The 56,143-nt window shown below is 62.5% G+C and carries 56 protein-coding genes (2 of these 56 running past the window's edge); 41 read left to right on the top strand and 15 right to left on the bottom strand.

Annotation, left to right across the window (positions count from 1 at the left end):
* From AC1M7R_RS17575 to AC1M7R_RS17560, 4 genes are all read left to right on the top strand, one after another.
* Positions 1–1,035, top strand: the final stretch of a protein-coding gene (locus AC1M7R_RS17575; RefSeq protein ID WP_490609777.1) for a TonB-dependent receptor. Its footprint begins 1,560 nt before the window's first position; the window shows 1,035 of its 2,595 coding nt (coding positions 1,561–2,595); the start codon falls outside the window, past its left edge; its stop codon occupies positions 1,033–1,035.
* A gap of 176 nt (positions 1,036–1,211) precedes the next feature.
* Positions 1,212–1,802, top strand: a complete 591-nt coding sequence (locus tag AC1M7R_RS17570) for a biliverdin-producing heme oxygenase (protein WP_076405285.1) — start codon at positions 1,212–1,214, stop codon at positions 1,800–1,802.
* Positions 1,803–1,919: 117 nt separating this feature from the next.
* Positions 1,920–2,372 carry a YbaN family protein gene (locus AC1M7R_RS17565; protein ID WP_490609776.1) on the top strand — a complete coding sequence of 151 codons (453 nt, stop codon included), beginning with the start codon at positions 1,920–1,922 and terminating at the stop codon, positions 2,370–2,372.
* Positions 2,373–2,408: 36 nt separating this feature from the next.
* Positions 2,409–3,755, top strand: coding sequence for a CoA transferase (locus AC1M7R_RS17560; RefSeq protein WP_490609775.1), 1,347 nt, complete (start codon positions 2,409–2,411; stop codon positions 3,753–3,755).
* A gap of 139 nt (positions 3,756–3,894) precedes the next feature.
* Here the strand turns inward: AC1M7R_RS17560 and arcD (AC1M7R_RS17555) are convergent, their stop codons facing one another.
* Positions 3,895–5,322: an arginine-ornithine antiporter gene (arcD, locus tag AC1M7R_RS17555; RefSeq protein WP_072398892.1), complete on the bottom strand. Its 1,428-nt coding sequence runs from the start codon at positions 5,320–5,322 to the stop codon at positions 3,895–3,897.
* A 396-nt stretch (positions 5,323–5,718) separates the two neighbouring features.
* Here arcD (AC1M7R_RS17555) and arcD (AC1M7R_RS17550) point away from each other — a divergent pair, with 396 nt between their 5' ends.
* The 6 genes from arcD (AC1M7R_RS17550) to AC1M7R_RS17525 all read left to right on the top strand — a co-directional run bounded on the left by arcD (AC1M7R_RS17550) (position 5,719) and on the right by AC1M7R_RS17525 (position 11,353).
* On the top strand, positions 5,719–7,146 hold the full coding sequence (gene arcD, locus AC1M7R_RS17550; RefSeq protein WP_072432130.1) for an arginine-ornithine antiporter: 1,428 nt from the start codon (positions 5,719–5,721) through the stop codon (positions 7,144–7,146).
* A gap of 25 nt (positions 7,147–7,171) precedes the next feature.
* On the top strand, positions 7,172–8,428 hold the full coding sequence (gene arcA, locus AC1M7R_RS17545; protein ID WP_072399312.1) for an arginine deiminase: 1,257 nt from the start codon (positions 7,172–7,174) through the stop codon (positions 8,426–8,428).
* 67 nt (positions 8,429–8,495) lie between these two features.
* Complete coding sequence (locus AC1M7R_RS17540) at positions 8,496–9,506, top strand: ornithine carbamoyltransferase (RefSeq protein WP_072431156.1); 1,011 nt, start codon at positions 8,496–8,498, stop codon at positions 9,504–9,506.
* Positions 9,507–9,588: 82 nt separating this feature from the next.
* Positions 9,589–10,518, top strand: coding sequence for a carbamate kinase (gene arcC / locus AC1M7R_RS17535; protein ID WP_490609774.1), 930 nt, complete (start codon positions 9,589–9,591; stop codon positions 10,516–10,518).
* Between the two features lie 64 nt (positions 10,519–10,582).
* On the top strand, positions 10,583–10,942 hold the full coding sequence (locus AC1M7R_RS17530) for a DUF5064 family protein (RefSeq protein WP_072387693.1): 360 nt from the start codon (positions 10,583–10,585) through the stop codon (positions 10,940–10,942).
* A 234-nt stretch (positions 10,943–11,176) separates the two neighbouring features.
* Complete coding sequence (locus AC1M7R_RS17525; RefSeq protein ID WP_165887752.1) at positions 11,177–11,353, top strand: hypothetical protein; 177 nt, start codon at positions 11,177–11,179, stop codon at positions 11,351–11,353.
* 7 nt (positions 11,354–11,360) lie between these two features.
* On the opposite strand, the gene AC1M7R_RS17520 is transcribed toward AC1M7R_RS17525, so the two are convergent.
* Positions 11,361–12,254, bottom strand: coding sequence for a helix-turn-helix domain-containing protein (locus tag AC1M7R_RS17520; RefSeq protein ID WP_092181834.1), 894 nt, complete (start codon positions 12,252–12,254; stop codon positions 11,361–11,363).
* A gap of 162 nt (positions 12,255–12,416) precedes the next feature.
* Between AC1M7R_RS17520 and pobA the strand changes: the two genes are divergently transcribed.
* Both pobA and AC1M7R_RS17510 read left to right on the top strand, forming a co-directional pair.
* The gene (pobA, locus tag AC1M7R_RS17515) at positions 12,417–13,607 is read left to right on the top strand and encodes a 4-hydroxybenzoate 3-monooxygenase (RefSeq protein WP_072387697.1); all 1,191 of its coding nucleotides are present in this window, start codon (positions 12,417–12,419) and stop codon (positions 13,605–13,607) included.
* Between the two features lie 72 nt (positions 13,608–13,679).
* Positions 13,680–15,197 (top strand): MDR family MFS transporter, encoded by a 1,518-nt coding sequence (locus AC1M7R_RS17510; protein WP_092181827.1) that lies wholly within the window; start codon positions 13,680–13,682, stop codon positions 15,195–15,197.
* Between the two features lie 93 nt (positions 15,198–15,290).
* On the opposite strand, the gene AC1M7R_RS17505 is transcribed toward AC1M7R_RS17510, so the two are convergent.
* Positions 15,291–16,640: a spinster family MFS transporter gene (locus tag AC1M7R_RS17505; protein WP_076405295.1), complete on the bottom strand. Its 1,350-nt coding sequence runs from the start codon at positions 16,638–16,640 to the stop codon at positions 15,291–15,293.
* 357 nt (positions 16,641–16,997) lie between these two features.
* Here AC1M7R_RS17505 and AC1M7R_RS17500 point away from each other — a divergent pair, with 357 nt between their 5' ends.
* Positions 16,998–19,175, top strand: coding sequence for a hypothetical protein (locus tag AC1M7R_RS17500; protein ID WP_072387703.1), 2,178 nt, complete (start codon positions 16,998–17,000; stop codon positions 19,173–19,175).
* A 285-nt stretch (positions 19,176–19,460) separates the two neighbouring features.
* Here the strand turns inward: AC1M7R_RS17500 and AC1M7R_RS17495 are convergent, their stop codons facing one another.
* A complete protein-coding gene (locus tag AC1M7R_RS17495; protein WP_072387705.1) occupies positions 19,461–19,766 on the bottom strand; it encodes a DUF2288 domain-containing protein in 306 nt (101 codons plus the stop codon).
* 339 nt (positions 19,767–20,105) lie between these two features.
* Here AC1M7R_RS17495 and AC1M7R_RS17490 point away from each other — a divergent pair, with 339 nt between their 5' ends.
* From AC1M7R_RS17490 to AC1M7R_RS17450, 9 genes are all read left to right on the top strand, one after another.
* Positions 20,106–21,233: a branched-chain amino acid ABC transporter substrate-binding protein gene (locus AC1M7R_RS17490; RefSeq protein WP_072387707.1), complete on the top strand. Its 1,128-nt coding sequence runs from the start codon at positions 20,106–20,108 to the stop codon at positions 21,231–21,233.
* Positions 21,234–21,575: 342 nt separating this feature from the next.
* A complete protein-coding gene (gene livH / locus AC1M7R_RS17485) occupies positions 21,576–22,499 on the top strand; it encodes a high-affinity branched-chain amino acid ABC transporter permease LivH (RefSeq protein ID WP_053153077.1) in 924 nt (307 codons plus the stop codon).
* Positions 22,496–23,761 carry a high-affinity branched-chain amino acid ABC transporter permease LivM gene (locus tag AC1M7R_RS17480; RefSeq protein WP_072387709.1) on the top strand — a complete coding sequence of 422 codons (1,266 nt, stop codon included), beginning with the start codon at positions 22,496–22,498 and terminating at the stop codon, positions 23,759–23,761. Before livH ends, AC1M7R_RS17480 begins: the two co-directional genes overlap by 4 nt.
* On the top strand, positions 23,758–24,525 hold the full coding sequence (gene livG, locus AC1M7R_RS17475; protein ID WP_072387712.1) for a high-affinity branched-chain amino acid ABC transporter ATP-binding protein LivG: 768 nt from the start codon (positions 23,758–23,760) through the stop codon (positions 24,523–24,525). The genes AC1M7R_RS17480 and livG overlap by 4 nt, the downstream gene beginning before the upstream one ends.
* Positions 24,526–25,227: an ABC transporter ATP-binding protein gene (locus AC1M7R_RS17470; protein ID WP_072387714.1), complete on the top strand. Its 702-nt coding sequence runs from the start codon at positions 24,526–24,528 to the stop codon at positions 25,225–25,227.
* 330 nt (positions 25,228–25,557) lie between these two features.
* Complete coding sequence (locus tag AC1M7R_RS17465; RefSeq protein WP_072387717.1) at positions 25,558–25,863, top strand: BufA1 family periplasmic bufferin-type metallophore; 306 nt, start codon at positions 25,558–25,560, stop codon at positions 25,861–25,863.
* Positions 25,864–25,887: 24 nt separating this feature from the next.
* Positions 25,888–26,757: an MNIO family bufferin maturase gene (gene bufB / locus AC1M7R_RS17460; RefSeq protein ID WP_123595411.1), complete on the top strand. Its 870-nt coding sequence runs from the start codon at positions 25,888–25,890 to the stop codon at positions 26,755–26,757.
* Entirely contained in the window at positions 26,754–27,512 is a 759-nt protein-coding gene (locus tag AC1M7R_RS17455; RefSeq protein WP_490609773.1) for an HvfC/BufC N-terminal domain-containing protein, read from the top strand. Before bufB ends, AC1M7R_RS17455 begins: the two co-directional genes overlap by 4 nt.
* A complete protein-coding gene (locus AC1M7R_RS17450) occupies positions 27,509–27,988 on the top strand; it encodes a DoxX family protein (protein ID WP_072459603.1) in 480 nt (159 codons plus the stop codon). The genes AC1M7R_RS17455 and AC1M7R_RS17450 overlap by 4 nt, the downstream gene beginning before the upstream one ends.
* 72 nt (positions 27,989–28,060) lie before the next feature.
* Here the strand turns inward: AC1M7R_RS17450 and AC1M7R_RS17445 are convergent, their stop codons facing one another.
* Complete coding sequence (locus tag AC1M7R_RS17445) at positions 28,061–28,975, bottom strand: LysR family transcriptional regulator (protein ID WP_072387727.1); 915 nt, start codon at positions 28,973–28,975, stop codon at positions 28,061–28,063.
* A 103-nt stretch (positions 28,976–29,078) separates the two neighbouring features.
* Here AC1M7R_RS17445 and AC1M7R_RS17440 point away from each other — a divergent pair, with 103 nt between their 5' ends.
* The 5 genes from AC1M7R_RS17440 (at position 29,079) to AC1M7R_RS17420 (ending at position 33,489) form a co-directional block, all read left to right on the top strand.
* On the top strand, positions 29,079–29,678 hold the full coding sequence (locus AC1M7R_RS17440; protein ID WP_072387729.1) for a short chain dehydrogenase: 600 nt from the start codon (positions 29,079–29,081) through the stop codon (positions 29,676–29,678).
* Positions 29,679–29,754: 76 nt separating this feature from the next.
* A complete protein-coding gene (locus tag AC1M7R_RS17435; protein WP_072388718.1) occupies positions 29,755–30,429 on the top strand; it encodes a hypothetical protein in 675 nt (224 codons plus the stop codon).
* 109 nt (positions 30,430–30,538) lie between these two features.
* Positions 30,539–32,152 (top strand): NAD(P)/FAD-dependent oxidoreductase, encoded by a 1,614-nt coding sequence (locus AC1M7R_RS17430; protein ID WP_490609772.1) that lies wholly within the window; start codon positions 30,539–30,541, stop codon positions 32,150–32,152.
* A 201-nt stretch (positions 32,153–32,353) separates the two neighbouring features.
* Complete coding sequence (locus AC1M7R_RS17425) at positions 32,354–32,656, top strand: transposase (protein WP_076405275.1); 303 nt, start codon at positions 32,354–32,356, stop codon at positions 32,654–32,656.
* Complete coding sequence (locus tag AC1M7R_RS17420; protein ID WP_076405277.1) at positions 32,653–33,489, top strand: IS3 family transposase; 837 nt, start codon at positions 32,653–32,655, stop codon at positions 33,487–33,489. Before AC1M7R_RS17425 ends, AC1M7R_RS17420 begins: the two co-directional genes overlap by 4 nt.
* A gap of 73 nt (positions 33,490–33,562) precedes the next feature.
* Here the strand turns inward: AC1M7R_RS17420 and AC1M7R_RS17415 are convergent, their stop codons facing one another.
* On the bottom strand, positions 33,563–34,657 hold the full coding sequence (locus tag AC1M7R_RS17415; RefSeq protein ID WP_072432224.1) for a PLP-dependent cysteine synthase family protein: 1,095 nt from the start codon (positions 34,655–34,657) through the stop codon (positions 33,563–33,565).
* A gap of 262 nt (positions 34,658–34,919) precedes the next feature.
* Between AC1M7R_RS17415 and nhaA the strand changes: the two genes are divergently transcribed.
* A complete protein-coding gene (gene nhaA / locus AC1M7R_RS17410; RefSeq protein WP_072387735.1) occupies positions 34,920–36,104 on the top strand; it encodes a Na+/H+ antiporter NhaA in 1,185 nt (394 codons plus the stop codon).
* Positions 36,105–36,356: 252 nt separating this feature from the next.
* On the opposite strand, the gene AC1M7R_RS17405 is transcribed toward nhaA, so the two are convergent.
* Positions 36,357–36,821, bottom strand: a complete 465-nt coding sequence (locus AC1M7R_RS17405; protein WP_053153052.1) for an outer membrane lipoprotein — start codon at positions 36,819–36,821, stop codon at positions 36,357–36,359.
* A gap of 171 nt (positions 36,822–36,992) precedes the next feature.
* On the opposite strand from AC1M7R_RS17405, the gene AC1M7R_RS17400 reads away from it, so the two are divergent.
* Positions 36,993–37,277, top strand: coding sequence for a hypothetical protein (locus tag AC1M7R_RS17400; protein WP_072432223.1), 285 nt, complete (start codon positions 36,993–36,995; stop codon positions 37,275–37,277).
* Here AC1M7R_RS17400 and pdxH read toward each other — a convergent pair.
* From pdxH to dinG, 4 genes are all read right to left on the bottom strand, one after another.
* On the bottom strand, positions 37,225–37,872 hold the full coding sequence (gene pdxH, locus AC1M7R_RS17395; RefSeq protein WP_072432222.1) for a pyridoxamine 5'-phosphate oxidase: 648 nt from the start codon (positions 37,870–37,872) through the stop codon (positions 37,225–37,227). The two genes, AC1M7R_RS17400 and pdxH, sit on opposite strands and share 53 nt — an antisense overlap.
* A gap of 24 nt (positions 37,873–37,896) precedes the next feature.
* Complete coding sequence (locus AC1M7R_RS17390) at positions 37,897–39,021, bottom strand: OmpA family protein (RefSeq protein ID WP_072387743.1); 1,125 nt, start codon at positions 39,019–39,021, stop codon at positions 37,897–37,899.
* A 118-nt stretch (positions 39,022–39,139) separates the two neighbouring features.
* Positions 39,140–40,285, bottom strand: coding sequence for a serine hydrolase domain-containing protein (locus AC1M7R_RS17385; RefSeq protein WP_072387745.1), 1,146 nt, complete (start codon positions 40,283–40,285; stop codon positions 39,140–39,142).
* Between the two features lie 158 nt (positions 40,286–40,443).
* Positions 40,444–42,588, bottom strand: a complete 2,145-nt coding sequence (gene dinG / locus AC1M7R_RS17380) for an ATP-dependent DNA helicase DinG (protein WP_072387747.1) — start codon at positions 42,586–42,588, stop codon at positions 40,444–40,446.
* A gap of 100 nt (positions 42,589–42,688) precedes the next feature.
* Here dinG and AC1M7R_RS17375 point away from each other — a divergent pair, with 100 nt between their 5' ends.
* Positions 42,689–43,153: a CopD family protein gene (locus tag AC1M7R_RS17375; RefSeq protein WP_271905206.1), complete on the top strand. Its 465-nt coding sequence runs from the start codon at positions 42,689–42,691 to the stop codon at positions 43,151–43,153.
* Between the two features lie 48 nt (positions 43,154–43,201).
* Here AC1M7R_RS17375 and AC1M7R_RS17370 read toward each other — a convergent pair whose 3' ends face one another.
* From AC1M7R_RS17370 to AC1M7R_RS17360, 3 genes are all read right to left on the bottom strand, one after another.
* On the bottom strand, positions 43,202–43,960 hold the full coding sequence (locus AC1M7R_RS17370) for a collagen-like protein (protein ID WP_123595416.1): 759 nt from the start codon (positions 43,958–43,960) through the stop codon (positions 43,202–43,204).
* Positions 43,953–44,225, bottom strand: coding sequence for a DUF1145 domain-containing protein (locus tag AC1M7R_RS17365; protein WP_072387754.1), 273 nt, complete (start codon positions 44,223–44,225; stop codon positions 43,953–43,955). The genes AC1M7R_RS17370 and AC1M7R_RS17365 overlap by 8 nt, the downstream gene beginning before the upstream one ends.
* 138 nt (positions 44,226–44,363) lie before the next feature.
* Entirely contained in the window at positions 44,364–45,059 is a 696-nt protein-coding gene (locus tag AC1M7R_RS17360) for a PA1041 family peptidoglycan-binding anchor lipoprotein (RefSeq protein ID WP_072387756.1), read from the bottom strand.
* 193 nt (positions 45,060–45,252) lie between these two features.
* Here AC1M7R_RS17360 and AC1M7R_RS17355 point away from each other — a divergent pair, with 193 nt between their 5' ends.
* From AC1M7R_RS17355 to AC1M7R_RS17340, 4 genes are all read left to right on the top strand, one after another.
* Positions 45,253–45,750, top strand: a complete 498-nt coding sequence (locus AC1M7R_RS17355) for a DUF6231 family protein (RefSeq protein ID WP_072459608.1) — start codon at positions 45,253–45,255, stop codon at positions 45,748–45,750.
* Between the two features lie 17 nt (positions 45,751–45,767).
* On the top strand, positions 45,768–46,244 hold the full coding sequence (locus AC1M7R_RS17350; protein WP_092181839.1) for a YchJ family protein: 477 nt from the start codon (positions 45,768–45,770) through the stop codon (positions 46,242–46,244).
* Positions 46,245–46,379: 135 nt separating this feature from the next.
* Positions 46,380–46,865 carry an LEA/WHy family protein gene (locus AC1M7R_RS17345; protein ID WP_072387762.1) on the top strand — a complete coding sequence of 162 codons (486 nt, stop codon included), beginning with the start codon at positions 46,380–46,382 and terminating at the stop codon, positions 46,863–46,865.
* A gap of 4 nt (positions 46,866–46,869) precedes the next feature.
* On the top strand, positions 46,870–47,073 hold the full coding sequence (locus AC1M7R_RS17340) for an SEC-C metal-binding domain-containing protein (protein WP_072343233.1): 204 nt from the start codon (positions 46,870–46,872) through the stop codon (positions 47,071–47,073).
* A gap of 153 nt (positions 47,074–47,226) precedes the next feature.
* Here the strand turns inward: AC1M7R_RS17340 and AC1M7R_RS17335 are convergent, their stop codons facing one another.
* Positions 47,227–47,784, bottom strand: coding sequence for a cysteine hydrolase family protein (locus tag AC1M7R_RS17335; protein WP_072388720.1), 558 nt, complete (start codon positions 47,782–47,784; stop codon positions 47,227–47,229).
* 198 nt (positions 47,785–47,982) lie between these two features.
* On the opposite strand from AC1M7R_RS17335, the gene AC1M7R_RS17330 reads away from it, so the two are divergent.
* The 7 genes from AC1M7R_RS17330 to AC1M7R_RS17300 all read left to right on the top strand — a co-directional run.
* A complete protein-coding gene (locus AC1M7R_RS17330; protein ID WP_072432216.1) occupies positions 47,983–50,433 on the top strand; it encodes a penicillin acylase family protein in 2,451 nt (816 codons plus the stop codon).
* Between the two features lie 131 nt (positions 50,434–50,564).
* On the top strand, positions 50,565–51,599 hold the full coding sequence (locus AC1M7R_RS17325) for a ligase-associated DNA damage response exonuclease (protein WP_490609771.1): 1,035 nt from the start codon (positions 50,565–50,567) through the stop codon (positions 51,597–51,599).
* Positions 51,596–53,284 carry an ATP-dependent DNA ligase gene (locus tag AC1M7R_RS17320; RefSeq protein WP_076405316.1) on the top strand — a complete coding sequence of 563 codons (1,689 nt, stop codon included), beginning with the start codon at positions 51,596–51,598 and terminating at the stop codon, positions 53,282–53,284. The genes AC1M7R_RS17325 and AC1M7R_RS17320 overlap by 4 nt, the downstream gene beginning before the upstream one ends.
* Before the next feature lie 342 nt (positions 53,285–53,626).
* Positions 53,627–54,409, top strand: coding sequence for a transporter substrate-binding domain-containing protein (locus AC1M7R_RS17315; RefSeq protein WP_072387771.1), 783 nt, complete (start codon positions 53,627–53,629; stop codon positions 54,407–54,409).
* Positions 54,410–54,466: 57 nt separating this feature from the next.
* A complete protein-coding gene (locus AC1M7R_RS17310) occupies positions 54,467–55,195 on the top strand; it encodes an ABC transporter permease (protein ID WP_072387773.1) in 729 nt (242 codons plus the stop codon).
* On the top strand, positions 55,192–55,902 hold the full coding sequence (locus AC1M7R_RS17305; protein WP_072387775.1) for an ABC transporter permease: 711 nt from the start codon (positions 55,192–55,194) through the stop codon (positions 55,900–55,902). The genes AC1M7R_RS17310 and AC1M7R_RS17305 overlap by 4 nt, the downstream gene beginning before the upstream one ends.
* A gap of 11 nt (positions 55,903–55,913) precedes the next feature.
* Positions 55,914–56,143 carry the start of a succinylglutamate desuccinylase/aspartoacylase family protein gene (locus AC1M7R_RS17300; RefSeq protein WP_072387777.1) on the top strand. Its footprint extends 889 nt past the window's final position, so the window shows 230 of its 1,119 coding nt (coding positions 1–230); it begins with the start codon at positions 55,914–55,916; the stop codon falls past the right edge of the window.

The following is a 56,143-nucleotide window of genomic DNA, read 5'->3' as shown; positions in this document are numbered from 1 at the left end:
CTGGCAAAAGCCAGCGATTTCCCGGACCCGACCATCAATACCTACAGTCTGTTCGCCCAGGACCAGATCAGCTGGGAAAAGTGGACCTTCACCCCGGGCCTGCGCTACGACCACACCCGACTCAAGCCGCACCTCACCGAGGAATTCCTCAACACCGTCGACCCCACCAGCGGCGGCGAAGTCAGTGACAGCAACAAGACCTGGCATCGCGTTTCGCCCAAGTTCGGCCTGACCTACGCGTTCACCGATCAGTACACCTGGTACGGCCAGTACGCCGAAGGGTTCCGAACCCCGACCGCCAAGGCCCTGTACGGGCGCTTCGACAACCCCGGTGCCGGCTATAGCGTGGAACCCAACCCCGACCTGGAACCGGAAAAAAGCAAGAGCTACGAGACCGGCCTGCGGGGGCGTTTCGATGCCGGCTCCTTCGATGTGGCAGTGTTCTACAACAAGTATCGCGATTTCATCAACGAAGACGCGATCACGCCCGGGGCGGACCAGCTGACCTTCCAGAGCAATAACATCAAGCACGCCACCATCAAGGGCGCCGAGGTCAAGGGGCGCCTGGACCTGGACGTGTTCGGCGCGCCGCAGGGCCTGTATACCCAGGGCTCGGTGGCCTATGCCTATGGTCGCAACGACGATACCGGCCAGCCGATCAACAGCGTCAACCCACTGACCGGGGTGTTCGGCCTTGGTTATGACCAGGACGGTTACGGCACCCTGCTCAGTTGGACCCTGGTCCGGAAGAAGAACCGCGTCGACGACAGCAACTTCAACTCCCCCGATGGCGTCAGCAGCCAGTTCAAGACCCCAGGCTTCGGCATCCTCGACCTGACCGGGTTCTACAAAGTGACCGACGACGTCACCGTCAGTGGCGGGCTCTACAACCTTACCGACAAGAAGTACTGGCTGTGGGATGACGTGCGCGGCTACGACAGCGTCGGCGAGGCCGCGGTGCTGAGCCCCGCCAACCTCGATCGCCTGACCGCGCCCGGACGCAATTTCGCAGTGAACCTGATCTGGGACATCTGACGATATCCCAGGCAACACAGCTCCCGTGGCGAGGGGATTGATCGCCGCTGGGCGCGCAGTATCCCGAAATGTCTATCTGGCACTTCAGATGATCGGAGGCGTTTTAGGAGCGGCTGCGCGCCCCGCCCGGGGACAAATCCCCTCGCCATCAATGTGCTTACTCAAAGGAATTTTTCATGACCACAGAACGCCCCATCACACGCTCCCAACGCCTGAACCAGATCACCCACGAGCCCCACAGCAGACTCGACGCACTGGTCAAGGCCCACGCCCCGTTCGAAACCCCGGCCAGCTTCGCCCGCTTCGTCGTCGCCCAGTACCTGTTCCAGTCGGAACTGGTGGCCCTGTACAACGACCCGCAGTTGTCCGCGCTGATCCCCGACCTGTCGGCCCGCTGCCGCGCCGAAGCGGCCAAGGCCGACCTGGCGGACCTGGACACGCCGGTGCCGGCACCCGTGAACGGCGCGGTGAGGCACCCGACCCAGGCCGAGGCCCTGGGCTGGCTGTTCGTCTCCGAGGGGTCGAAACTGGGGGCTGCGTTCCTGATCAAGCGCGCCGTGGCCCTGGGCATGAACGAAACCTTCGGCGCCCGTCACCTGGCTGAACCGGCAGGCGGCCGCGCCGAAGGCTGGAAAACCTTCACCCGAACCCTCGACGGCCTGGTCTTCAGCGAACGACAGGAAGCCGAGGCGGACAAAGGCGCGCTGGATGCATTCAACCGCTTTACCGTGCTGCTGGAACACGCCTATGCGGCCGAGCCGGCTTGAACACATCGCCATCCCCTCAGGGAGCGAACCGGCTCGCGGTGACGGCCACCCAGTCGGCACATAGGCGCCTGTCAGAGCGCTATCGCGAGCAGGCTCGCGCCCATGAGGGAACCGTTCATGCTTGAACCAGGACACACGAACCGCAGCCCCTCGAAAGCCGCCCGGCTGTTCTTCACGCTCCTGGCCTATGCCAGCCTGGCCATCGGCCTGGTCGCCATCGTCGTGCCTGGCCTGCCGAGCACCGAGTTCATCCTGCTGGCCGCCTGGGCCGCGACGCGTGGCTCGCCGCGCCTGAGCGCATGGCTGGAGAATCATCGGTGGTTCGCAGCGATGCTGCGCAACTGGCGCAACGGCAAAGTCATCGCGCGCAGGGCCAAGTTCGGCGCCACCGCCAGCATGCTGCTCTGCGCCGGGCTGATGCTGGCGCTGCTCGATCACCGCTGGCCGGTTTACCTGGCATTGCTGGGAATGGGTTTAGGCAACCTCTGGATCTGGTCCCGCCCGGAACACCCTCCGGACAAGGATGCTAGCGCCCGCTGGGCGGTGAAGCGCCGCCCTGCGGATTTTTGATCTATGCTCGCCCTTTCATTGTGCGCAGGGCCTTCGATGACCGATCAGCTCACGTCCATGCAAGCCGCCCTTGGCTTGCCCATGACCCCGATCCCCTTCACCGACGAAGGCGCCTTGCCCTCGGCATTCGCCGTCACGGAACTGGCCTGCGCCAGCATCGCCGCGGCCGGCCAGGCTGTCGCCGAACTGCTTCACCAGCAAACCGGCCGGCGTCCCTCTTTGGAAGTCGACCGGCGACTGGCCTCGTTCTGGTTCTCCACGTCCTTGCGCCCCCTTGGCTGGAGCGTGCCGCCGATGTGGGACCCGGTGGCTGGCGACTACGCCACTGCCGATGGCTGGATCCGCCTGCACACCAACGCGCCGCATCATCGCCTTGCGGCGGAAAAGGTCCTGGGCGTCTGCCGTGATCGCGACGACATGGCAAGCAAGGTCGCTCTCTGGAACAAGGCCGAACTGGAACAGGCCGTGGTGAATGCGGGCGGTTGCGCCGCCGAAATGCGCCCGTGGCAGGCATGGCAGGGCCATCCCCAAGGCAAGGCGGTGAACGCCGAACCGCTGGTGCACTTCGACGCCAGCCTCGATGCCCGGCCTGGCCCCTGGCTCGGTACCGTGGCGCGACCACTGGCGGGACTCAAGGTGCTGGACCTGACCCGTGTGCTGGCCGGTCCCATTGCCAGCCGCTTCCTCGCGGGCCTGGGGGCCGATGTCCTGCGCATCGATCCACCGAGCTGGAACGAGCCTGGCGTGGTGCCGGAAGTGACCCTGGGCAAACGCTGCACCCGCCTCGACTTGCATCGAGCCGACGACCGTGCAGTGTTCGAGACTTTGCTCAAGGATGCCGACATCCTCTTGCACGGCTATCGCGCCGATGCCCTGGAACGCCTGGGTTATGGCGCCGCGCAACACCAGCAATTGGCCCCCGGGCTGATCGATGTGAGCCTCAACGCCTACGGCTGGAGCGGCCCTTGGCAGAACCGACGCGGCTTCGACAGCCTGGTGCAGATGAGCAGCGGCATCGCCGAAGCCGGCATGGGTTGGAAACAGGCCGACAAACCGACACCCTTGCCGGTGCAGGCGCTGGATCACGCCACGGGATACCTGATGGCGGCCAGCGCCATCGTGCTCTTGTCCCGTCGCCTGGCGAACGGCCCAGGCGGCTCGGCACGCCTGTCCCTGGCACGCACGGCAAAACTGTTGATCGAACACGGCGCGGGCGCCCAGACCGCGCTACGACCCGAGAACAGCGCCGACCAGGGGTTGCTGGTGGAACAAACGCCCTGGGGCCCGGCCCATCGGTTGCAGGTGCCGCTGAGAATCACCGGTACGCCTTTGCAATGGGCAGCGCCAGCGACCGAACTGGGTGCCCATCGCCCGCAATGGTGATGGCCGCCCAATCGCCAGCGAACCGTGCCAGCGTGTCGATCCATTGTGGCAAGGGGGTTTCCCCCTGGAACGTGCACGCTTCGTTAAATCCCCTCACCACACTGACGGTCTCTAACTTGCCAGAAAGGCAACCTTCGCCTCACAACGCCAAAAATCCACTGTACAACCCATACGCCGCCAACCCCGCCCCGGCCATCACGCAGGCGAAAATGCCTTTCTCCACATGGGTGAACAACGGCTGTCCCTGCTCGCGCTTGGCCTGGGCGAACAGGATGACGCCCGGCGCATACAGCAGCGCCGACAGCAGCAGGTACTTCACGCCGCCGGCATACAGCAGCCACACCGCGTAGCACAGCGCAACGCCACCGATGCACAGGTCTTTCATCCGCTGGGCCGAAGCCTGCCCATAGGTTTCGCCCCGGGCGCAAAGCAACACCGCATAGGCTGCCGACCACAGGTACGGCACCAGGATCATCGACGACGCGAGGTAGATCAGGCTGGTGTAGGTGCCTGCGGAAAACAGGGTGATCAGCAAAAACAACTGGATCATGCCATTGGTCAACCACAGCGCATTGACCGGCGCACGGTTGGCATTTTCCTTGGTGAGGAACGCCGGCATGGTCTTGTCCCTGGCGGTCGCGTAGAGAATCTCGGCGCACAGCAGCGCCCAGGACAGCAGCGCCCCCAACAGCGATACCGTCAGGCCCACGCTGATCAGCAGGGCGCCCCAGGGGCCGACCACATGCTCCAGCACGCCGGCCAGGGACGGGTTCTGCAGTTGCGCCAATGCAGGCTGGCTCATGATGCCCAGCGACAGCACGTTCACCAGCACCAGCAGCGCCAGGACCCCGAGGAAACCGATCACGGTGGCGCGGCCGACGTCCGCACGTTTTTCCGCTCGTGCCGAATAGACGCTGGCGCCTTCGATGCCGATGAACACGAATACCGTGACCAGCATCATGTGGCGCACCTGGTCCATCACGCTGCCCAGGTCCGGGTTCATCGTGCCCCAGATATCCCGGGTAAACACCTCGGCCTCGAACGCCACGGCGGCGATGACGATGAACACCAGCAGCGGCACGACCTTGGCGACAGTGGTCACCAGGTTGATGAACGCCGCCTCCTTGATGCCGCGCAATACCAGAAAGTGCACCGCCCACAGCAGCAGCGATGCGCAGGCGATGGCCACAGGGGTATTGCCCTGGCCGAACACCGGATAAAAATACCCCAGGGTGCTGAACAGCAGGACGAAATAACCGACGTTGCCCATCCACGCACTGATCCAGTAGCCCCAGGCCGAAGAGAAACCCATGTAGTCGCCGAAACCGGCCTTGGCGTAGGCGTAGACCCCCGAATCCAGGCCAGGTTTGCGGTTGGCCAGGGTCTGGAAGACGAAAGCCAGGGTCAGCATGCCGACGGCGGTGATGGTCCAGCCGATCAGCACCGCGCCGACGTCGGCCCGGGCGGCCATGTTTTGCGGCAGGGAAAATATCCCGCCGCCGATCATCGACCCCACCACCAGCGCGATCAGCGCACCGAGTCGTAACTTTTCAATCGGCTGAGGCATCTTTCTCTGACCCATTAAGTAGATAAATGCGACATAACGTTCTTGAATAACGTCACCCGCAAAAAGTCCAAGGGACTTATTACCCCAGTATGTTCAGGACAACAATAAAGAAAGGCCAGGACAGCCGATTATTTTTGTCATGAAGGCAGGGTTCAAAATAGTTGCGATCCAAAAAAAATCAACTAGCGTGAATTGTCCCGCCAGGAAAATACGTCCCTTTCAAACCCATCCAAAGCTTCTAGAACGGGCCTTGCACGAACATTCACGGGCATCAGGCAAAACACTTAACCCCTTCATTAACAATGGAATGTTGTCATGCACTGATCCAGATCAGGTATTCAACTTCCAAATCGACTTAGCCTGTTGACTCTCTTCTCCTGCATTGGAGTCTTACAAATGTCTAACACCCCTGGAAAACTTCGATTGGGTGCATTGGTTGCACTGGTTGTCGGCTCCATGATCGGTGGCGGGATCTTTTCCCTGCCGCAGAACATGGCCGCCAGCGCCGATGTCGGAGCGGTACTGATCGGTTGGGCCATCACCGCCGTCGGCATGCTGACCCTGGCCTTCGTCTTCCAGACCCTGGCCAACCGCAAACCCGACCTGGACGGCGGCGTGTATGCCTACGCCAAGGCCGGTTTCGGCGACTACATGGGCTTCTCCTCGGCCTGGGGCTACTGGATCAGCGCCTGGTTGGGCAACGTCGGTTATTTCGTCCTGCTGTTCAGTACCCTGGGCTACTTCTTCCCGATTTTCGGCGAGGGCAACACCGTGGCGGCGGTGATCGGTGCCTCGGTGCTGTTGTGGGCGGTGCATTGGCTGGTGCTGCGCGGCATCAGGGAGGCGGCGTTCATCAACCTGGTGACCACCGTCGCCAAGGTCGTGCCGCTGTTGCTGTTCGTGCTGATCGCGCTGTTCGCCTTCAAGCTCGAGATCTTCACCCGGGACATCTGGGGCACGATGAACCCCGACCTGGGCAGCGTGATGAACCAGGTGCGCAACATGATGCTGGTCACCGTGTGGGTGTTCATCGGCATCGAGGGGGCGAGCATCTTTTCCGCCCGCGCCGAGAAACGCACCGACGTGGGCAAGGCCACCGTGATCGGCTTCATCACCGTGCTGCTGTTCCTGGTGCTGGTGAACGTATTGTCCCTGGGCATCATGACCCAGCCGGAACTGGCCAAGCTGCAGAATCCATCCATGGCCGCGGTGCTGGAGCACGTGGTGGGCCACTGGGGTGCGGTGCTCATCAGCGTCGGCCTGATCATCTCGCTGCTGGGCGCCCTCTTGTCCTGGGTGCTGCTGTGCGCCGAGATCATGTTCGCCGCCGCCAAGGACCACACCATGCCGGAGTTCCTGCGCCGCGAGAACGCCAACCACGTACCGGCCAACGCCCTGTGGCTGACCAACGCGATGGTCCAGCTGTTCTTGATCATCACCCTGTTCTCGGCCAGCACCTACCTGTCCCTGATCTACCTCGCCACCTCGATGATCCTGGTGCCGTACCTGTGGTCGGCGGCCTACGCGCTGCTGCTGGCGGTGCGTGGCGAGACCTACGAGGGCTTCGCGGCCGAGCGGCGCAAGGACCTGGCCATCGGCGCCATCGCCCTGGTCTACGCCGTCTGGCTGCTGTATGCCGGCGGGATCAAGTACCTGCTGCTGTCCGCCCTGCTCTACGCCCCCGGCGCGATCCTGTTCGCCAAGGCCAAGCGCGAGCTGGGCAAACCGGTTTTCACCTCTGTCGAGAAGCTGATTTTCGCCGCAGTGGTCGCAGGCGCCCTGGTGGCGGCCTATGGACTCTACGACGGCTTCCTGACCCTGTAGCGACTGTTCAACTGGAGGATGTGTAATGACCACGGAAAAAGTGAAGTACGGCGTTCATTCCGAAGCCGGCAAACTGCGTAAAGTCATGGTGTGCTCCCCAGGCCTGGCTCATCAGCGCTTGACCCCGAACAACTGCGACGAACTGCTGTTCGACGATGTGATCTGGGTCAACCAGGCCAAGCGCGACCATTTCGATTTCGTCACCAAGATGCGCGAGCGCGGCATCGATGTGCTGGAGATGCACAACCTGCTGACCGACATCGTCGCCATGCCCGACGCCCTGGACTGGATCCTGCAGCGCAAGATCACCGCCAATTCGGTGGGCCTGGGCCTGGTGAATGAAGTCGGTTCGTGGCTGCGCAGCCTGGAACCGCGCAAGATCGCCGAATTCCTGATCGGCGGCGTCTCGGCCGACGACTTGCCGGACAGCTTCGGTGGCAAGACCATCCAGATGTTCCGCGATTTTCTCGGCCACTCCAGCTTCATCCTGCCGCCGCTGCCCAACACCCAGTTCACCCGCGACACCACCTGCTGGATCTACGGCGGCGTGACCCTGAACCCGATGTACTGGCCGGCGCGTCGCCAGGAGACCCTGCTGACCACCGCCATCTACAAGTTCCACCCCGAGTTCACCCACGCCGACTTCCAGATCTGGTACGGCGACCCGGACCAGGACCATGGCAACGCCACCCTCGAAGGCGGTGACGTGATGCCCATCGGCAATGGCGTGGTGCTGATCGGCATGGGCGAGCGCTCGTCCCGCCAGGCCATCGGCCAACTGGCGCTGAACCTGTTCAAGCACAAGGCCGTGGAACGGGTGATCGTCGCCGGCCTGCCCAAGTCCCGTGCCGCCATGCACCTGGACACCGTGTTCAGTTTCTGCGACCGCGACCTGGTGACCATCTTCCCCGAAGTCGTCGGCCAGATCGTCGCCTTCTCCCTGCGGCCCGACGAGAGCAAGCCCGGCGGCATCGACGTGCGCCGCGAGGAAGGCAGCTTCCTCGACACCGTGGCCGCCGCCCTCAAGCTGCCGGCGCTGCGGGTGGTGGAAACCGGTGGCAACAGCTTCGCCGCCGAGCGCGAGCAATGGGACGACGGCAACAACGTGGTGGCCATGGAGCCCGGCGTGGTGATCGGCTATGACCGCAACACCTACACCAACACGCTGCTGCGCAAGGCCGGCGTGGAAGTGATCACCATCAGCGCCAGCGAACTGGGTCGCGGCCGCGGCGGCGGCCATTGCATGACCTGCCCGATCATCCGCGACCCCATCGACTACTGACCTTCGAGCCTGGGCGGCATCGACCCGATCCCGCCCAGGGGATAACCGAAACCCAAGGAGATCCATCATGGCTTTCAACATGCGCAACCGCAGCCTGCTGAGTTTGATGCACCACACCAACCGCGAGCTGCATTACCTGCTGGACCTGTCCCGCGACCTCAAGCGCGCCAAGTACACCGGCACCGAGCAACCGCACCTCAAGGGCAAGAACATCGCGCTGATCTTCGAAAAGACTTCGACCCGCACCCGCTGCGCCTTCGAAGTCGCAGCCCATGACCAGGGCGCCCACGTCACCTACATCGACCCGGTGTCGTCGCAGATCGGTCACAAGGAAAGCATGAAGGACACCGCCCGCGTCCTGGGGCGGATGTTCGACGCCATCGAGTACCGCGGTTTCGAACAAGAGATCGTCGAGGAACTGGCCAAGTTCGCCGGCGTGCCGGTGTTCAACGGCCTGACCGCCGAATTCCACCCCACCCAGATGATCGCCGACACCCTGACCATGCGCGAGCACAGCGACAAGCCGCTGCATGACATCAGCTACGCCTACCTGGGCGACGCACGCTACAACATGGGCAACTCGCTGCTGATGATCGGCGCCAAGCTGGGCATGGACGTGCGTATCGGCGCACCGAAAGCCCTGTGGCCGCACCAGGATTTCATTGACCAGTGCCAGGCCTTCGCCGCCGAAAGTGGCGCACGCATCACCATCACTGAAGACCCGAAAGAAGCCGTCAAGGGCGTGGACTTCATCCACACCGACATCTGGGTCTCCATGGGCGAGCCGGTGGAAGCCTGGGACGAGCGCATCGAGCAGTTGCTGCCCTACCAGGTCAACGCCCAGATGATGAAAGCCTCGGGCAATCCCCGGGTGAAATTCATGCACTGCCTGCCCGCGTTCCACAACAGCGAGACCAAGGTCGGCAAGGACATCGCCGGCCGCTACCCGCACCTGGCCAACGGCGTGGAAGTGACCGAGGACGTCTTCGAGTCCCCGGCCAACATCGCCTTCGAGCAGGCGGAAAACCGCATGCACACCATCAAGGCGATCCTGGTGTCGGCATTGGCGGATATCTGAATGCCCGACGCGAATCACTGTGGGAGCAAGCTCGCTCCCACAGGGGCTACGTTGCTCATCACATTTTTAGAAGGACAGCATCATGCGCATCGTCGTTGCCCTGGGCGGTAACGCCCTCCTGCGTCGGGGTGAGCCCATGACCGCAGACAACCAACGCAGCAACATCCGCACCGCGACCGAGCAGATCGCCAAGATCCATGCCGGCAACCAGCTGGTCATCGCCCACGGCAACGGCCCGCAGGTCGGCCTGCTGTCATTGCAGGCGGCGGCCTACACCTCGGTCACACCCTATCCGCTGGACGTGCTGGGGGCCGAAACCGAGGGCATGATCGGCTACATCATCGAACAGGAACTGGGCAACCTGCTGGACTTCGAAGTGCCGTTCGCCACGTTGCTGACCCAGGTGGAGGTGGACGCCGACGACCCGGCCTTCCAACACCCCACCAAGCCCATCGGCCCGGTCTACGACAAGACCGAAGCCGAAAGACTCGCCGCCGAGAAAGGCTGGGCCATCGCCCCGGACGGCGACAAGTACCGCCGGGTGGTGGCCAGCCCACGACCCAAGCACATCTTTGAAATCCGTCCGATCAAGTGGCTGCTGGAAAAAGGCAGCATCGTGATCTGCGCCGGTGGCGGCGGCATCCCGACGATGTACGACGCCCACGGCAAGCTGCAGGGCGTCGAAGCGGTGATCGACAAGGACCTGTGTTCGGCGCTGCTGGCCCAACAGCTGGAGAGCGACCTGCTGGTGATCGCCACCGACGTCAACGCCGCGTTCATCGACTACGGCAAGCCAACCCAGAAAGCCATCGCCCAGGCCCACCCGGACGAAATGGACAGGCTCGGCTTCGCCGCCGGCTCCATGGGACCCAAGGTCCAGGCAGCCTGCGAATTTGCCCGCAACACCGGCAAGGTCGCGGTGATCGGCGCACTGGCGGACATCGATGCCATCGTCCAGGGCACTGCGGGCACGCGTATCAGCACGGCCACTGCCGGCATTACTTATCGATAACGGGAAACTTGCGGGGCAGATCCGAGGTCTGCCCTACTCCCACGCCTTCGAAGGAGAGACGCTTATGGCCATGTTCCAGCCCGGTCACCTGCATATGGAGCGCCATGCGCTGAACAAGGACGACTTCAGCTACAACCTCTGCATCGATTACGAAATTGCCCAGGACCCCAAGGAGGGCCGGGGCATGTCGTTTCGATTGCACGGCACGGTGGAAGACAAGAGCGTGGACGAGACGTTTTTCCTGGCCAGGGACCAGGCCTTCGACTTCGCCCGCCATGCCACGCGCATCGCGCAGAAATATGGCCTGCCCAAGCAGGCGAGCATTGGCTCGATGCACAAGTACTACGACGAAATGTTCGACGATGTGCGCAAGCAGTTGGACATCAAGCCGGGCGAGCCCATGAAGCCAGAACACCTGGCATAACCCGGTCAAAAGCCCCCCCAATCCCCTGTGGGAGCGAGCTTGCTCGCGATAGCGGTTGATCGGTCGAGACACAGAGTGACTGACCCACCTTGATCGCGAGCAAGCTCGCTTCCACAGGAGCTATCAGTGCCCTGAATATCGGGTTAAACACACCCACTGCCTGACTGGCAACCCGCCACGGCTGACCTATGCTGAAAACAGTACCCCCGGGGTATTCGTTCAGAGGTCACCGCCATGAACATCAGAACCAAAAGGCGCCTCGCCGTTTTCGTGACCTGCGCCGCCACGCTTGCGCTGTATGGAACGGCGGCTTATCGGGTCGAACAGGCCAGGCAGCAGCCCCGCGAATACGCCAGCTGCAACCTGGAGCGCTGCATTCCCCACAACGCGACTCTGAACGCCCTGCGCTGAAGCGGACTCAGTCGTCCTGCTGATCGGTCTTGAGGCGGTCTCGGAAGGCCTTGGGTGAAATGCCTACCCGCCGGCGGAACAGGCGAGTGAAGTTGGTCGGGTCGGAAAACCCGAGCAACTCGGAGATCTCGTAGATGGTCATGCCGGTGTAGGTCAAAAGCCGCTTGGCCTCCAGCAGCTGACGCTCGTGCATGATCTGCAGGGCCGGTTGCCCGGCCAGCTCGCGGCAGGTGCCGTTGAGGTGCGAGACCGAGATGCCCAGGCGATGGGCCAGGTCTTCGACCTTGACGTGCTGGCGATAGGTTTCTTCCACCAGCTGGATGAACCCGTTGAGGTATTCCCGGGCCCGCTGCGGACGCTGGGCCTTGGTGCGCCGCTGCATCACCTGGCGACTGACCCAGACCATGATCACGCTGACCAGCGCATGCATGAGCATTTCCCGGGCCGGCTGATGGCCCATGTACTCGTCCTGCAAGGCACTGAACAGGCTGTTGAGGTATTCGGCGTTGTCCCCGGCCGGGTAGCTGTCGGCCTGGGCCAGGATATTCACCGAATGGCCCAGCTGCGCCTGGAGGTGCGTCACCAGCGGTGCCGCCAGGGTCACCACATAACCCTGCACATCCTCGGAAAAACGAAAGCCGTGGACCGACAGCGGCGGCAGGATCTGCACCGCCGGCGGTTCGAGCTGCGTACGCTGACCCTCGATTTCCAGCTCCGCCTGGCCCTTGTAGACGAACAGCAACTGACAGAGATCGGCATGCCGGTGGGGCTTGATCTCCCATTGATGCTCGCGGCTGCGCTTGGAAATGGTTTCGCAGTGCAGAAGATCCGGCGTCGGCCAATCCTGGCTTTCGCCGTAGAGCTTGAACACCGGGATCGAAGGCAGGTCGGTTGTTTTCATAACGAGGATCGGCCTCGGGTTGCGGGCGATAATCGCACCGATTGGCAGAAAGTACAGGAATCGGCTCAGTTTTCCCCTTCAATCGACAGGTTCGCAAGCGAAAAATGCACGTACCCATCATCACCGACCCCGGTCGCGTGCTTCGTGAGAGCCATAACAACAATGAAAACCCTCAAGACTCAAGTCGCCATCATCGGCGCCGGCCCCTCTGGACTGCTGCTTGGCCAATTGTTGCACAATGCCGGAATCGACACGTTGATCCTCGAACGCCAGACCCCGGACTATGTCCTGGGCCGCATTCGCGCAGGGGTGCTGGAACAAGGCATGGCCGAGCTCCTGCGCCAGGCCGGCGTCGGCCAGCGCATGGATGCCGAAGGCCTGCCCCACGACGGCTTTGAACTGGCCCTCAATGGCCGTCGAGTGCACATCGACCTCAAGGGCCTGACCGGCGGCAAGAACGTGATGGTCTATGGCCAGACCGAGGTGACCCGCGACCTCATGGCTGCGCGGCAATCCAGCGGCGGCCGCACGCTGTACGAGGTCGAAAAGGCCCAGCCCCATGACATGCAGACCGAGCACCCCTTCGTCACCTTCGAGCATCAGGGGCAGGCCTGGCGCCTGGACTGCGACTACATCGCCGGCTGCGACGGCTTCCACGGCGTGGCGCGCCAGTCGATCCCGGCGGAAAACCTCAAGGTCTTCGAGCGGGTCTACCCGTTCGGCTGGCTCGGCATCCTGGCCGACACGCCACCGGTCCATGAAGAGCTGGTCTACGCCCGCCACGAACGCGGTTTTGCCCTGTGCAGCATGCGCTCGCGAACCCGCACCCGCTATTACCTGCAGGTGCCCGCGCAGGAGCAGGTGGCCGATTGGCCGGATGAACGTTTCTGGGCCGAACTCAAGCGTCGCCTGCCCGCCGACCTGGCCGAGGCGCTGGTGACCGGCCCCTCCATCGAAAAAAGCATCGCGCCACTGCGCAGCTTCGTGGTCGAGCCCATGCAATACGGGCGCATGTTCCTGGTGGGGGACGCTGCCCACATTGTCCCGCCCACCGGCGCCAAGGGGCTGAACCTGGCGGCCAGCGACGTCAGCACGCTGTTCAACATCCTGCTCAAGGTCTATCGCGAAGGACGCGTGGATCTGCTGCAGCAGTATTCGGCCATCTGCCTGCGGCGGGTCTGGAAAGCCGAGCGCTTCTCCTGGTGGATGACGTCGATGCTGCACCGCTTTGACGACGATGCCTTCGACCAGCGCATCAGCCAAGCGGAGCTGGAATACTTCGTCGACTCCGAGGCCGGGCGCAAAACCATCGCGGAAAATTATGTCGGACTTCCTTATGAGGCTATCGAATAGCTGGCTACCGACTTAAACTGCGGGCTTCGTTCCATTCGCCAGGGCATTCGTGTGAAGCCCGCAGGTTCTACCGTGACTCAGCTCAACATGCCTCAAGCTCCCAAGCCCGCCATTCGCAGCGTACTGGTGGCGCTGATGCTGGCGATTTTCCTGGGCGCCCTGGACCAGACCATCGTCGCCGTCTCGATGCCGGCTATTTCCGCACAGTTCAAGGACCTCAGCCTGCTGGCCTGGGTGATCTCCGGCTACATGGTGGCCATGACCGTGGCGGTGCCGATCTACGGCAAGCTCGGCGACATTTATGGGCGGCGGCCACTGATGCTGTTCGGCATGGGCCTGTTCACCCTGGCCTCGCTGTTCTGCGGCCTGGCCCAAAGCATGGAACAGCTGGTGCTGGCGCGGATTGTCCAGGGCATCGGTGCCGGTGGGATGATTTCCGTGAGCCAGGCGATCATCGGCGACATCGTGCCGCCCCGGGAGCGGGGTCGCTACCAGGGCTATTTCAGCAGCATGTATGCGGTGGCCAGCGTGGCCGGGCCGGTGCTGGGCGGCTACATGACCGAATACCTGTCATGGCGCTGGGTGTTCTGGATCAACCTGCCCCTGGGCCTGGCGGCCTGGTGGGTGGCCCGGCGGACGCTGGTCGGGCTGCCGGTGCCGAAACGCATTCCCATCATCGATTACCTGGGCACCGTGCTGCTGGTCATCGGCCTGACCGCATTGCTGCTGGGCATTACTCAGATCGGCCAGGGCCACGCCTGGCACAGCCGCGATGTGCTGGGGCTGCTGGGATGCGCGGTGGTGGCCCTGGCGATGTTCGTCTGGCACGAAAACCGGGCGCGGGAACCCTTGCTGCCCATGCACCTGTTCCTCAACCGCAGCGCGGTGCTGTGCTGGTGCACGGTCTTTTTCACCAGCTTCCAGGCGATTTCCCTGACCGTGCTGGTACCGTTGCGCTTTCAGAGCGTCACCGGCGCGGGTGCCGACAGTGCGGCGTTGCACCTGTTGCCCTTGGCGATGGGACTGCCCATAGGCGCCTATTTCGCCGGGCGCCGGACTTCGGTCACGGGGCGCTACAAACCGATGATCCTCAGCGGTGCCCTGCTCTTTCCGTTCGCCATCCTCGGCATGGCGCTCACCCCGCCCGATGCGTTCTGGCTCAGCAGCCTGTTCATGCTGCTCAGCGGCATCGCCTCCGGCATGCAGTTCCCGACCTCATTGGTGGGTTCGCAGAACTCCGTGCAACAGGCGGACATCGGCGTGGCCACCAGCACCACCAACCTGTTCCGCTCCCTCGGCGCAGCGGTGGGCGTGGCGTTGATGTCGGCGCTGTTGCTGGCCTTGCTGAAGGATTCCAGCCTGGCCCAGCTCGCCAGCGCATCACCGATGGGCGAAGGACATTCCGGCAATGTCTTGCTGGACGGTCTGAACGCCGCCCCGGGCCAGGCGCAGCAGGCCCTGCGCCAGGGTTTGCAGGGGACGTTCAGGAATCTGCTGTTGATCAGCGCGGCGGTGTCGTTGCTCGGGCTGGCAGCGGCAGTGGCGATGCCCAACCGATTGCTGCGCGGCCGGGACGAGAAGGTTCGCTAGGCACCATCTCGTCGCCAAGCACAAACCTGTGGCGAGGAGATTTATCACCTCGCCACAGAATCCGGCTCATCATCGGAGCTGAGTCAGGTGCCATCAAGCCGTCGCCGGCACGACTTCCGGCGCCGCCTCGGCGCTCATGCCGTCCTTCATCCGCTTGGCATCGCGCACGAAGCAACGTGACGCCAGGAACAGGAACAGCATGGTCAGCAACAGGGCCACCGGTATCAGGTACATCGCGTCATGCAGGCCGATGGCCTTGAACGCTTCGGTCATCTGATCGACGCCCGCCGCCGCCATGGCCGTGCGCGCGAAATAGTCGGAAAGGCCGCCGACCACCACCGGGCCCAGGCCACCGCCCAACAGATACAAGCCGGCGAAATACAGTGCCATCGCCGTGGCCCTCAAGCGTGGCTCCACCACGTCCTGGATCGCGGTGTAGACACAGGTATAAAAGTTATAGGCAAACAACCAGCCCACGCTGAACACCGCCACGAACACGCCGATTTCGATACGTCCGGCGTGCAACGCCCACGCCGTGGTGATCGTGGAAATAGCCAGGCTGAATGCCCCGAACAGCAGGCGACCGTTGGGCACGCGCTGGTGAATCTTGTCGGCGACCCAGCCGCCCAGGGTCAGCCCGAACAAGCCGGTCACGCCCACCATGATCCCCGTGGCGACCGCCGCTTCGTGCAGCGGCATCAGGAAATACCGTTGCAACATGGGCACCAGGAAGGAATTGCAGGCATAGGTCGCGAAGTTGAAGCACAACCCCGCCAGCACCAGCCACAGGAAAGTCGGAATGGCCAATACCCGACGCACCGGCCGGTCGACTTTTTCCTGGGACACCTGCACGGTCTCCGCCGCACCGCGCTTGGGCTCCTTGATGAAGAACATGAACACCGCCAGCACCAATCCCGGTACCGCGGCGATAAAGAACGGGGCGCGCCAGCTGTCGAAGGCCTTGACCATCGCACCGATGGTGAAGAACGCCAGCAGCAGCCCGATCGGCAGGCCCAGCATGAAGATCCCCATGGCCCGCGCCCGGCGATGAGCCGGGAACAGGTCGCCAATCAGCGAATTGGCCGCCGGTGCATAACTGGCTTCGCCAATGCCCACCCCCATGCGCACCACCAGGAACGCCCAGAAACTGCCCACCAGGCCATTGACCGCCGTCAACCCGCTCCAGGCCGCCAGTCCCCAGCCCATCAGCCGGCTGCGCGAGCCGGTATCGGCCATGCGTCCCAAAGGCAGGCCGGCCAGGGCATAGACGATGGTGAACGCCGTGCCGATGATGCCGATCTGGAAGTCGCTGAGGCTCCATTCCATGCGGATCGGTTCGATGATGATGGCGGGAATGGTGCGGTCGAAGAAATTGAACAGGTTGGCCAGGAACAACAGGAACAGAATGCGCCAGGCATTCGCCGCTTGGGTCGAGTTCTGCATGGGTCCGTCTCTTTATTGTTATGGGGCGACGGCGAGGCATCCGGGCCCTGAATCTGCAATCTAGATAGCGCAGCGCGGGCTGTCTCCAATCATTCGCCCCGCTGATACCGGGCCATGGGTGCGGCGGGTTTATTGACGGCAATCAAGTGACTGTGACAATTGCCATCATTTTGCCCAATCCTGATTAAAGAACATCCCTCGCTGGCCGATCCAACATGAATAGATTTACCCGAGCGCTGTCAGGCTGCTGTCCTGAACGCTTGGGCCGACCTTCGCGCCAACCAGGGCGCGAGCTCCCATCAGCGATGGTTCGATGACAACGATTGTCGAGCCGAACAGCTCAGGCATACGCGCACCATGACCTCAAAAAAAACCTCCACTGCGTTATCCGATCTGACCCTGAGCCCGGCCGCCAACGGCCCTGAAACCTCAAAGTCGCCGGGGGGCCTGCGTTCCCTGTCGACCCAGCAGTATCTGTATTTCACCGAAACCAACACCGACCGTATCCTCGACAACCTCGACGGCCTGCGTGACACGGTCTTCCCGCGCCCCCCGCACCTGGTGGACGAGGAAAGCGAACGCGGCCAGCAGGAATTCCCGTCGGTGTGCCTGATCGGTCTCGGGCGCTGCGGTTCCAACATTGCCCTGGACGTGGCGGAGCTGGTGTACAACGCCCGCAAGTTCTACCTCAACGAATTCAACGCCGAAGACAAGGCCTACAGCGACAAGGGCTATCGTCCCGCGCAGTGGATCCGCAACAACCTGCGCCTGGGCACCGGCAAGGCGACCAAACCGGTATTCCTGGTGGAGCCCCTGGTGATGCTCGGCGACCTGGACAAGGACATCGCCGGGCGCATCCGCTTTTCGCGCAAGGGTGAAAAAAGCGGCTTCCTGCGCGACTACAGCAAGATGAAGATCATGGACCTGTCGGAAGTCCATGCCGGTGGCGCCGGTAACGCGCCGATCCTGGGCCAGTACCTGGCCAAGATCATCCTGAACAAGGACACCCAGCGTTTCTCCAGCCCCGACTGGAAAATGATCCACTCGTACCTGATCGACAGCTGCGGCATCAAGGCCAACCAGTCGCGCCTGTATTTCTCGATCTTCAGTGCCGGCGGCGGTACAGGTTCGGGCATGGCCTCGGAGTTCGGCCTGGCCCAGCAGTATTCGTACATGAACAAGACGTTCGACACCAAGCCCATGGACGAGCACGACAGCAAGAGCGGTCATTCCTTCGTCTTCGAGCCGATCTTCACCAGCGGCATTTGCGTACTGCCGAATATTTCCGATCACCGCAGCGAAATGTCCGAAGCGTTGCACATCAACGCCGGACGCCTGCTGTGCAAATACCTCTCGGAAGAATGGGATTTCTCGTACAACTTCGCCAATGAAGACAGCAGCGAAGCCAGTGTCATGGGCCGCATCCGCCCCTGGAACGCCATGATGCTGATCTCCAACGACATCATGCGCTACGCCGAAGAGAGCGATGACGGCAACATCCAGAACATCGATGTCAATGCCATGGAGAAGCACGCCAACCAGTACATCTCCCAGCAGATCTTCAACATTCTGACGGCCCAGGCCGTGACCACCGACTACGACCAGAACTATTTCCGGCGCGCCGGCATCGACATCGGCGAAACCATCCGCCTGGATGCCAACGACCTGTTCATGAGCCTGGCCGGCCCGGTGGCGATCGCCTACGCCGAGTCCGTCGTCCCGGAAACCCCGGCGCCCAGCAACGACAAGTTCAAGGTGTTCGACAAGGAACCGCCACGCCTGAACATCGATGACCTGTTCTTCCGCTCCATCGACCTGCCGCACTTCAACAAGGTGACCCAGGCCATCGAGGGCATCAGCCTGTTGCCGATCGAATCCAAGCGCTACCGGGCCTCGCTGGAGCAGTACAAGAACTCCGGCTACGATGCCGCGGCCCTGCACGACCTGCATTTCTTCAAGAACTGCTCGTCGGTGGTGTCCATCGTCTCGCTGCCCAAGGACTACAAGCTGTCCTATATGGACCTGAACCGGCTCAAGACCCACCTCAACAGCCTGTTCCCCAACACCACCCTCAAGCGCTACGCCCTGGTGATCGGCGCGTCGGCCAACCTGTCGCTGACCACCCTGATCGCCAAGAGCCCATGCCTGTCGGACGATTTCCTGACGCTGATCGTGGCCTTCATCAAGCGCTGCTTCGCCCGCAACCCGTATCGCTTCGACGACACCTTGGACAACTCGATCCTGGACTTCATCATCAACGAAGACTTCGACGAGGAACGGATCGACGACCTGCTCAACGAATTCGAGAACCCGGCGAAGATCCTCGACACCAACTGGTATGCGATCAAGCCGATGTACGAAAAGAAATACCGCGAGCTGATCAGCGACAAGGAGAAGTTCGTGTCGATCAACGATATCCGCCTGTCCCGTGATTGCGTGAAGAAGGCCATCAAGTACCTGCGCGAGATCTACCGTCACCGCATCGGCAAGACCAAGGTCATTTCCTTGAACAACCACACCGGCAGGACTTACTGAGGCCAGGTACGCAGACCGCGTCGCCTCGACCGCGAGCTGGCTCGCTTCACAAGGCCCTGTGAACAAGGCCCACTGTGGGAGCGAGCTTGCTCGCGATAGCGGCTTTGACTCCATCACCGGCACAACATCCAGAAACAATTGAGCAGCCCAAAGGCTGCTCGATGAACTGTTCCCGTTACGTATACGTCAGCCTGTCCTGTGGCGTTTCGCCACGGCAGGCTGCTGTCACGCTACTCAGCTACACACTTTTTCCAGGTCATGGATTGACCTGGTTTGGTGCACCGATCAATTCGACGCCCTTTCCTGGATCATGATCCAGGGAGAAACCACCACCGCCCAGAGCAGCGGATCGCGCTCCACGAAATCCAGCGCCCGCGTTTCAGAGAGCTTGGCGACGTGCCCGGCGGCCAGCCAGGCGGCGACTTTGTCCCCTTCGTCCTGGGCCACGGCCTCGGCGGCGGCGATCAAATCCAGTGCCGGGTCGACCCACAATAGGGCACCCTTGGCGAAGAACGGTTCCAGCTCCTTCCAGGTGATGGATGCAGTTTCCCCGAGCAGCTTGGCATAGAGGGTGCTAGGTTCTTGATTCATGGGCACTGTCCGGAAAAGAAATCGGCGCGAATGATAACGTCGGTGGTCTGGCAGAAAAACCCGGTTGCAATTGGAGTGACGATTGAAAAGCGCAGCATGGCCAGGGATTGCCGATCAGACCGGACAACACCCGCCGCTATTCTGTCTTTTTCTTTCAATAAAGCGACAACCCCTGATTTTGTCCCCGAGTGCCAGCTTCCCTTGCCAACAAGGGGCGCTCTACACTGTACCGGTACAGTTGCCGGGGGCATTTTCCGTGGGGATATCCAGCATATCTGACCCGGTTCTGCCGCTGCGGCGCCAGGACTATAAAAACTACAACAGCATGAGTGGAGCACTATGACTAAGGCTACTAAGCAGATTTCCAAACTGTTTGCCGCTATGGTTCTGGCCGGGGTTGCCAGCCATTCGTTCGCCGCCGACACCATCACGATCGGCATCGCCGGTCCGAAGACCGGTCCGGTCACCCAGTACGGCGACATGCAATTCGTTGGCGCGAAACAAGCCGTCAAGGACATCAACGCCAAGGGCGGCGTCGATGGCAAGATGCTCGAAGTCAAGGAATACGACGACGCCTGCGACCCTAAACAGGCCGTCGCCGTGGCGAACAAAGTGGTCAACGATGGCGTCAAGTTCGTCGTCGGCCACCTGTGCTCCAGCTCCACCCAGCCAGCTTCGGACATCTACGAAGACGAAGGCGTGATCATGATCACCCCGGCCGCCACCAGCCCGGACATCACCGCCCGTGGCTACAAGATGATCTTCCGCACCATCGGCCTGGACAGCGCCCAGGGCCCTGCCGCCGGCAACTACATCGCCGACCACGTCAAGCCGAAAGTCGTGGCTGTCCTGCACGACAAGCAGCAGTACGGTGAAGGTATCGCCAGCGCCGTGAAGAAAACCCTCGAAGCCAAAGGCGTGAAAGTGGCTGTGTTCGAAGGCCTGAACGCCGGTGACAAGGACTTCTCCTCGATCATCCAGCGCCTCAAGCAGAACAATGTCGACTTCGTCTACTACGGTGGCTACCACCCTGAACTGGGCCTGATCCTGCGTCAGTCCAAGGAAAAGGGCCTGAAAGCCAAGTTCATGGGGCCTGAAGGCGTCGGCAACGACTCCATCTCCCAGATCGCCCAGGACGCTTCCGAAGGCCTGCTGGTGACCCTGCCGAAGTCCTTCGATGCCGACCCGGCGAACAAGGCCGTCGTCGATGCCATCAAGGCCGACGGCAAGGATCCAAGCGGTCCGTTCGTGTTCCCGGCCTACTCCGCGGTCCAACTGATCGCCGAAGGCATCAAGGCCGCCAAGAGCGACGACACCGCCAAGGTTGCCGAAACCATCCACAAGGGCACCTTCAAGACGCCGACCGGCGACCTGTCGTTCGACGAGAAGGGCGACCTGAAGGACTTCAAGTTCGTGGTCTACGAATGGCACTTCAACAAGCCGAAGACTGAAGTCTCCCCTCAGTAAGCCAGGCCTGGTGTCCTGGCTCACAAATACGTTCTTTTTTGACGAGTGGCTGTAGTCGTCAGGCAACGCAGCATGACGACTACAGACGCCGCCATAAGGAACCGTACTCGTGATACAGGACACTCATGGTCAACAAGCCCACTGTGCAAGCAGTGGGCTTTGTTTTACGAGGTTTATGGGCCAGGCACCCGCGATCCGGGCGCTGGTTCACCTGAAAATCTTAAAACCGTCACCAGCGGTTCGCTGGCAAACGCTCGGAGCAAATGTGATCAGAGAACACAGCACCGGGCCGGAACATGACTCCACCAGTGAAATGCGTATCGGGTTTTTAGGAGCGCTGTAATGCCTGAGATCTATCATTTTTTCCAACAGCTGGTTAATGGCCTGACCATTGGCAGCACCTATGCCTTGATAGCCATTGGCTACACAATGGTTTACGGCATCATTGGAATGATTAACTTCGCCCATGGCGAGGTCTACATGATCGGTTCCTACGTGGCCTTCATCGCCCTTGCCGGGCTGGCCATGATGGGCATCGACTCACTGCCGCTGTTGATGACCGCCGCGTTCGTGGCGTCGATCATCGTAACCAGTGCCTATGGCTACAGTATCGAACGCGTTGCCTATCGTCCCTTGCGAAGCAGCAACCGGTTGATCCCGCTGATTTCCGCCATCGGCATGTCGATATTCCTGCAGAACACCGTATTGCTGTCCCAGGACTCCAAGGACAAGTCGATTCCCAACCTGATCCCGGGGAGCTTCTCCTTCGGCCCGGGCGGCGCCGAAGAAGTGCTGGTGTCCTACATGCAGATCCTGGTGTTCGTCGTGACCCTGGTCGCCATGCTCGGGCTGACCCTGTTCATCTCCCGTTCCCGCCTTGGCCGCGCCTGTCGCGCCTGCGCCGAGGACATCAAGATGGCCAACCTGCTGGGCATCAACACCAACAACATCATCGCCCTCACCTTCGTCATCGGGGCCGCACTGGCGGCTGTCGCCGCTGTACTGCTGAGCATGCAGTACGGGGTGATCAACCCGAACGCCGGTTTCCTGGTGGGCCTCAAGGCCTTCACCGCGGCGGTACTGGGTGGCATCGGCAGCATCCCGGGCGCGATGCTCGGCGGGCTGGTGCTCGGGGTGGCCGAAGCGTTCGGCGCCGATATCTTTGGTGACCAGTACAAGGACGTCGTGGCGTTCGGTCTCCTGGTCCTGGTCCTGTTGTTCCGGCCGACCGGCATCCTGGGCCGTCCGGAGGTTGAGAAAGTATGAACAAATATCTTAAACAGGCGCTGTTCAGCGCCGCGCTGGTCTGGGCCGTGGCCTTCCCCGTGCTGGGCCTCAAGCTGAGCATCGTCGGGGTCAACCTCGAAGTGCACGGCACCGGTCCCCTGACACTGAGCGTGATTGCCCTGTGCTCGGTACTGATGTTCCTGCGGGTGCTGTTCAGCCAACAGGTCGGCACGCTGCTGCGTTCCAACCGCGGACCGCTGGTTTCACCCAAGGTCAGCCAGTTCCTGACACTGCCACGCACCCAGCGCCAGATCATCATCGGCCTGATCGTGGTTGCCCTGGTCTGGCCGTTCTTCGGCTCCCGGGGCGCGGTGGATATCGCCACGCTGATCCTGATCTATGTCCTGCTGGGACTGGGCCTGAACATCGTGGTCGGTCTGGCCGGGCTGCTGGACCTGGGCTACGTGGGTTTCTACGCGGTCGGTGCCTACAGCTACGCGCTGCTGTCCCATTATTTGGGCCTGAGCTTCTGGATCTGCCTGCCGATCGCCGGCTTGATGGCGGCCACCTTCGGCTTCCTGCTGGGCTTCCCGGTGCTGCGGCTGCGGGGCGACTACCTGGCCATCGTGACCCTGGGCTTCGGCGAGATCATCCGCTTGTTCCTGCGTAACCTCACCGACCTCACCGGCGGCCCCAACGGCATCAGCAACATTCCCAAGCCGACGTTCTTCGGCCTGAGCTTCGACCGCACCGCGGCCGAGGGCATGCAGACCTTCCACCAGTTCTTCGGGCTGACCTACAACCCGGTGAGCAAGGTGGTGTTCCTCTACCTGGTCGCACTGCTGCTGGCCCTGGCCGCGCTGTTCGTCATCAACCGCCTGCTGCGCATGCCCATCGGCCGTGCGTGGGAAGCATTGCGCGAAGATGAAATCGCCTGCCGGGCCCTGGGCCTCAATCCGACCGTGATCAAGCTCTCGGCCTTTACCCTCGGTGCCGCGTTCGCCGGTTTCGCCGGCAGCTTCTTCGCTGCCCGCCAGGGCCTGGTGACGCCGGAATCCTTCACCTTCATCGAGTCGGCGATCATCCTCGCCATCGTCGTGCTGGGCGGGATGGGCTCGCAACTGGGTGTGATCCTGGCCGCGATCGTGATGATCCTGCTGCCTGAAATGATGCGTGAATTCAGTGAATACCGCATGTTGATGTTCGGCGCCTTGATGGTGCTGATGATGATCTGGCGTCCTCAAGGTCTGCTGCCTATGCAACGCCCCGAACTCAAACTAAGAGCGGAGCCGCACAAATGAGCCGCGAGATCCTCAAGGTCGAAAATCTGAGCATGCGCTTCGGCGGCTTGCTGGCGGTCAATGGCGTGGCCCTGACCGTCAAGGAAAAACAGGTCGTGGCGCTGATCGGGCCGAACGGCGCGGGCAAGACCACCGTGTTCAACTGCCTGACCGGTTTCTACCAGCCCACCGGCGGCACCATCCTGCTGGACGGCCAGCCGATCCAGGGCCTGCCGGGGCACAAGATCGCCCTCAAGGGCGTGGTACGCACCTTCCAGAACGTACGGCTGTTCAAGGACATGACTGCGATCGAGAACCTGCTGATCGCCCAGCACCGTCACCTGAACACCAACTTCTTTGCCGGCCTGTTCAAGACCCCGTCCTTCCGCAGGAGCGAACGCGAGGCGATGGAGTACGCCGAATACTGGCTGGAGAAAGTCAACCTCAAGGAGTTCGCCAACCGGACCGCCGGGACCCTGGCCTATGGTCAGCAGCGGCGCCTGGAGATCGCCCGGTGCATGATGACCCGTCCGCGGATCCTCATGCTCGACGAGCCGGCCGCCGGCCTGAACCCCAAGGAAACCGAAGATCTCAAGGCCCTCATCGGAGTGCTGCGCGAAGAGCACAACGTCACCGTGCTGCTGATCGAGCACGACATGAAACTGGTCATGAGCATCTCCGACCACATCGTGGTGATCAACCAGGGTACGCCCCTGGCCGATGGCACCCCGGAACAGATCCGCGACAATCCTGAAGTGATCAAAGCCTACCTGGGGGAAGCGTAAATGCTGCAGTTCGAAAACGTTTCCACCTTCTACGGCAAGATCCAGGCCCTGCACAGCGTCAACGTGGAAGTCCGCCAGGGCGAGATCGTGACGCTGATCGGCGCCAACGGTGCCGGCAAATCCACCCTGCTGATGACGCTCTGCGGTTCGCCCCGGGCCCACAGCGGCAGCATCCGCTACATGGGTGAGGAGCTGGTGGGCATGGACTCGTCGCACATCATGCGCAAGAGCATTGCCGTGGTGCCGGAAGGCCGTCGGGTGTTTGCCCGGCTGACCGTGGAAGAAAACCTCGCCATGGGTGGATTCTTCACCGACAAGGGCGACTATCAGGAACAGATGGACAAGGTGCTGCACCTTTTCCCACGCCTGAAAGAGCGCTTTACCCAGCGCGGCGGCACCATGTCCGGTGGTGAACAGCAGATGCTCGCCATTGGCCGTGCGCTGATGAGCAAGCCCAAGCTGCTGCTGCTCGACGAGCCCTCCCTGGGCCTGGCACCGATCATCATCCAGCAGATCTTCGACATCATCGAGCAGCTGCGCAAGGATGGCGTGACGGTGTTCCTGGTGGAGCAGAACGCCAACCAGGCGCTGAAGATCGCCGACCGTGCCTATGTGCTGGAAAACGGCCGGGTGGTGATGCAAGGCACCGGTGAAGCACTGCTGACCGACCCGAAAGTGCGCGAGGCGTATCTGGGGGGTTGAGTCTGTCGCAGAAAAAGAAACGGCCTTCGGGCCGTTTTTTTTGCCTGGCTTTTCCAGTGAATGCAATGGCAGGCAGCAATACATCTGTGGCGAGGGGATTTATCCCCGTTGGGCTGCGAGCAGCCCTCGCGATGCCGCATCAATCAGCCTGACACACCGCAGAGCTGTTTTTCGGGGCTGCTTGGCAGCCCAACGGGGATCCTCCACATCGGATTTCCCAGGTGGGCAAAAAATAATGGGGGCCCGCTGTAACGCTTTGCCACCGTCCTTCTCTAGTTCAGCAGACCGGCGCTAACGCCGGTTCATTTCCCTGAAGACTGGAGAATCATCATGACTGCTTCGACCCGCACCCTGTCCGCCACTGCCCTGGTCCTGGCCCTGGGTTCCGCCCTGAGCATGACAGCCGTCTCGACCGTTCACGCAGCCGACGACACCATGGAAAAATGCTTCGGCGTTGCCCTCAAGGGCAAGAATGACTGCGCCGCCGGCGCCGGCACCACCTGCGCCGGTACCGCAAAAATGGACTATCAGGCCAACGCCTGGAAATCGGTGCCTAAAGGCACGTGCACCACCATGGAAAGCAAAACCTCACCCACCGGTTTCGGCCAGCTCGAAGCGTTCAAAGCCAAGTCCTGATCGCATCGCCTGAGGCCCGCCACCATGTTGAACACCCCATCCCTCGCCACTGATCGTCGACTGCCGCCAAGGGCGGGGCTGGGGCTCAAGAGCGAGCATTTTCATGAAGTGCTGCAGACCCGACCGGATCTGGGTTTTTTCGAAGTGCACGCGGAAAACTACATGGTGGCCGGCGGGCCGCTTCATCACTTCCTGGGGCTGATACGCGAACGGTATCCGCTGTCGTTGCATGGCGTCGGCCTGTCGATCGGTGGGGAGGGTCCGCTGGATGTCACGCATGTGCAGCGCCTGGCCGCCTTGATCGAACGCTATCAACCCCAGTCCTTTTCCGAACACCTGGCCTGGTCCAGCCACGGCCCGGTGTTCCTCAATGACTTGCTCCCCCTGGCCTATGACGAAGCAACCCTCGAACGGGTCTGCGAACACATCGACCAGGTGCAGACCAGCCTCAAGCGCACGCTGTTACTGGAAAACCCGGCCACCTACCTGGGCTTTGAAACCTCGACCTTCGACGAGCCACAGTTCATGAGCGAAGTGATCCGCCGCACCGGCTGCGGCCTGCTGCTGGACGTGAACAACGTCTACATTTCGTGCATCAACCATGGCCGCGATCCACTGGCCTACCTCGACGCCCTGCCCCTGCAGATGACTGGCGAAATCCACCTGGCCGGCTTCGCCGAGGATACCGACAGCCTCGGCGAGCGCCTGCTGATAGATGATCACGGCGCGCCGATCGATCATGCAGTCTGGCAGCTGTACCTCAAGGCGCTGGAGCGGACCGGGCCGGTCGCCACCTTGATCGAGCGCGACAACCACGTCCCGGCATGGGAGGTGCTGCTGGCCGAAGCACGCCAGGCCGATCATCTGTTGAGCGCCGCTGGAGCCCGGCCATGAGCAATCAGCACGCATTTGCCGCCGCCCTGCTCGACCCGCGCAAGGCATGTCCGCCCGGCCTGATCAGCGCCAATGGGGCAGCCCCGGAAAGCCGTTTCGCGGTGTACCGCAACAACGTGCTCAGCTCATTGATCAATGCCCTGGCCGACAACTACCCGGTGGTGGTGCAACTGGTGGGCGAGGAATTCTTCCGAGCCATGGCCGGGGTCTATGTCCAATCCACGCCGCAGCGCAGCCCGGTGATGAACGACTACGGCGGCGACTTTGCCGAGTTCATCGAACACTTCGAACCCGCCGCCAGCGTGCCTTACCTGGCGGACGTCGCTCGGCTGGAGCGACTGCATGTGCAAGCCTGGCATGCCGCCGACGCCGAGCCCATGGCGCAAGAACGAATCGTGGCGGCGCTGTCGTCCCCCATGCTGGCAGGGGATTTGAAGATCGGGCTTCACCCGTCACTTCGGCTATTGCAATCCCCCTATGCCGTGGTGACGATCTGGGCCGCCCACCAACACCAGGCGCCCGTACCGTTCGAAACGCTTCCCGCGCAAAACGCCTTGGTGCTGCGCAATGGCCTGGACGTGGAGGTGTTTGCGATCAGTCGCGCGGCCCATGGGTTCATCGCAGCCCTGCAACAAAGGTTCTCCCTGACTGCGGCCATTGAGGCCTCGATCGACCTTGACCTGGAACACACCCTGGCGGGGCTCATCCGCCACCAGGCCATCACCCATCTCCTAGCCGAACAGGTACTCCCATGAACACCCTGATTTGCGGATTCATTCAATGGCTGGAGAAAATTCCCCACAGCCTGATCGCCTTCATCGGGCGCTTTTGCATTGCCGCAGTGTTCTGGAAGTCCGGCCAGACCAAAATCGAAGGACTGGCCATCGACCTGGTCGACGGCACCTTCCAGATCGGCCTGCCGCGCCTGGCGGACTCGACCATCCCCCTGTTCAAAAGCGAATACGCCCTGCCGCTGCTGTCGCCGGAACTGGCCGCGCACCTGGCGGCCTTTGCCGAGCATGTCTTGGCAGTGCTGATCCTGCTTGGCCTGGCGACGCGCTTCTCGGCACTGGCCCTGCTCGGCATGACCGTGACCATCCAGGTGTTCGTCTACCCGGACGCCTACCCGACCCATGGCACCTGGGCAGCGGTGTTGCTGTACCTGATGGCCCGTGGACCGGGAATGTTGTCGATCGATCACCTGATCGCCAAGCGCTACGCCCACGGCTGAACACAGATTCCCTCACAGGGATCTGGACAGTCGAAACATCCAAGCCACCCCAGGGATTGTCCAGTGGATGGACTATCGTTGGAGCCGATCCAACGCCTCGCCACTGCGCTTGAACCAATCGATCAGATAGTCGGCCAGCACCTGGGTGCGCCTGGGCAGGCCGCCCTGGTACGGATGGACCAGGTACATCGGCATGCGCCGGGTCTGGTAATCGTGCAGCAAATTGCGCAGGCGTCCGTCGGCCAATTCTTCATGCAGCAGGTAGGACGGCAGCCGGGCAATTCCGGCACCGGCCAAGGCCGCTTTTTTCAACAGGCTGTAGTGATTGCTGGCGAACGGCCCGGAGACTCGCACCCGCAGCAGCTCATGCCGTTGGTGGTACAGCCATTCCTCGCGGCCGCTGTAATGGCTGTTGAGCAGGCAACGGTGTTCGGCCAGGGCCTGAGGCGTGTCGGGCTCCCCATGACGCTCCAGGTAGGCCGGGCTGGCACAGGTCATTTCGTGCCAGGCCAACAGCGGCCGCGCCACCAGGCGCTCATCGATGGCGGCATCGGAACGGATCGCCAGGTCGAAACCATCCCGGGACAGGTCGCGGTAGCCGTTGTTGAGCTCCAGTTCGATCTGCACGTCCGGATAGGTGCGGGCAAATTCCGTCAACAGCCCATCAAAGAAGGTTTCACCCAGGGAAACCGGAACCGTCATGCGCACCGGACCGCAAATGTCATCCTTCAACCGGGCCAATGCCTGACGCGCACGCTCCACTTGCACCAGCAATGCCTGGGCCTGGGGCAGCAACGCCGTCCCCGCCGCCGTAAGGCTCAGGCGTCGCGTGGTGCGCTGCAACAGCACCACTGAAAAACGGCTTTCCAACAGACTGATGCGCTTGGACAACTGGCCCTTGCTGCACCCCAACTGCTGGGCGGCCAGGGTAAAGCTGCCCGCCTCGATCAACACGGCGAACGCCGCCAGGTCATCCATTTCGCTCATTGGATTGTTTCCAAATGAAAACCAAAGGTTGCCTATTAGCATGATTATCAGCGTAAAGAACCCCTCTAGACTCAAAACTCGTTCAATCCAATGAGGAATCTCCATGAAAATCCTGTTGATCGGCGCCAACGGCACCATTGGCTCGGCCATCGATAACGAACTGTCGCCGCGCCACGAAATCGTCCGCATCGGCCGCCACAGCGGTGACCTGCAAGTGGACATCAGCGACAGCGCCTCCATCCGTGCCCTGTTCGAAAAGACCGGACGCTTCGATGCACTGGTCTGCGCGGCGGGCAATGTCACCTTCGCCCCCTTGGGCGACATGACGGAGGAAAGCTTTGCCCTCGGCCTGAAAGACAAGCTGATGGGCCAGGTCAACCTGCTGCTGATCGGCCGTGAATATGCCAACGACGGAGCCTCGTTCACCTTCACCACCGGCGTGCTCAGCCATGACCCGATCAAGAGCGGCGCATCGGCGGCCCTGGTCAACGGCGCCCTGGACAGCTTCGTGCGTGCCGCGGCGATCGAGTTGCCTCGGGGGCTGCGGGTCAACTCGGTCAGCCCGAACGTGCTGGTGGAAGCCATGGACAAGTACGCACCCTACTTCCGGGGCTACAAGCCGGTGCCGGCCGCCGACGTCGCCCTGGCCTACGCCAAGAGCGTCGAAGGCCTGCAGACCGGCCAGACCTTTCACGTAGGTTGAGCCAGGGAAAGCACCTACGGGTTGTGGTGAAGGACCAGTCTGAGTAACGTGGCGACACTTGTCTGGAGACCCAATGATGCGTGCCGCCCGTTCCCTGTTGCTTGTCGCCCTCCTCCCCCTCTTCGCCGCCTGTCAATTGCTCGAAGCGCCACGCCAGAGCGCGTCCCATGCGGGCCAGACTCGCATGCAGGGCGAGCTCACGGCGGCCGATGGCAAGCTGCTGTTCCAGCCCTGCCAGGACCAGCGCCGCTTCATCGTCAACGACAGCGGCAGCACCAGTGTGCTGCAGCAGGCCGCCGTCCTGGCCGGAGACCAGGGCAAGCTGTTCGCCGATGTGCGTGGGCGTATCGTCTCCAGTGCCGCGGCCGGCACCGACAGCCAGCTGGACCTCCAGCAGCTGTATCGCCTGGAACGCTCGGGCACATCCTGCGACGACGCCGACTTCAAGCGAATGACCCTGCGCGCCACAGGACACGGCCCTGAATGGTCGCTCCAGGCCGGAGGCAAGGGCCTGGTGCTGGAGCGCGAAGGCCAGCCGACACTGGCAGTGCCTTACGTCGAAGAACAAGTGGGCGACGGCCGCTTCAACCTTGGCACCGAGGCTAATGGCCAGAAAGTCGAACTCTGGGTCACCCCCTCCCGCTGTGTCGACAGCAGCACCGGCAGCGTGCAGCACATGAGCGCCGAATTGCGGGTCAACGGCCAGGTCCAGCGCGGCTGTGCCTATTTCGGTGGGGCACGCGACGACTGAATGGACGGGCAGCTTGTTTTAAGCTCACCGGAATCGGCTTTGCGGCTTATAATCGCCGGTTTGAAGAACGCCCTGGCGCAGTTGTGCGCCCCGCGAACCGGACCCCACCATGTTACGAATCACCGAACTGAAACTGCCGCTCGACCATTGCGAAGAAGACTTGCGCGCCGCCATCCTGCAGCGCCTGGGCATCGCCAGCGATGACCTGCTCGACTTAACCCTGTTCAAGCGCAGCTACGACGCACGCAAGAAATCCTCCGAACTGTGCTTCATCTACACCCTCGACCTGACGGTGCGCGATGAAGCCGGCCTGCTGCGCAAGTTCGCCGATGATCGTAACGTCAACGAAGCACCGGATGTCAGCTACAAGATGGTCGGCCAGGCCCCGGCGGACGTGGGTGAACGGCCGATCGTGGTGGGCTTCGGTCCGTGCGGGATCTTCGCCGCCCTGTTACTGGCGCAGATGGGCTTCAAGCCGATCATTCTCGAGCGCGGTCCGGAAGTTCGCCAGCGCACCAAGGACACCTGGGGCCTGTGGCGCAAAAGCGTACTCAATCCCGAATCCAACGTGCAGTTCGGCGAAGGCGGCGCCGGGACGTTTTCCGACGGCAAGCTCTACAGCCAGATCAAGGACCCGAAATTCCTGGGCCGCAAGGTGCTGCACGAGTTCGTCAAGGCCGGTGCGCCGGAGGAAATCCTTTATGTCAGCAAGCCCCACATCGGCACCTTCCGCCTGACAGGCGTCGTGGAAAACATGCGCGAGCAGATCCGTGCCCTGGGCGGTGAAGTGCGATTCCAGCAAAGGGTGACGGACGTGCTGATCGAGGATGGTCAACTGGTCGGCGTCGAGCTGGCCAGCGGAGAACGTATTCACTCCCGCCACGTGATCCTGGCCCTGGGACATAGCGCCCGGGACACCTTCCGCATGCTCCACAGCCGTGGCGTATACATGGAAGCCAAGCCGTTCTCGGTGGGTTTCCGTATCGAACACCCGCAATCGCTGATCGACAGCGCACGCCTGGGCAAGTATGCCGGCCACCCGAAACTGGGCGCCGCCGACTACAAGCTGGTGCACCACGCCAGGAACGGTCGTTCGGTATACAGCTTCTGCATGTGCCCTGGCGGTACCGTGGTGGCCGCCACTTCCGAGCCGAATCGGGTCGTGACCAACGGCATGAGCCAGTACTCGCGCAATGAACGCAATGCCAACTCCGGCATCGTGGTGGGCATCACGCCGGAGGTGGACTACCCCGGCGGCCCCCTGGCCGGGATCGAATTGCAGGAGCGCCTGGAGTCCCATGCCTTTGTGCTCGGCGGCAGCAACTACGAGGCCCCGGCGCAGCTGGTGGGCGACTTCATTGCCGGCAAGCCGTCCACGGCGTTGGGCAGCGTCGAGCCTTCCTACAAACCAGGGGTCGCCCTGGGTGACCTGGCCCTGGCGTTGCCGGACTTCGCCATCGAAGCCATTCGCGAAGCGCTGCCGGCCTTCGAAAAACAGATCCGCGGTTATTCGCTGCATGACGCCGTACTGACCGGCATCGAAACCCGTACGTCGTCACCGCTGCGCATCACCCGCAACGAATCGTTGCAGAGCCTGAACGTGAAGGGTCTGTTCCCGGCCGGCGAAGGTGCCGGTTATGCAGGCGGGATCCTGTCGGCAGGCGTCGACGGGATCAGGATTGCCGAGGCGGTGGCACGGGATATCCTCGGCCTCGAAGCCTGAGGGGACACTGCTGTTCACTCGAGGCAGCCACAGGCCCCGGTAAACAGCATTACCCTGTAGAAGCGAGCTCGCGATGACGGCCTGGCATTCAACACAGATGTTGACTGATCCACCGCGGTCGCGGGCAAGCTGAACTGGCCTAATGATTTTGGACACTTCAATCGGGCGCTATGATGGCGCTCAAATCTGAGGTGTTTGGCTATGCGTAAATCTTATTCCAGGGAATTCAAGCTCAAGGCTGCCAGCTTGGTGCTGGACGAGGGCCAGTCGGTCCCAGAGGTCTGTGCCAGTTTGGATATTGGCCCAACGGCCTTGCGCCGTTGGGTCGATCAGGTGCGTCAAGAACGCTTGGGCTCAACCCCGCAAGGGGCCAAGGCGATTACCGCCGATCAGCGAGAGATTCAGCAGCTCAAAGCGTTGCTCAGGCAAAAAGACCTGGACATTGAAATCCTAAAAAAGGCCAGTGCTCTCCTGCTTTTGGACTCCAAAGATCATTCTCGTTGATCGATGAGCTGGACGAGCAGTACGGCGTTAACAATTGCTGTCGGGCGTTTGGAGTCAACCGCAGCAGCTTTTACGCTTGGCGGCAGCGCCAAGGCAAGGTGAAGCCTGAGCGGGAGAAACTTAAAGCCGTGCTGGTCGAGCATCACAAGGAATCCAGAGCATCCGCGGGGGCTCGCACCCTTTCCAAGGAGCTGCAAGCAAAGGGGCATCGTGTCGGGCGACATATGGCTCGCAGTTTGATGCGTGAAGCCGGTGTTGCGAGTCGGCAGCGTCGACGGCACAAGTACAAATCTTCCGGTGTGGAAGCCCTGGTGACGCCGCACCTGCTCAAACGCAAGTTTGATGTCACGGCGATCAACCAGGTGTGGTGTGGCGATGTGACGTACATCAAGGTCGGCAATCGGTGGCTGTATTTTGCGGCTGTTCTGGATTTGTACGCTCGCCGGATCGTGGGCTGGTCTTTCTCGTTGATTTCTGACGCCGCGCTGACTTGCGAGGCACTGCGGATGGCGGTCGAGTTGCGAGGCCGCCCAAAGGGAGTGCTGTTTCATTCTGATCAAGGCTGCCAGTACACCAGCCATAAATTCAGGAATGAAATAAATAGGCACGGGCTTGTGCACAGCATGAGTCGTAAAGGTGAATGCTGGGACAACGCCCCAATGGAGCGTTTTTTTGGAAGCTTGAAGTCGGAGTGGGTGCCAGAGAATGGTTACAACTCGGAGCACGAAGCTCGTGTGGATATACAACGTTATGTGATGCGTTACAACAACGTCAGGCTCCATAGCTACAACGACTACCGGTCGCCGGTAGCTATGGAGAAACTGGCGGCGTGAAACCTTAACTGGTGTCCAGAATTACTTGACCAGTTCAAGCTCGCTCCCACAAGGGGCCTGAGGGTTTCAAGATTCAGATATTGGCCCGCAACACACTCTCCGGCAGTGCCGCGCCCCGCTCCACACTCGCTGCCACGGCGTCCATCAACCCACTCAACTCATACCCCTGTGCCTCGAGCCATGCCGGATCGTAATAAGTGGTGGCGTAGCGCTCCCCTGCGTCACACAAAATCGCCACGATCGACCCCGATTCACCCGCGTCCACCATCTGTTTCGCAGCAATCAGAGCGCCGATCAGGTTGGTGCCGCTGGAGCCACCTACTCGCCGGCCCAGACGTTGCGCCAGGTAATGCATGGCAGCCAGGGACAAGGCATCCGGCACCTTGACCATCGCGTCGATGACCTTGGGCAGGAACGAGGCCTCCACCCGTGGCCGGCCGATGCCTTCGATCCGCGAGCCGCAGTCCAGGCGCAGGCTGGCGTCGCCGCTGCGGTAGAAATCGAAGAACACCGAACGCTCGGCATCGGCACACAGCACCCGGGTGCGATGCTGGCGATAACGTACGTAGCGCCCCAATGTCGCGGTGGTTCCGCCAGTGCCGGGGCTGGAAATCAGCCAGCTCGGCTCCGGATGCCGCTCGAAGCGCATCTGCTGGAAGATCGACTCGGCAATGTTGTTATTGGCCCGCCAGTCCGTGGCCCGTTCGGCGTAGGTGAACTGGTCGATGAAGTGCCCGTCATGCTCACGAGCCAGGCGCTCGGACTCGGCATAGATCTGCGTAGGATCCTCCACCAGGTGGCTTTGGCCCCCGTAGAAGGCAATCTGCGCGATTTTTTCCCGTGAGGTGGTCGCCGGCATCACCGCGATGAAGGGCAGACCCAGCAATCGAGCGAAATAGGCTTCGGAAATGGCCGTCGACCCACTGGACGCCTCGATCACCGGCGCGTCGGGTTTCAGCCAGCCGTTACACAACGCATAGAGGAACAGCGACCGGGCCAGCCGATGCTTGAGGCTGCCGGTGGGATGGCTGGACTCGTCCTTGAAATACAACTCGATACCCGGAAGGCCCGGCAGCGGCAACGGGATCAGATGAGTGTCGGCGCTGCGCTGGAAGTCGGCCTCGATGATGCGAATCGCTTCGCGTGCCCACTGACGGTGGTCGTTCATGTGTGTTCTCACTGGATCGGTTCGACGCGGAGGAAGCCTGACGCTCATACAGGCACGGCGGGTATCGGAAAAACCAGTCGCAAGCTTAGGAAAAAAGCTACATCGCGCACAGGTACAGCTAAGGTCCAATATGCCTTGTCACTGCCCGAGCGCAACCAGGCGTTGTAACGCCATATAACAAAAAAGAATATAACTTTTGTTTTAACAACTAACACTACGGGTTAGGGTGTGGCCACTTTGATTCGATGAATGGAGAGCGATCTTGCCTCTACGTAACTCCCTGATGCGCTTTTTCCAGCTGGAAGCCGCCAGCGGCCTGCTGTTGATCGCGGCCGCCGTACTGGCCCTGGTCATCAATAACTCACCCCTTTCCTGGCTGTATGGCGGCTTGCTGGACACGCCGGTGGTGGCTCAGGTCGGTGCATTGAAGATCGCCAAGCCGCTGCTGCTGTGGATCAACGACGGGCTGATGGCATTGTTCTTCCTGCTCATCGGCCTGGAGGTCAAGCGCGAGGTCCTCGACGGGCAACTGTCGAAACCCTCGCAGATCGTCCTGCCAGGCGCAGCGGCGATTGGTGGCATGGTGGTGCCGGCACTGATCTACTGGTTCCTCAATCGCGACAACCCGGCGGCCCTTTCCGGCTGGGCGATTCCAACGGCCACCGACATCGCCTTCGCCCTGGGGGTCCTGGCCCTTCTGGGCAAACGCGTACCGGTGTCGCTCAAACTGTTCCTGATGACCCTGGCAATCATCGACGACCTCGGCGCCATTATCATCATCGCGATCTTCTACTCGGGCGCCCTGTCGACCTTGTCGCTGGTGCTGGCGGCGGTTTGCATCGCGGTGCTGGTGGCCATGAACCGCATGGGCGTGATCAAGCTCGCGCCCTACATGGTCGTGGGCCTGGTGCTTTGGGTCTGCGTGCTCAAGAGCGGGGTGCACGCCACCCTGGCTGGCGTCACCCTGGCCTTCTGTATCCCGCTGCGCACGAAAAACGCCGAAACCTCGCCGCTGTTGTCCCTGGAGCATGCCCTGCATCCCTGGGTCGCGTACGGCATCCTGCCGCTGTTCGCCTTTGCCAATGCCGGCCTGTCCCTGAGCGGTGTCACCGTCGAGAGTTTCACCCATCCCGTGCCGATGGGCATCGCCATCGGCCTGTTGCTGGGCAAGACCGTCGGTGTGTTCGGCCTCACCTGGCTGGCGGTGAAAGCCGGTATCGCCGGCCTGCCCGCCGGCGCCAACTGGGGCCAGGTCCTGGGAGTGGCGATCCTGTGCGGCATCGGATTCACCATGAGCCTGTTCGTTGGCTCCCTGGCCTTCGAGCCCGGCGCCAGCCAGTACGCCGGCATGGATCGAATGGGCATCCTCACCGGCTCGATCCTCGCGGCAGTACTGGGTTATGGGGTGACCGCAGCGGCCAGCCGCAAGCACACAACCCTGTCCTGACGCATCCTTGAAGACCGATCGCTACGCCTTTTCGCGGCGTAGCGATCCGTCACCCGGTCGATTCGCCCCCTCAAGATCAGACGTTCAAGCAAAGCAGTCCGACAATACTCGGCAAGCGACCACCGAACGCCCCTGGCCACCGGGTCAGCGTCCGTCCCGCACGGAAAGACCGTGACCTTCGGCCAATTCAACGAAGGGCATAAAAAAACCCCGATCAGTCACCTGATCGGGGTTTTTTCCTTCCCGTTGCGCTTAGTGCGTAACGCGGCTCACACCGTTCACGGTGGCGATACGAACCCGCTCGCCCACACGGAATACTTCGTTTTCCTGAACCTCTTGCACGTAGGCGCGCATGCTACCGTCGTCTTCGCGAACAGTGATTTCCACACCCTGGGTGCGGGTCAGGCCTTCTTCAGTGGCGGAGCCGATCAGGCCACCGGCCACGGCGCCAATCACGGCGGCGACGATACTGCCGCGGCCGCCACCGATGGCGCTGCCGCCCACACCACCGACCACCGCACCGGCGGCACCGCCGATCGGGGTCTTGGTGCCTTCGATCTTGACCGGACGCAAGGCTTCGATGGTCCCCATGCGAATCGTCTGCACGCGACGCGCTTCGTCACGGGAATAGGAGTCACCGGTCAGGCTCGACTGACAACCAGTGAGCAACATCGCCATCGTGGAAAAGGAAGCAACCAGCAAAACAGACTTACGCATAGCATCAGACTCCAAAAGACAGGTAATCATTAAACTCCGCAGCTTGACGCCTGTCACGGCTTCGCCGGGATAAAATTGTTTTCATTCAGGTGGGATACAGGCATACCCGAGAAATTCCACAAAACAGTAGCGCCAATTTACGAAACCTGCGTCGTTGGCCCAAGGATTTCCATGGACTATTTCATCATCGCGGTCACCACGCTCGCCGGTCTGTACTTCCACTGGTGGCTGTACGTACGGATCAAACGCTGGGTAGATCGCGACCTGGCGCTGTCATTGGCAGGGCGGGACGAGGGGAAGAAGGATTACATGCTGCAACAATTGGATCGCGCCCGGGCGCTACGGATCAAGCGCCGGGACCTGCCGCAATGGCTCCAGGCCGCTGCGGCAGATTATCCGGCCCCTACGGGGCCAGACGCTCGCGAGTCCACTGCGTCCCTTCCAGGCGGTAATTGAGTCGATCGTGCAGGCGACTCGGGCGACCTTGCCAGAACTCGATGCGCTCCGGCAGCAGGCGATAACCGCCCCAATGCTCGGGGCAGTGTGGCTGGCTGTCGCTGAAGCGTTGCTCAGTGGCCTTGAGCAAGTCCTCGAGTTCGCCGCGGCCGGCGATCACCCGGCTCTGAGGTGAGGCCCAGGCGCCGAGACGACTGCCCAGCGGCCGCACCTGGTAATAGGCATCCGACTCCTGGGCCGTGACTTTCACCACCCTGCCCTCGATGCGCACCTGGCGCTCGAGGGTCGGCCAGAAGAATGTCATGGCCGCGAACGGATTGGCGGCCAGTTGCTGGCCCTTGGCGCTGTCGTAGTTGGTAAAGAAGGTGAAGCCCTGGGCATCCAGTCCCTTGAGCAGCAGGATCCGGCAATGGGGGCGTCCATCCGTGTCCACCGTCGCCAGGGTCATGGCATTGGCTTCCACCGGGGGCTGCTCGGTTTTCACCGCCTCGGCGAACCATTGGTGGAACAGCGCAAACGGCTCGGCCGGGGCTTGCGCCTCGGTCAGGCCATCGCGGGTGTAGTCGCGGCGCATATCAGCCAGCGTTTGGGTCATGGCGCACTCCTTGTGGTTGGCCCGTCACTGCTTGGAAGTATCGGCGGCCGCGACTTTCTTGCTGTCGGTGGCGGCTTTGGCCGGTTCGGGTTTCTTCGCCGGGGTGGCCTTCTTCGCCGGGGCTTTTTTCGCTGGAGCCTTGGCCGCGGCTTTCTTGGCCGGGGCCTTCTTGGCGGCCGGCACCGCAGCCTTCTTCGGTGCTGGCGCCGGGGCCGCAGGCTTGACGTCCTGGGCGGCCACCAGGGTGACCGGTGCGGGAGCCGGCATGTTGTATTTGCCCAGCAGCGCCACCAGCGTGTTCTGTGGCGTGATCAGCAGCTCTACGCGACGGTTCAAGGCGCGCCCTTCGACGCTGTCGTTGGCCGCACGAGGGGCCTCTGAGCCCATGCCACGCAACAGCAGGCGATCGCGCTGCAACCCGCTGAGACGGAAGATCGCCGCCACGGACTGGGCCCGCTCCTGGCTGAGCTTGAGGTTGGCGGGCGCCGCGCCCGACGTGTCGGCATGGCCCAGGACCAGCACGGCGGATTTCGGATCGGCTTCCAGGATCTTCGCCACACGGGTGAACGGGCCGAGAGTCACCGGCAGCAGCATGGCCGGACGATCCGGGTTGAACGAACTGTCCACAGGCGCGGTGACCACCAGCACGTTGTCACGGCGTTCAAGTTCCAGCTTGCTGTCCTTGATCGCGGTGCGCAGCTTGGGCTCATAGTCGTCGAGCCAGGCCTGGGTGATTTTCGGGTCAGGCATTGGCGCCGCCTTCGGGGCTTGCGGTTCCTTGCCGCCGAACGGCCACCACCATTTGCCAGCGCTTTCGGATTCGGTCTTGGCAATACTGGCCGGGGTCTTGGCCTCAGGCTTGGTTTCAGGCTTGACCGCGTCTTTGCTGGCAGGCTCGTCACCTGCCTCGTCAGAGGAGAACGGCCACCACCAATGCGTGGCACTCTCGGCCTTGGCCTGGGGCGCCACGGCTGCCGGCTTCAGCGCAGCCGCCGGAGCTGGAGCTGGCGCCGGGTCTTTGCTCGCTACCTTGTCGGTAGAGCCAAACGGCCACCAGCCACCACCGCCCTCGGCATCATTTTGTGGGTTTTGCGCGCAACCGGTGATAGCGAAGCACAGCGCCAGAGCGAGGGTTTTATTCGATGACATTGGATATCCACAAAATGATGTAAATGAAAAATACAGACCCCAGGCCGGGGCACATAAACAGTCGCTTTGAAACCGAAAGAGACCCTGGGTTCCAGGTCCCCCCCCGTCCAGTGACGCTTTATAGACAAGTGGCAAGTACCCTCGCAAGATTCTGCGCGCGCGGGTCCATCAACACGTAGGGCCCGAGGGTGTTCGTCACGAAGCCGAATGCCACGTCATGTTCCGGATCGGCAAAGCCGATGGAGCCTCCGGCACCCGGATGACCGAATGCCCGCGGCCCCAGGCCATAGGTCGCATTCGGCACATCAGGCTGGTCGAGCATGCACCCCAGGCCGAAACGGGTCCGGGTCAGCAATGTCCTGTCGTCGCCAAGGCTGTGCTGGCGGGTCAGCTCATCGAGCATTTCGCCTTCCAGCAGACTGCCATCCAGCAAACCGGCATAGAACCCGGCGAGGCTGCGGGCATTGCCATGGCCGTTGGCGGCCGGCTGCTGCATGCGTCGCCACTGCGGCTTGTTGGTGCTGGTCATGATCGATGGTGGATTGGTGAAGGCACGTGTGGTCATGGCTGCAGGTTCACGCATCGTGACCTGCAACAGGCGCTGTGCCGCCGCATCGCCGACGTTGCCCTTGCCACGGGCAATATGGGCCACGCGGTGGAACTCCGTATCGGCCAGGCCCACATGGAAATCCAGGCCCAAGGGCCTTGCCACCCGCGCCACGATGGACTCGCCGGGTCCGCGGCCGTCCGCCCGGCGCAGCAGTTCGCCCACCAGCCAGCCATAGGTGATCGCCGCGTAACCGTGACCGTCGCCCGGGGTCCACCAGGGCGTTTCGGCCGCCAGGGCATCGACCATCGTCTGCCAGTCGTACAGTGCCTCGGGCGCCAGCAATTCACGCAACGCTGGCAGCCCGGCCTGGTGACAGAGCAATTGACGCAGGGTGATGGACTGCTTGCCGGCGGCAGCGAATTCGGGCCAGTACCGGGCAACCGGCGCATCCAGTTGCAGCTTGCCCTCGGCCACCAGTTGCAAGGCGGCGACGGCGGTAAAGGTCTTGGTGCAGGAGAACAGATTGGCGATGGTATCGCTGTGCCAGGCTTCGTCGCCGTCCTTGTCGGCGGTGCCAGCCCAGAGATCGATCACCGTCCGGCCACCGACCTGGATGCACAAGGCCGCGCCGCGCTCCTGGGGATCGTCGAACAGTGCCGCGAACGCTTCACGTACAGCCTCGAACTGAAGCTCATAATGGCCTTGAATCTGCACGCGCAACTCCTTTGAAACAAACACTTTTAGAGTGGCGGGCATTGTTTCAGCCATTGAGGTTTTTGGGAACCGCCACAGGACGGCTGGACACTCTCCTTGTGGCGAGGGGACTTATCCCCTCGCCACAGACAAGCTTCCCAGCCACACAATGAGGGGCGTCAGGAAATCTCCCGCCGGAACGGCGGCAGCGCGTTGAGGATCGCCTTGCCATAGCGCTGGGTCACCAGCCGCCGGTCGAGCAACGTGATGGTGCCGCGGTCCTCTTCGGTGCGCAGCAACCGGCCGCAGGCCTGGACCAGCTTCAGCGAGGCGTCGGGCACGGAGATTTCCATGAACGGGTTGCCGCCGCGGGCTTCGATCCATTCGGCCAGGGCCGCCTCCACCGGATCGTCCGGGACCGAGAACGGGATCTTGGCGATCACCACGTGTTCGCAGTAGGCACCGGGCAGGTCGACGCCTTCGGCGAAGCTGGCCAGGCCGAACAGTACGCTGGAGTCCCCGCCATCGACCCGCGCCTTGTGCTTGTTCAGGGTCTCCTGCTTCGACAGGTTGCCCTGGATGAACACCTGCTTGCGCCAGTCGCGATCCAGGCCATCGAATACGTCCTGCATCTGCTTGCGCGAGGAAAACAGCACCAGCGTGCCCCGGGAGCCCTCCACCAGATCCGGCAGGTCACGGATGATCGCTGCGGTATGGGCTGCGGCGTCCCGGGGGTCGGCGCGCAGGTCCGGCACCCGCAATACCCCGGCATCGGCGTGATGGAACGGGCTCGGGACCACGGCGGTGACGGCGGTCCTGGGCAAGCCGGCACGCATGCGGAAGCGGTCGAAGGTGCCCAGGGCGGTCAGCGTGGCGGAGGTCACCAGCGCGCCATAGGCCACATTCCACAGGTTGCGACGCAGCATGTCCGCCGCCAGGATCGGGCTGGCGTTGACCTCGATATCGAACAGCGAACCGCTTTCGGCCAGGGTCAGCCAGCGCGCCATGGGCGGATTGTCCTCCGGGTCCTCGGTGGTGAACGCGGTCCACAGTTCCCAGTTGCCCTGGGACCGGGACAACAGGCTGCCGAACAATGGGTACCACTCCTCGGCCTGATTGCTGGCGATACCGATGTTCACCTCGCCATCCATGCCTTCCTTGAGCAGGTCGGTCAGGCGCGTGAACAGGTCGGTCAGGCGGGCGAAGCCTTTCTTGAGCTCGATGCCCATTTCACGCATGTGCTCGGGAATGACCCCACCGACGAAACGATGCCGTGGCCGCTCCCGGCCCTCGACATCCTCGCCGGGCTTGAAGTCGGCCACCTGCTCGCAGGCGGTGAACATGAACTGCTGGTTCGTCTTGATCTCCCGCGCCAGTTCCGGCACCTGCTCGATGAACTTGCCCAGGTCCCCCGGCAAGGGGTGCTGGGCCAGCAGCTTGGTGAGGTTCTTGGCGGTGCTTTCCAGCCAGTCGGCGGTGGAACGCAGCCGGGTGTAATGGGCGAAGTGGCCGATGGCCTTGTCCGGCAGGTGATGCCCTTCGTCGAACACGTAAACGGTGTCGCGCGGATCCGGCAACACGGCGCCGCCCCCCAGGGCCAGGTCGGCCAGGACCATGTCGTGGTTGGTGACGATCACATCGACCTTGCCCATGCCTTCACGGGCCTTGTAGAAGGCGCACTGGCCGAAGTTCGGGCAGTGGCGATTGGTGCATTGGCTGTGGTCGGTGGTCAGCCGGGCCCAGTCGGCATCTTCCAGGGTCGTGGGCCAGCTGTCGCGGTCACCGTCCCACTTATTGCCGGCCAGTTTCTCGATCATGCTGGTGAACAGCTTCTGGCTGGCTTCATCGACCTCGATCTTGAAGCCTTCCTCCTCGAACAACTGGGCCGTGGCGGTCTGCGCCTGGCCTTCCTGCAGCAGCATGTCCAGCTTGGACAGGCACATGTAGCGCCCACGCCCCTTGGCCAGCGCGAAACTGAAGTTCAGGCCGCTGTTGCGCATCAGGTCGGGCAGGTCCTTGTAGACGATCTGCTCCTGCAGGGCCACCGTGGCCGTGGCGATCACCAGGCGCTTGCCGGCGGCCTTGGCCGTGGGGATCGCAGCCAGGCTGTAGGCGACGGTCTTGCCGGTACCGGTACCGGCCTCCACCGCCACGACGGCGGGCTCGCCACTGCGCCGCCCTTCATCGTCGGTGTCGATGTCACCCAGGACTTTCGCCACTTCGGCGATCATCAGGCGCTGGCCATAACGCGGCTTGAGGCTCTTGGCTTCGAGAAAACGCGAATAGGCGCCCTGGATCGTGGTTTTGAGTTCGTTGCTGATCATGGATGGTCGGGCGCTAAAAAACGCTGGATAAATTTTCAGTGGTTCGGATCGGCGGCTATCATACCCCGCTAATGAATCCCGCGCAGAACGGAGTAACTCAATGACACCCTTTGCCTTCATCTACACCCTGCATCTACTGGCGGCCCTGGTCTGGGTCGGCGGGATGTTCTTTGCCTGGATGATCCTGCGCCCCGCCGCGATGACGGCCCTGGAAGGTCCCGCCAGGCTCGGGTTGTGGGTCGAAGTGTTTCAACGTTTTTTTGTCTGGGTCTGGATCGCGGTGGTGCTTTTGCCGATCAGCGGTACGGGCCTGATCCATATGCGCTTCGCCGGGTTCGAAACCGCGCCGCGCTATGTGCAGGTCATGATGGGCCTGTACGTGGTGATGACGGCACTGTTCATTCGTATCCAGGCCTTGCAGTTGCCCCCGTTGCGCAAGGCCGTGGCTGCCCAGGACTGGCCGGCGGGCGCCGCAGCGTTGGGCAAGATCCGACGATTGGTCGGCATCAACCTGCTGATCGGGCTGTTGGTGGTGGCGATCGGCGCGGCGCGGCCAATGTTCTGAGGATGTAGGGCCAGCCCTGCGAGGGCGGGCCCACTGGCGATCTTATGTTCAGAACCGCTGCACGGTCAGCGTTCCAGCCGCGCCGGCAGGCCCCGGATGGCCGTCGAGGCCAGGGCGGCCACTCTTGCCGCCATCGGCGGTATAGACCAGGCATCCCTTGGCCTTGCCACCGGCACCGGGCTTGCCGCCAGGCCCTGGCGCACCACCCGCTCCGCCGTCCACCATTACCTTGATCTGCCCGTCGGGGTACTCGCGGGGCAATTCGAGACGCACCTGGGCTCCGGCCGCGCCTGGCTGGCCGTCGCCGCCGTTGCTGCCATCGGCACCGCGTCCGGCCGAACCCCACGTGCATCCCGGCGCCTGCCCGTTGGCGCCATCGAGGCCCACATAACCCGGCGCACCGGTGCCACCGCGCGCATCCACCGAGAGCAGCGGCGCCTGCAGGGCGTTGAAACGCAGGTTGAGGTTGCGCCCCGGCCGTGCTGCCTTGGTGTACGTTCCCGGTGCACCACGGGAGGTGATCTGGCTGCCATCGGCCAGTTCAGCCTGGCTCACCTTCATTTCCAGGGGCTGCTGCGCCGGCACGATGGCGATCCGTGCCTCGCGGCCCAGGTGCAATTGGCCGATGGTCAGTTGAGTCACGTTCGAGGGCACCAGCAAAGTGCCGTAATCAGCCACGTCCAAGCGTTCCAGGCTCAGGACACTGGTCGTGTTGGGCAGGCGCATCAACGAATGGCTTTCTACCTGGAGATCCTGGGCAGAAGCCCACGGGCAGACGAGTGCGGCGAGCAGACACAATTTACGCATGGGAAGCCTCTGCGGCGGTCGGAAGGGTTTGCAGATGGAAGATGCCGAACAGCAGCACCCTGAGCCGTTCACGGCCAGGAGCGGGCAGGCCACGGAAACAGGCCCTGAACAGCAGCAATTCCAGCAGATGCAGCGCCAGCAGCAGCGCCCCGGCAAGGTTGACCAGCAGATGCAGCGGATAGATGAACGGCAGGACCAGGTTGGTCAGCACCACCAGCCAGAACAGCAGGGTCAGCAAGCGCCCCAGTCCCCAAAACACCTTCATATGCCCCCCGGTGAGCATTGTTCTTTGCAGCCACAGTAACGGCTTGCGCGCTGGTTAAGCCAGAGGCCGGGGAAAATTTAATCGTCGTGACACAGGAAGTAGCCGTGGCGAGGGAGCGGGCCCCCTCGCCTCAGGCTTTCAACGGTTTATCTTGATTTCCGTGCGACGGTTCATGGCCCGTCCTTCGGCCGTCTGGTTGTCGGCCACCGGCTGGCTCTCGCCGGCACCGGACACCGAGACGAAGCTGGCACGAGGTACGCCGCTTTCCACCAGGTATTGCACCACCGAATTGGCCCGTTTTTCCGACAACCGCTGGTTATAGGCCGTGTTGCCGACACTGTCGGTATGACCGGTCACCCGCAGTTGCGCAGTGGACGATTCCTGCTTCAGACGGCTCGCCACATCGCTCAGCACTTGCTTGTCGGTGGCGGTGAGCGTGGCCTTGTCGAATTCGAAGTGCACATCGCGGATCACGATGGTTTCTTCCTTGACCACCACGGGCTCTTGCGCCATCGGCGCTGGCGCTGGCGGCGGGCAACCGTCGGCATCGACCTGCACGCCCTTGGGGGTGCCAGGGCACTTGTCGCGACTATCCGGCACACCATCGCCGTCCTCGTCGCCGTCGCCATGGGCCCAGCACCAGGCCCCAGCCACCGTACCGGCCACCAGCGCACCAGGACCGATCCAGGAACTGCTTTCGATGGCGCCCAACCCGGCGCCGACGACACCGCCCGTGGCCGCACAGATCGGCCAGTCGGTTTTTTGCAAACCTGCGCAACCAGTCAACACACTGGTAAGCAGAACCAGGGGTAACGCTGTCCGAACTATGCTCATTGGTTTTTTCTCCTTGAGGAATCGGCTTTGCACCGATTCAGGGGAGTAAAGACCCGAGTCCGGATCCGCGCCAGCCCGGGGCCATCGCGGGTTTCGCCCCGTGTTTACAGCCGTTTGCCTGTTTTGCGCGCAAACCGCTCTAGGCCAGGACCCTTGCGCAGGCTATCGTGGTGGCTCTGACTGAGGAACTTCGATGACCGTTGCCATTTCTTCGCGTACCCCCCAGCAAGCCCTGGCCGCCGTGCTTGACCGTTATGCGCCGCGAAAACTGCTGTTGGTCGGTGCCAGCGGCTTTCCCGCGCTGGAAGCATTCCGGCAGGCCCATCCCGACACCGAAGTGGTCCAGGCCAGCCCGGGCCCGTTGCCGCCGGATATCGCCACGCAACGCTTCGACCTGGCGCTGGCGCTCGATTGCCTGGAGCATTTGCCCAAGCGCGACGGTCTGAACCTGTTGGGTGGCATCCGCAACCTCAATGCCAGCCGTATTGCCGTGCTGGCGGACCTCAGCGCCTGCGGCTGGCAGGAAACCGACTTCTTCTCCCTGGCTCTGCAGGCCAGCGAGCGGTTCCAACGCGAGGAGCAGGTGCTGACCCTGTTCACCTATGATCTGCTTGAATACAAGCAAGTCCCCGACTGGCTCAACTCACGCTTTTGGGCCAACCCGGAAAACTTCGGAAAATACTGGTGGTAGAAGCTGTGAACATGAGCCTGCACGCCCCCATCTGCCCCTGTGGCAGCGGCAACCCACTGGACGCATGCTGCGGCCATTACCACGATGGCCACCCGGCGCCCTGCGCCGAAGCCTTGATGCGTTCGCGCTACAGTGCCTATGTGCTCGGGCTGGTGGATTACCTGGTGGCGACCACCCTGCCCGCTCAACAGGACGGGCTCGACCGCCAGGCCATCAGCGAGTGGAGCGCCAACAGCACCTGGCTGGGACTGGAAGTGCAGAGCAGTGAAGTCTTCGGTGGCCAACCGGAACATGCCTTCGTGACCTTTACCGCACGCTGGCATGACGGCCATGGCGAGCACAGCCACCGCGAGCAGTCTTCCTTCGTGCAGAACGGTGGCCGCTGGTATTTCATCGACCCGACCGTGCCGGTCAAGACGGGCCGCAACGACAGCTGCCCGTGCGGCAGCGGGCATAAGTTCAAGAAGTGCTGCGCGGGCTATTTCAATCGTTGAAATCGTCGAGCACTCGTCCGCTTCTGCCCTAGGCTTTTCGTACAGAGCCTACGCTTTGCAAGAGAAGCCGGACCCGCTTTCAACGAAGCATGATCGTCGCGCAGGCATTCAAGACCTGGTGACAGAGGCGCAGACATGACACGTCCATCACTCCTGCTACGCACCGCCAGCCTGCTGCTGTTCATCGGGCTTGGCGGTTGTGCGTCCTGGCGTGGTGAACAGGCGCCGGAACCGCAAGTGCACCTGGTCAAGGTCGAAGTCGTACGGGCGCGCCTGGTGGAGCAACGGTTCGTGCTGCATTTTCGGGTCGACAACCCAGGGGACAGCGACCTGACCGTGCGCGGCCTGACCTACCGGGTTCATTTGGGCACCCTGCTGCTCACCGAAGGCGAGCACGAACACTGGTTCACGGTGGGCCCGAACAACAGCGCCTACTTCAAGGTGCCGATCCGTACCAACCTGTGGCCGCAGGTGCGCGAAGTGGTGAAATTGCTCGAGAAACCCCGGGAACAGATTCCCTATCGTCTGGAAGGTGAGCTGGAAACCGGATTATTCATCGCCCACTACGTGCACCTGGAGCGCAATGGCGTGATAATCGCCGCCGATTTAATTGCGGAGTGACCCCATGACCCAACAACCCCACATCCATGGCCCTGATTGCAACCACGACCATGACCATCACCACGATCATGACCACGGCCATGTCCATGGTCCGAACTGCGGCCACGCTCACCAGGAACCGGTGCGCAATGCCCTGAAGGATGTCGGCCGCAACGACCCTTGCCCATGCGGCAACGGCAAGAAATTCAAGAAGTGCCACGGGGCTTGAGGGGCCGGGCGAAGGCCATCTTCGCCTGTTGAAGCATCATCGCGAGCAAGCTCGCTCCCACAGGGGATCCAGGGTACAAGGTACGTTTGCCTATTGCCGCGTGATCCAGTGCGGGAGCGGGTCTGCCCACGATGAGACCGGCACAACCACTTGTCAGCCCGCCTCCAGAATCCGCTTCACATCGACCACCGTCGCATACTCGCCCTGCAAGTTGCCCAGGGACATGGCATGCACCTCGGCAGCCGAACGGACCTTGCCGAAGTAGTCGGCCTTGTCGAAAGTAAAGCAGGCATCCTCGACCACCCACGTGTCGAATCCCAGGTTACCGGCCGTACGCGCCGTGGACTCCACCGAGTTGTGCGTCGCCACCCCCACGATCACCAGTTGCCCGATGCCTGCCCGACGCAGGTCTTCTTCCAGGCGCGTGCCACTGAACGCATCCGGCACCTGTTTTTGAACCAACCATTCCCCCGCCAGCCGCTCGAATCGCGGCTGGACCTCCACCCCCGACTGCCCCGGCCAGAACACCGAGTCCGGCGAACGGGACAGGTGATGGACATGGATCACCGGCCGCGCCGACTGTCGCCAGAACCGCAGCAACTCGAGCATGCGCAGCTCCGCCTCGGGATTGTTGCGAGGGCCGAGCCTGGGATGAAGAATGCCTTTCTGTTGATCGATCAGGATCAGCGCTGCGTCTTGGCGTAGCTGCATGCCGGTTTTCTCGTCAGGCCATTGAAATTCCCGACACTTGAGCATCACCTCGTCCTACAGGCAAGCCCTGGCACTCGTCCGGCAACCGGGTTTTCGTCGCCAGCTCCACAAATATCCCTCGTCGCCGCTTGCGCGGCCTTCTCCTGCTCACTAACGTAGCGCCTTTCATTGGGTGCCCCCTCCCGCAGGAGCTTTGCCATGGCCTCGCCAGCCTCTACTTCTTTCTTTCCCCGACTCGGCGTTGCCGCCACGGTCGCTGGTGTGCTCGGCTTGAGCGGTTGCCAGGCCTGGAATACCCAGGACACCGTCCCGCCCACTTCCGGCGTACAACCGCTCAAGGGCTTGGCGCAGAACGTCACGGTTCGACGCAACGCCATGGGCATGCCCTTGATCGAGAGCAGCAGTTTCCATGATGCGCTGTTCGCCCTCGGCTACGTCCATGCCGGCGACCGCATCACGCAAATGGTGACCCTGCGCCTGCTGGCCCAGGGTCGGCTGGCGGAAATGTCCGGGGCCGAGCGCCTGGACGTCGACCGCTACATGCGCGCCGTCAACCTGAAAAAAAGCGCCGACGAGTTGTACAAGGCCTCTTCGCCACGGCTCAAGCGCTTCTTCGAGGTCTACGCCCGCGGCGTCAACGCCTACCTGTTCCGCTATCGCGACAAGCTGCCAGCGGACCTGGCCGCCACTGGCTACAAACCCGAATACTGGAAGCCGGAAGATTCGGCGCTGATGTTCTGCCTGTTGAATTTCAGCCAGTCGGCCAACCTGCCGGAGGAGATCGCCAGCCTGGTGCTGGCCCAGACGGTCAACAACGACAAACTGGCCTGGCTGAGTCCCTCCTATCCGGACGAACCATTGCCCCTGAGCGAAGCCGACAAGCTCCAGGGCATCCGGCTCAATGGTCAGATCCCTGGCCTGGCCGAACTCGACAAGGCCAGCAATCAGTTGGCCGGGCTGAACCTGCCGGGTGCAGGGTCTTCGAATGACTGGGTGATCGCCCCGCAACGCAGCCGTGGCGGCAAGAGCCTGCTGGCCAGCGCCAGCCAAGGGCCGTTGAGCGCGCCTTCCTCATGGAGTCCGGTGCAGATCCGGGCGCCCAAGTACCAGGCGGCAGGCGTTTCCGTACCGGGCATCCCGATGATCCTGGCGGGCTTCAACGGCAAGGTGGCCTGGAGCATGACCAGCGTCCAGGGCGACAACCAGGACCTGTTCCTGGAAAAGATCCGACGCCAGGGCAACTCCCTGTCCTACGAGGTCAACGGCAAATGGCAGCCGGTGACGGTGCGCAACGAAACCTACTTCGTCAAAGGTCAACGACCGATCCGTGAAGCCGTGTTCGAGACTCGTCACGGGCCACTGCTCAACAGCGCCCAAGGACTGGCCATGGCCAACGGCCTTGGCCTGGCCTTGCAGACACCGGCTTTTACCGACGACAGGACACTGGACGCATTCTTCGACTTGTCCCGTGCACAGAACGCCGAGAAGGCTTCCGACGCCACCCGCGAAATCCGAGCCATGGCCATGAACGTGATCTTCGCTGACGCCAGTAACATTGGCTGGCAGGTCACAGGTCGCTATCCGAACCGTCGCGAAGGCGAAGGCCTGCTGCCGTCCCCGGGCTGGGATGGTCGCTATGACTGGGAAGGTTACGCCGACCCCATGGCACACCCCTACGACCAGGATCCAGCCCAGGGCTGGCTCGGCAATGCCAACCAGCGGGTCATTCCCCACGGCTACGGCATGCAGTTGTCCAATTCCTGGGCCGCGCCGGAGCGTGGCGAGCGCCTGGCCGAACTGGCCGGTGCAGGCAAGCACGACGTCCGCAGCCTGACCGCGATGCAATACGACCAGACCACCCCGTTCGCGGCCAAGCTCAAGAAGGTCTTCGAAGCCCCGGGCCTGGCCCAGCCGCTCAAGCAGGCAATCGAAGCGCTGCCGCCGGCCGACCGGGCCAAGGCCCGCGAGGCCTACACCCGCCTGATGGCATTCGACGGCCGGCTAAGCCCGGTTTCCGCCGACGCCGCGATCTACGAGCTGTTCCTGCAGGAAAGCATGAAGCAGATTTTCCTCGATGAACTGGGCCCGGAGAACAGCCAGGCGTGGAAAGCCCTGGTTGCCAACGGCCAGCTCTCCTATTCGGCCCAGGCCGATCATCTGCTCGGCCGCGAAGACAGCCCCTTCTGGGACGATGTCCGCACCCCGCAAAAGGAAGACAAGGCGGTCATCCTGGCCCGCGCACTGGCCGCAGCCATCAGCGTCGGCGACAGCCAGTTGGGCACCGATCACAAGGCCTGGCAGTGGGGCAAGCTGCACCGCTACGAGTGGAAGAACGGCAGTGGCCAGACCGTGCGCGGCCCGTTGTCGGCGGGTGGCGATGCCACCACGCTGAACACCTCCGCGTTCGCCTGGGGCCAGGATTTCAACACCGTCCTGGCACCCACGCTGCGCCTTATCGTCGACTTCAGCCAGCCCGAACCATTGCTGGTCCAGGGCGGCGTCGGCCAGTCGGGCAACCCGGCCAGCCCGAGCTACCTCAGCGGCATCGACCCGTGGATCAAGGCGCAGTACCAGAACGTGCCCTTGCAGCCGCAGAACTTCGACCGCGCCTACGGCAAGACGCGCCTGACCCTGGCGCCCGGCAGATAGCCTGCCCTGTGGCGAAGGGATCCCTCCCTTCGCCACACCTGCGCATCGGGTCGCCGACTGCCGTCAAACCCGATAGAACTTCTGCGTCTCCCGCCACCTCTACCTGACAAGCCCATCGCATCGGTGACTGCATGGATCTTGTCATTGCCCGCCCCGAAGGCCTGTATTGCCCGCCCGGAGATTTCTACATCGACCCCTGGCGTCCCGTGGAACGCTCGATCATCACCCACGCCCACGGCGACCATGCCCGCAGCGGCAACCAGCACTACCTGGCGGCGGCCCCCGGCGAAGGCATCCTGCGTTCGCGACTGGGCCAGGACATCAATCTGCAGACCCTGCCCTACGGCGAACGCTTGCGCCATCACGGCGTGACCCTGAGCTTGCACCCCGCCGGCCACGTCCTGGGCTCGGCCCAGGTACGGCTGGAGTACGAAGGCGAAGTCTGGGTGGCATCCGGGGACTACAAAGTCGAACCCGACGGCACCTGTGCCGCGTTCGAGCCGGTGAGATGCCATACGTTCATCACCGAATCCACCTTCGGCCTGCCGATCTATCGCTGGCAGCCCCAGGCGCGGATATTCGACGAGATCAACCAGTGGTGGCGCGGGAACATTGCCGCCGGCCGCACCAGCGTGTTGCTCTGCTACTCCTTCGGCAAGGCCCAGCGGATCCTCCATGGTATCGACTCCGGCCTCGGACCGATCCTGGCCCATGGCGCGGTGGAACCATTGAATCGTGTCTACCGTGAGGCCGGGGTGTATCTGCCGCCGACGATCTATGCCGCAGACGTCCAGAAGAACGATCCGATCATGAGCCAGGCCCTGGTCATCGCCCCGCCCTCCGCCGGCGGCAGCACCTGGATGCGCCGATTCGGCGACTACAGCGACGCCTTCGCCAGCGGCTGGATGCGCTTGCGAGGCACCCGGCGCAGGCGCGGCGTGGACCGAGGCTTCGTGCTCTCCGACCATGCAGACTGGCCCGGCCTGCTGTGGGCCATCGAGCAGACTGGCGCGGAGCGGGTCATGGTCACCCACGGCTCGGTGGGCGTGCTGGTGCGTCACCTTTGCGAACAGGGCCTCGACGCCCAGGGGTTCTCCACCGAATACGGCGACGACGAGGAAGAGCCCGCCAGCGTGACGCCCCCCTCCGACGAGGAGGCATCATGAAGGCCTTCGCCGAGCTGTATGCCGACCTGGACGCCACCACCTCCAGCAATGCCAAGCTGGCCGCCATGCGGGGCTACTTTACCCAGGCCTCGCCACAGGATGCCGCGTGGGCCGTGTACTTCCTCTCCGGGGGCCGGCCACGGCAACTGGTGCCGGTGAAAATCCTGCGGGAACTGGCGGTGCAAGTGTCCGGCCTGTCGTCCTGGCTGTTCGAGGAAAGCTACCAGGCCGTGGGCGACCTGGCGGAGACCATCTCGCTGGTGCTGCCGGAGTCGCCCCACCGCTCCGACGAAGGCCTGGCGGCATGGATCGAAGAGAAGCTGCTGCCTCTGCGGGGCGAGCCGCCTGAAGTACTGGCGGCACGGCTGCCAGCCCTGTGGGCGCAGCTCGACCGGCCGAGCCTGATGCTGTGCATCAAGCTCATCACCGGCAGCTTCCGGGTCGGCGTGTCCAAGTTGCTGGTGACCCGGGCCCTGGCCGGCCTGGCAGGGCTGGACAGCAAACGAGTGGCCCAGCGGCTGGTGGGCTACACCGACCTGTCCCATCGCCCCACGGCCGACAGCTTTCTCAAGCTGATCGCCGCCGAATCCGACGATGAGCATGCCCAACGCGGCGGCCAACCCTATCCGTTCTTCCTGGCTCACGCCCTTAGCGCGTCAGTGGAGCAGTTCGACACACTCCTGGGGCCGGCCAGCGATTGGCAAGTGGAATGGAAATGGGACGGTATCCGCGCCCAGCTGGTCAAGCGCGACGGCCAGCTATGGGTGTGGTCCCGGGGCGAAGAGCTGGTCACCGAGCGCTTCCCCGAACTGCACGCCCTGGCCGGGGCGTTACCGGATGGCACGGTGATCGACGGTGAGATCGTGGTCTGGAAAACCCCACTTCCCCTCACCGACGAGGCCTTCGATGCCGATGCGCCGCTGCAACCGGCCGTGCAGCCCTTCGCCTTGCTGCAACAGCGCATCGGCCGCAAGACCCTGAGCAAGAAAGTCCTTGAAGATGCCCCCGTGGTGGTCATGGCCTACGACCTGCTGGAATGGCAGGGCGAAGACTGGCGCAGCCGCCCCCAGGCCGAGCGTCGCGAGTGCCTGGAGGCGCTTGTCACCCGCTGCCACAGCCCGGTCCTGTTGCCATCGCCGATCGTCACCGGGCGGGACTGGCCCGACCTGGCCCGCCAGCGCGAAGCGTCCCGCAGCCTGGGAGTCGAAGGCATGATGCTCAAGGCACGCGATGCGCTTTACGGCGTCGGCCGGACCAAGGACATGGGCGTGTGGTGGAAGTGGAAAATCGACCCGTTCAGCGTCGATGCCGTATTGATCTATGCCCAGCGTGGCCACGGCCGGCGCGCCAGCTTGTACAGCGACTACACCTTCGCCGTGTGGGACAACCCGCCGGGCAGCCGCGAACGCAGCCTGGTGCCGTTTGCCAAGGCCTATTCGGGGCTGACCGATGAAGAAATGCGCCAGGTCGACAGTATCGTGCGCAAGACCACCGTGGAGAAGTTCGGCCCGGTGAGCAGCGTGAAGCCCACCCTGGTGTTCGAACTGGGCTTCGAGGGGATTGCCCTGTCCAAGCGACACAAGAGCGGCATCGCAGTACGGTTTCCGCGAATGTTGCGCTGGCGCCAGGACAAGACCGTCGAGGACGCCGACACGTTGGCAACGCTGCAGGATCTGCTGAAATGAAATCCGCCTTCAGGTCCGAACTCAGTCAGTAAACGAAAGACCGCCCCGTCTGTGTGGCGAGTGGATTTATCCCGCCGCCACAGAGACAGGATCACCATGGATAACTTTCCTCCCCTGCCGCGCATTCCCCGGCAATGCCCGATCCATCCTGGTGCATTTTTTGCGGTACGCTGCCACCTCGCGCACCATCACCTTGCATCCTGGCGCGTCGAAGCTTTTAAACGCCTGTTCGCCACTCTGGTTCGGAAATTGCTATCTTTTTGCCGTCTACCGTTCTCACCATTGCCGGTAACAACACTTAACGCGCCACAAGCGCTCACCTTTGGTTCTAGGGACTCGATAATGAAAAAAGCACTGCTGACCCTTTCTGCACTGGCATTGTGCATGGCTGCTGGCGTCGCCACGGCCAAGGAATACAAGGAACTGCGTTTTGGTGTCGACCCGTCCTACGCCCCGTTTGAATCCAAGGCCGCCGATGGCAGCCTGGTCGGTTTCGACATCGACCTGGGCAACGCGATCTGCGAGGAACTGAAAGTCAAATGCAAATGGGTCGAAAGCGATTTCGACGGCATGATCCCGGGCCTGAAGGCCAATAAGTTCGACGGCGTGATTTCTTCCATGACCGTTACCCCGGCCCGGGAAAAAGTCATCGACTTCTCCAGCGAACTGTTCTCCGGCCCGACCGCCTACGTGTTCAAGAAAGGCTCGGGCCTGAGTGAAGACGTCGCTTCGCTCAAGGGCAAGACCATCGGCTACGAGCAAGGCACCATCCAGGAAGCCTACGCCAAGGCCGTGCTGGACAAGGCCGGCGTCAAGACCCAGGCCTACCAGAACCAGGACCAGGTCTACGCCGACCTGACCTCCGGCCGCCTCGACGGCGCGATCCAGGACATGCTCCAGGCCGAGCTGGGCTTCCTGAAATCGCCCAAGGGCGTCGACTATGAAGTCAGCAAGCCGGTGGACAGCGAACTGCTGCCGTCCAAGACCGCCATCGGTATCAAGAAAGGTAACAAAGAGCTGAAGGCGCTTTTGGACAAAGGTATCAAAGCGTTACACGATGACGGCAAGTACGCCGAAATCCAGAAAAAACACTTTGGCGATCTGAATCTGTACAGCGGCAAATAATGCGCGGCGCCCGTCCGGCCTCGGACGGGCGCTTTTTTTCTGCCAAAGGCATTCTCCATGTTCGAACAACTCCTACAAAATCTGGGGCTCTCGGCCTTCAGCCTGCAGGGTTTCGGCCCGCTGCTGATGCAAGGCACCTGGATGACCATCAAGTTGGCGGCCTTGTCCCTGTTGCTGAGTGTCCTGCTCGGCCTGCTGGGCGCCAGCGCCAAGCTGTCGCGCCTAAAACTGCTGCGAATTCCAGCCCAGCTCTACACCACGCTGATTCGCGGCGTACCGGACCTGGTGCTGATGCTGCTGATCTTCTACAGCCTGCAAACCTGGCTGACCTCTTTCACCGATTTCATGGAATGGGAATACATCGAGATCAACCCGTTCGGCGCCGGGGTCATCACCCTGGGCTTCATCTATGGCGCGTACTTCACCGAAACCTTTCGCGGCGCGATCCTCGCGGTTCCCCGGGGCCAGGTCGAAGCGGCCACGGCCTATGGCCTCAAGCGTGGCCAGCGCTTCCGTTTCGTCGTGTTCCCGCAAATGATGCGCTTCGCCCTGCCGGGCATCGGCAATAACTGGATGGTGATGCTCAAGGCCACCGCGCTGGTGTCGATCATCGGCCTGGCCGACCTGGTCAAGGCGGCCCAGGACGCGGGCAAGAGCACCTATCAGCTGTTCTACTTCCTGGTACTGGCGGCACTGATCTATCTGCTGATCACCAGTGCCTCCAATGTCATCCTGCGCTGGCTGGAACGTCGCTATGCCGCCGGAGCCCGGGAGGCCGTGCGATGATCGAACTCCTGCAGGAATACTGGCGACCGTTCCTTTACAGCGACGGCGTCAACGTCACGGGCCTGGCGATGACCTTGTGGTTGCTCAGCGCTTCGCTGCTGATCGGCTTCGTGATGTCCATCCCGCTGTCCATCGCCCGGGTCTCGCCCAGGTTCTACGTGCGCTGGCCGGTGCAGTTCTACACCTACCTGTTCCGCGGTACACCGCTCTATATCCAGTTGCTGATCTGCTACACCGGCATCTACAGCATCGCGGCGGTGCGCGCCCAGCCGTTGCTCGACAGCTTCTTCCGGGACGCGATGAACTGCACCATCCTGGCCTTCGCCCTGAACACCTGCGCCTACACCACGGAAATCTTCGCCGGGGCGATTCGCAGCATGAACCATGGCGAGGTGGAAGCGGCCAAGGCCTATGGCCTGACCGGCTGGAAACTGTACGCCTACGTGATCATGCCGTCGGCGCTGCGGCGCTCGCTGCCTTACTACAGCAACGAAGTGATCCTGATGCTGCACTCGACGACAGTGGCATTCACCGCTACCGTTCCAGACGTACTGAAAGTCGCCCGGGACGCCAACTCGGCCACCTTCCTGACTTTCCAGTCGTTCGGGATCGCCGCGTTGATCTACCTGAGCGTCACCTTTGCACTGGTGGGACTCTTCCGCCTCGCCGAACGTCGTTGGCTGGCCTTCCTCGGCCCGACTCACTAAGGTTCACGTAAATGCGCCACCAGATTCATGACCTGCTGGCCCCGCTGCCGGGGACCGCACGCAAGATCCACAGCTTTCACTTCGGCCCGGAAAACGCCGCCGGTAAAATCTACATCCAGTCATCCCTGCACGCCGACGAATTGCCCGGCATGCTGGTGGCCTGGCACCTCAAGCAACGCCTGGCGGAACTGGAAGCCTCCGGCCACCTGCGCCACGAAATCGTCCTGGTACCGGTGGCCAA

It is taken from the genome of Pseudomonas sp. MS01C9 (assembly GCF_058202755.1).
Note: the sequence above shows the minus strand (reverse complement) of the source record. Positions and strands in the feature narration are given on the sequence as shown.

Excerpts from the sequence above, each read along its gene's own strand:
- AC1M7R_RS17570 (WP_076405285.1), top strand. The coding sequence starts at position 1,212 with ATGACCACAGAACGCCCCATCACACGCTCCCAACGCCTGAACCAGATC.
- AC1M7R_RS17565 (WP_490609776.1), top strand. The coding sequence starts at position 1,920 with ATGCTTGAACCAGGACACACGAACCGCAGCCCCTCGAAAGCCGCCCGG.
- AC1M7R_RS17560 (WP_490609775.1), top strand. The coding sequence starts at position 2,409 with ATGACCGATCAGCTCACGTCCATGCAAGCCGCCCTTGGCTTGCCCATG.
- arcD (WP_072398892.1), bottom strand. The coding sequence starts at position 5,322 with ATGCCTCAGCCGATTGAAAAGTTACGACTCGGTGCGCTGATCGCGCTG.
- arcD (WP_072432130.1), top strand. The coding sequence starts at position 5,719 with ATGTCTAACACCCCTGGAAAACTTCGATTGGGTGCATTGGTTGCACTG.
- arcA (WP_072399312.1), top strand. The coding sequence starts at position 7,172 with ATGACCACGGAAAAAGTGAAGTACGGCGTTCATTCCGAAGCCGGCAAA.
- AC1M7R_RS17540 (WP_072431156.1), top strand. The coding sequence starts at position 8,496 with ATGGCTTTCAACATGCGCAACCGCAGCCTGCTGAGTTTGATGCACCAC.
- arcC (WP_490609774.1), top strand. The coding sequence starts at position 9,589 with ATGCGCATCGTCGTTGCCCTGGGCGGTAACGCCCTCCTGCGTCGGGGT.
- AC1M7R_RS17530 (WP_072387693.1), top strand. The coding sequence starts at position 10,583 with ATGGCCATGTTCCAGCCCGGTCACCTGCATATGGAGCGCCATGCGCTG.
- AC1M7R_RS17525 (WP_165887752.1), top strand. The coding sequence starts at position 11,177 with ATGAACATCAGAACCAAAAGGCGCCTCGCCGTTTTCGTGACCTGCGCC.
- AC1M7R_RS17520 (WP_092181834.1), bottom strand. The coding sequence starts at position 12,254 with ATGAAAACAACCGACCTGCCTTCGATCCCGGTGTTCAAGCTCTACGGC.
- pobA (WP_072387697.1), top strand. The coding sequence starts at position 12,417 with ATGAAAACCCTCAAGACTCAAGTCGCCATCATCGGCGCCGGCCCCTCT.
- AC1M7R_RS17505 (WP_076405295.1), bottom strand. The coding sequence starts at position 16,640 with ATGCAGAACTCGACCCAAGCGGCGAATGCCTGGCGCATTCTGTTCCTG.
- AC1M7R_RS17500 (WP_072387703.1), top strand. The coding sequence starts at position 16,998 with ATGACCTCAAAAAAAACCTCCACTGCGTTATCCGATCTGACCCTGAGC.
- AC1M7R_RS17495 (WP_072387705.1), bottom strand. The coding sequence starts at position 19,766 with ATGAATCAAGAACCTAGCACCCTCTATGCCAAGCTGCTCGGGGAAACT.
- AC1M7R_RS17490 (WP_072387707.1), top strand. The coding sequence starts at position 20,106 with ATGACTAAGGCTACTAAGCAGATTTCCAAACTGTTTGCCGCTATGGTT.
- livH (WP_053153077.1), top strand. The coding sequence starts at position 21,576 with ATGCCTGAGATCTATCATTTTTTCCAACAGCTGGTTAATGGCCTGACC.
- AC1M7R_RS17480 (WP_072387709.1), top strand. The coding sequence starts at position 22,496 with ATGAACAAATATCTTAAACAGGCGCTGTTCAGCGCCGCGCTGGTCTGG.
- livG (WP_072387712.1), top strand. The coding sequence starts at position 23,758 with ATGAGCCGCGAGATCCTCAAGGTCGAAAATCTGAGCATGCGCTTCGGC.
- AC1M7R_RS17470 (WP_072387714.1), top strand. The coding sequence starts at position 24,526 with ATGCTGCAGTTCGAAAACGTTTCCACCTTCTACGGCAAGATCCAGGCC.
- AC1M7R_RS17465 (WP_072387717.1), top strand. The coding sequence starts at position 25,558 with ATGACTGCTTCGACCCGCACCCTGTCCGCCACTGCCCTGGTCCTGGCC.
- bufB (WP_123595411.1), top strand. The coding sequence starts at position 25,888 with ATGTTGAACACCCCATCCCTCGCCACTGATCGTCGACTGCCGCCAAGG.
- AC1M7R_RS17455 (WP_490609773.1), top strand. The coding sequence starts at position 26,754 with ATGAGCAATCAGCACGCATTTGCCGCCGCCCTGCTCGACCCGCGCAAG.
- AC1M7R_RS17450 (WP_072459603.1), top strand. The coding sequence starts at position 27,509 with ATGAACACCCTGATTTGCGGATTCATTCAATGGCTGGAGAAAATTCCC.
- AC1M7R_RS17445 (WP_072387727.1), bottom strand. The coding sequence starts at position 28,975 with ATGAGCGAAATGGATGACCTGGCGGCGTTCGCCGTGTTGATCGAGGCG.
- AC1M7R_RS17440 (WP_072387729.1), top strand. The coding sequence starts at position 29,079 with ATGAAAATCCTGTTGATCGGCGCCAACGGCACCATTGGCTCGGCCATC.
- AC1M7R_RS17435 (WP_072388718.1), top strand. The coding sequence starts at position 29,755 with ATGCGTGCCGCCCGTTCCCTGTTGCTTGTCGCCCTCCTCCCCCTCTTC.
- AC1M7R_RS17430 (WP_490609772.1), top strand. The coding sequence starts at position 30,539 with ATGTTACGAATCACCGAACTGAAACTGCCGCTCGACCATTGCGAAGAA.
- AC1M7R_RS17425 (WP_076405275.1), top strand. The coding sequence starts at position 32,354 with ATGCGTAAATCTTATTCCAGGGAATTCAAGCTCAAGGCTGCCAGCTTG.
- AC1M7R_RS17415 (WP_072432224.1), bottom strand. The coding sequence starts at position 34,657 with ATGAACGACCACCGTCAGTGGGCACGCGAAGCGATTCGCATCATCGAG.
- AC1M7R_RS17405 (WP_053153052.1), bottom strand. The coding sequence starts at position 36,821 with ATGCGTAAGTCTGTTTTGCTGGTTGCTTCCTTTTCCACGATGGCGATG.
- AC1M7R_RS17400 (WP_072432223.1), top strand. The coding sequence starts at position 36,993 with ATGGACTATTTCATCATCGCGGTCACCACGCTCGCCGGTCTGTACTTC.
- pdxH (WP_072432222.1), bottom strand. The coding sequence starts at position 37,872 with ATGACCCAAACGCTGGCTGATATGCGCCGCGACTACACCCGCGATGGC.
- AC1M7R_RS17390 (WP_072387743.1), bottom strand. The coding sequence starts at position 39,021 with ATGTCATCGAATAAAACCCTCGCTCTGGCGCTGTGCTTCGCTATCACC.
- dinG (WP_072387747.1), bottom strand. The coding sequence starts at position 42,588 with ATGATCAGCAACGAACTCAAAACCACGATCCAGGGCGCCTATTCGCGT.
- AC1M7R_RS17375 (WP_271905206.1), top strand. The coding sequence starts at position 42,689 with ATGACACCCTTTGCCTTCATCTACACCCTGCATCTACTGGCGGCCCTG.
- AC1M7R_RS17370 (WP_123595416.1), bottom strand. The coding sequence starts at position 43,960 with ATGCGTAAATTGTGTCTGCTCGCCGCACTCGTCTGCCCGTGGGCTTCT.
- AC1M7R_RS17365 (WP_072387754.1), bottom strand. The coding sequence starts at position 44,225 with ATGAAGGTGTTTTGGGGACTGGGGCGCTTGCTGACCCTGCTGTTCTGG.
- AC1M7R_RS17360 (WP_072387756.1), bottom strand. The coding sequence starts at position 45,059 with ATGAGCATAGTTCGGACAGCGTTACCCCTGGTTCTGCTTACCAGTGTG.
- AC1M7R_RS17355 (WP_072459608.1), top strand. The coding sequence starts at position 45,253 with ATGACCGTTGCCATTTCTTCGCGTACCCCCCAGCAAGCCCTGGCCGCC.
- AC1M7R_RS17345 (WP_072387762.1), top strand. The coding sequence starts at position 46,380 with ATGACACGTCCATCACTCCTGCTACGCACCGCCAGCCTGCTGCTGTTC.
- AC1M7R_RS17340 (WP_072343233.1), top strand. The coding sequence starts at position 46,870 with ATGACCCAACAACCCCACATCCATGGCCCTGATTGCAACCACGACCAT.
- AC1M7R_RS17335 (WP_072388720.1), bottom strand. The coding sequence starts at position 47,784 with ATGCAGCTACGCCAAGACGCAGCGCTGATCCTGATCGATCAACAGAAA.
- AC1M7R_RS17330 (WP_072432216.1), top strand. The coding sequence starts at position 47,983 with ATGGCCTCGCCAGCCTCTACTTCTTTCTTTCCCCGACTCGGCGTTGCC.
- AC1M7R_RS17325 (WP_490609771.1), top strand. The coding sequence starts at position 50,565 with ATGGATCTTGTCATTGCCCGCCCCGAAGGCCTGTATTGCCCGCCCGGA.
- AC1M7R_RS17320 (WP_076405316.1), top strand. The coding sequence starts at position 51,596 with ATGAAGGCCTTCGCCGAGCTGTATGCCGACCTGGACGCCACCACCTCC.
- AC1M7R_RS17315 (WP_072387771.1), top strand. The coding sequence starts at position 53,627 with ATGAAAAAAGCACTGCTGACCCTTTCTGCACTGGCATTGTGCATGGCT.
- AC1M7R_RS17310 (WP_072387773.1), top strand. The coding sequence starts at position 54,467 with ATGTTCGAACAACTCCTACAAAATCTGGGGCTCTCGGCCTTCAGCCTG.
- AC1M7R_RS17305 (WP_072387775.1), top strand. The coding sequence starts at position 55,192 with ATGATCGAACTCCTGCAGGAATACTGGCGACCGTTCCTTTACAGCGAC.